The sequence below is a fragment of the Metallibacterium sp. genome (genome assembly GCF_054637675.1).
In genome coordinates this window covers 1-57671 of the sequence record NZ_JBTSRB010000016.1, presented here as the reverse complement: position 1 = coordinate 57671, position 57671 = coordinate 1, and the positions used below count along the sequence as shown (strand labels likewise).

At 66.1% G+C, this 57671-nt stretch carries 41 protein-coding genes (1 of these 41 running past the window's edge); 19 read left to right on the top strand and 22 right to left on the bottom strand.

Going from position 1 to position 57671, the window contains the following annotated elements:
* Both ACYDAT_RS07325 and ACYDAT_RS07320 read right to left on the bottom strand, forming a co-directional pair.
* Positions 1-109, bottom strand: partial view of a sigma-54-dependent transcriptional regulator gene (locus tag ACYDAT_RS07325; protein ID WP_461449290.1) — the beginning only. The gene continues 1307 nt to the left of window position 1, outside the view; the window shows 109 of its 1416 coding nt (coding positions 1-109); it begins with the start codon at positions 107-109; its stop codon lies beyond the left edge, outside the window.
* A gap of 67 nt (positions 110-176) precedes the next feature.
* The gene (locus ACYDAT_RS07320) at positions 177-1799 is read right to left on the bottom strand and encodes a sensor histidine kinase (protein ID WP_461449288.1); all 1623 of its coding nucleotides are present in this window, start codon (positions 1797-1799) and stop codon (positions 177-179) included.
* Positions 1800-2141: 342 nt separating this feature from the next.
* Here ACYDAT_RS07320 and sucC point away from each other — a divergent pair, with 342 nt between their 5' ends.
* Together sucC and sucD are read left to right on the top strand one after the other, a co-directional pair.
* A complete protein-coding gene (sucC, locus tag ACYDAT_RS07315; RefSeq protein WP_461440033.1) occupies positions 2142-3305 on the top strand; it encodes an ADP-forming succinate--CoA ligase subunit beta in 1164 nt (387 codons plus the stop codon).
* Between the two features lie 91 nt (positions 3306-3396).
* Positions 3397-4275 (top strand): succinate--CoA ligase subunit alpha, encoded by an 879-nt coding sequence (gene sucD, locus ACYDAT_RS07310; protein WP_461449286.1) that lies wholly within the window; start codon positions 3397-3399, stop codon positions 4273-4275.
* Positions 4276-4377: 102 nt separating this feature from the next.
* On the opposite strand, the gene ACYDAT_RS07305 is transcribed toward sucD, so the two are convergent.
* The 3 genes from ACYDAT_RS07305 to ACYDAT_RS07295 all read right to left on the bottom strand — a co-directional run bounded on the left by ACYDAT_RS07305 (position 4378) and on the right by ACYDAT_RS07295 (position 8228).
* Positions 4378-5079, bottom strand: a complete 702-nt coding sequence (locus ACYDAT_RS07305; RefSeq protein WP_461449284.1) for a response regulator — start codon at positions 5077-5079, stop codon at positions 4378-4380.
* Positions 5072-7798: a DUF4118 domain-containing protein gene (locus tag ACYDAT_RS07300; protein WP_461449282.1), complete on the bottom strand. Its 2727-nt coding sequence runs from the start codon at positions 7796-7798 to the stop codon at positions 5072-5074. The genes ACYDAT_RS07305 and ACYDAT_RS07300 overlap by 8 nt, the downstream gene beginning before the upstream one ends.
* A 73-nt stretch (positions 7799-7871) precedes the next feature.
* On the bottom strand, positions 7872-8228 hold the full coding sequence (locus ACYDAT_RS07295; protein ID WP_461449298.1) for a potassium-transporting ATPase subunit C: 357 nt from the start codon (positions 8226-8228) through the stop codon (positions 7872-7874).
* A 42-nt stretch (positions 8229-8270) separates the two neighbouring features.
* Here ACYDAT_RS07295 and ACYDAT_RS07290 point away from each other — a divergent pair, with 42 nt between their 5' ends.
* Positions 8271-8684 (top strand): hypothetical protein, encoded by a 414-nt coding sequence (locus ACYDAT_RS07290; protein ID WP_461449280.1) that lies wholly within the window; start codon positions 8271-8273, stop codon positions 8682-8684.
* On the top strand, positions 8650-10305 hold the full coding sequence (locus tag ACYDAT_RS07285) for an NAD+ synthase (RefSeq protein ID WP_461449278.1): 1656 nt from the start codon (positions 8650-8652) through the stop codon (positions 10303-10305). Before ACYDAT_RS07290 ends, ACYDAT_RS07285 begins: the two co-directional genes overlap by 35 nt.
* Here the strand turns inward: ACYDAT_RS07285 and ACYDAT_RS07280 are convergent.
* A complete protein-coding gene (locus ACYDAT_RS07280) occupies positions 10283-11143 on the bottom strand; it encodes an outer membrane protein assembly factor BamD (protein WP_461438945.1) in 861 nt (286 codons plus the stop codon). The two genes, ACYDAT_RS07285 and ACYDAT_RS07280, sit on opposite strands and share 23 nt — an antisense overlap.
* A 102-nt stretch (positions 11144-11245) precedes the next feature.
* Here ACYDAT_RS07280 and rluD point away from each other — a divergent pair, with 102 nt between their 5' ends.
* From rluD to ACYDAT_RS07240, 8 genes are all read left to right on the top strand, one after another.
* Entirely contained in the window at positions 11246-12202 is a 957-nt protein-coding gene (rluD, locus tag ACYDAT_RS07275) for a 23S rRNA pseudouridine(1911/1915/1917) synthase RluD (protein ID WP_461449276.1), read from the top strand.
* Positions 12203-12264: 62 nt separating this feature from the next.
* Positions 12265-13074: a peptidoglycan editing factor PgeF gene (gene pgeF / locus ACYDAT_RS07270; protein WP_461449296.1), complete on the top strand. Its 810-nt coding sequence runs from the start codon at positions 12265-12267 to the stop codon at positions 13072-13074.
* Positions 13075-13496: 422 nt separating this feature from the next.
* The gene (locus ACYDAT_RS07265) at positions 13497-14801 is read left to right on the top strand and encodes an HlyD family secretion protein (RefSeq protein ID WP_461449274.1); all 1305 of its coding nucleotides are present in this window, start codon (positions 13497-13499) and stop codon (positions 14799-14801) included.
* Positions 14802-14813: 12 nt separating this feature from the next.
* The gene (locus ACYDAT_RS07260) at positions 14814-17066 is read left to right on the top strand and encodes a peptidase domain-containing ABC transporter (protein ID WP_461449272.1); all 2253 of its coding nucleotides are present in this window, start codon (positions 14814-14816) and stop codon (positions 17064-17066) included.
* Positions 17066-17521 carry a hypothetical protein gene (locus tag ACYDAT_RS07255; RefSeq protein WP_461449270.1) on the top strand — a complete coding sequence of 152 codons (456 nt, stop codon included), beginning with the start codon at positions 17066-17068 and terminating at the stop codon, positions 17519-17521. The genes ACYDAT_RS07260 and ACYDAT_RS07255 overlap by 1 nt, the downstream gene beginning before the upstream one ends.
* Positions 17522-17618: 97 nt before the next feature.
* Complete coding sequence (locus ACYDAT_RS07250) at positions 17619-17825, top strand: hypothetical protein (RefSeq protein WP_461449268.1); 207 nt, start codon at positions 17619-17621, stop codon at positions 17823-17825.
* Positions 17826-18093: 268 nt separating this feature from the next.
* Positions 18094-18810 (top strand): hypothetical protein, encoded by a 717-nt coding sequence (locus ACYDAT_RS07245; protein ID WP_461449266.1) that lies wholly within the window; start codon positions 18094-18096, stop codon positions 18808-18810.
* A 109-nt stretch (positions 18811-18919) separates the two neighbouring features.
* Complete coding sequence (locus ACYDAT_RS07240) at positions 18920-19600, top strand: hypothetical protein (protein WP_461449265.1); 681 nt, start codon at positions 18920-18922, stop codon at positions 19598-19600.
* A gap of 500 nt (positions 19601-20100) precedes the next feature.
* Here ACYDAT_RS07240 and dxs read toward each other — a convergent pair whose 3' ends face one another.
* From dxs to ACYDAT_RS07220, 4 genes are all read right to left on the bottom strand, one after another.
* Positions 20101-21990 carry a 1-deoxy-D-xylulose-5-phosphate synthase gene (dxs, locus tag ACYDAT_RS07235; RefSeq protein ID WP_461449261.1) on the bottom strand — a complete coding sequence of 630 codons (1890 nt, stop codon included), beginning with the start codon at positions 21988-21990 and terminating at the stop codon, positions 20101-20103.
* Between the two features lie 232 nt (positions 21991-22222).
* Positions 22223-24025 (bottom strand): chloride channel protein, encoded by a 1803-nt coding sequence (locus ACYDAT_RS07230; RefSeq protein WP_461449259.1) that lies wholly within the window; start codon positions 24023-24025, stop codon positions 22223-22225.
* Positions 24026-24125: 100 nt separating this feature from the next.
* Positions 24126-24335, bottom strand: a complete 210-nt coding sequence (locus ACYDAT_RS07225; RefSeq protein ID WP_461438941.1) for a zf-HC2 domain-containing protein — start codon at positions 24333-24335, stop codon at positions 24126-24128.
* A complete protein-coding gene (locus ACYDAT_RS07220) occupies positions 24332-24925 on the bottom strand; it encodes a sigma-70 family RNA polymerase sigma factor (RefSeq protein ID WP_461449257.1) in 594 nt (197 codons plus the stop codon). The genes ACYDAT_RS07225 and ACYDAT_RS07220 overlap by 4 nt, the downstream gene beginning before the upstream one ends.
* A 318-nt stretch (positions 24926-25243) precedes the next feature.
* On the opposite strand from ACYDAT_RS07220, the gene ACYDAT_RS07215 reads away from it, so the two are divergent.
* The 3 genes from ACYDAT_RS07215 to ACYDAT_RS07205 all read left to right on the top strand — a co-directional run bounded on the left by ACYDAT_RS07215 (position 25244) and on the right by ACYDAT_RS07205 (position 27470).
* Complete coding sequence (locus tag ACYDAT_RS07215) at positions 25244-25573, top strand: BufA1 family periplasmic bufferin-type metallophore (RefSeq protein WP_461449255.1); 330 nt, start codon at positions 25244-25246, stop codon at positions 25571-25573.
* A 125-nt stretch (positions 25574-25698) separates the two neighbouring features.
* On the top strand, positions 25699-26622 hold the full coding sequence (locus tag ACYDAT_RS07210; RefSeq protein ID WP_461449253.1) for an MbnB/TglH/ChrH family RiPP precursor modification enzyme: 924 nt from the start codon (positions 25699-25701) through the stop codon (positions 26620-26622).
* A complete protein-coding gene (locus ACYDAT_RS07205; RefSeq protein WP_461449251.1) occupies positions 26619-27470 on the top strand; it encodes an HvfC/BufC family peptide modification chaperone in 852 nt (283 codons plus the stop codon). The genes ACYDAT_RS07210 and ACYDAT_RS07205 overlap by 4 nt, the downstream gene beginning before the upstream one ends.
* Before the next feature lie 157 nt (positions 27471-27627).
* Here ACYDAT_RS07205 and ACYDAT_RS07200 read toward each other — a convergent pair whose 3' ends face one another.
* The gene (locus ACYDAT_RS07200) at positions 27628-28257 is read right to left on the bottom strand and encodes an HNH endonuclease (RefSeq protein ID WP_461438936.1); all 630 of its coding nucleotides are present in this window, start codon (positions 28255-28257) and stop codon (positions 27628-27630) included.
* Positions 28258-28386: 129 nt separating this feature from the next.
* Positions 28387-29343 carry a hypothetical protein gene (locus ACYDAT_RS07195; RefSeq protein WP_461449249.1) on the bottom strand — a complete coding sequence of 319 codons (957 nt, stop codon included), beginning with the start codon at positions 29341-29343 and terminating at the stop codon, positions 28387-28389.
* 379 nt (positions 29344-29722) lie between these two features.
* Between ACYDAT_RS07195 and ACYDAT_RS07190 the strand changes: the two genes are divergently transcribed.
* Positions 29723-30502 carry a slipin family protein gene (locus ACYDAT_RS07190; protein WP_461438934.1) on the top strand — a complete coding sequence of 260 codons (780 nt, stop codon included), beginning with the start codon at positions 29723-29725 and terminating at the stop codon, positions 30500-30502.
* A 238-nt stretch (positions 30503-30740) separates the two neighbouring features.
* On the opposite strand, the gene ACYDAT_RS07185 is transcribed toward ACYDAT_RS07190, so the two are convergent.
* Entirely contained in the window at positions 30741-34667 is a 3927-nt protein-coding gene (locus ACYDAT_RS07185; RefSeq protein WP_461449247.1) for a GH36-type glycosyl hydrolase domain-containing protein, read from the bottom strand.
* 554 nt (positions 34668-35221) lie between these two features.
* Between ACYDAT_RS07185 and ACYDAT_RS07180 the strand changes: the two genes are divergently transcribed.
* A complete protein-coding gene (locus ACYDAT_RS07180; protein ID WP_461449245.1) occupies positions 35222-36541 on the top strand; it encodes a glucoamylase family protein in 1320 nt (439 codons plus the stop codon).
* Positions 36541-38064, top strand: a complete 1524-nt coding sequence (locus ACYDAT_RS07175; protein WP_461449243.1) for a mercuric reductase — start codon at positions 36541-36543, stop codon at positions 38062-38064. Before ACYDAT_RS07180 ends, ACYDAT_RS07175 begins: the two co-directional genes overlap by 1 nt.
* Before the next feature lie 174 nt (positions 38065-38238).
* On the opposite strand, the gene tkt is transcribed toward ACYDAT_RS07175, so the two are convergent.
* The 9 genes from tkt to ACYDAT_RS07130 all read right to left on the bottom strand — a co-directional run bounded on the left by tkt (position 38239) and on the right by ACYDAT_RS07130 (position 56452).
* Positions 38239-40287: a transketolase gene (gene tkt / locus ACYDAT_RS07170; RefSeq protein WP_461449241.1), complete on the bottom strand. Its 2049-nt coding sequence runs from the start codon at positions 40285-40287 to the stop codon at positions 38239-38241.
* A 109-nt stretch (positions 40288-40396) separates the two neighbouring features.
* Positions 40397-42814, bottom strand: coding sequence for a phosphoketolase family protein (locus ACYDAT_RS07165; RefSeq protein WP_461449239.1), 2418 nt, complete (start codon positions 42812-42814; stop codon positions 40397-40399).
* A 68-nt stretch (positions 42815-42882) separates the two neighbouring features.
* Complete coding sequence (locus ACYDAT_RS07160; protein WP_461449237.1) at positions 42883-43005, bottom strand: hypothetical protein; 123 nt, start codon at positions 43003-43005, stop codon at positions 42883-42885.
* Between the two features lie 43 nt (positions 43006-43048).
* Positions 43049-44698 (bottom strand): phosphoglucomutase (alpha-D-glucose-1,6-bisphosphate-dependent), encoded by a 1650-nt coding sequence (gene pgm / locus ACYDAT_RS07155; RefSeq protein WP_461449294.1) that lies wholly within the window; start codon positions 44696-44698, stop codon positions 43049-43051.
* A 250-nt stretch (positions 44699-44948) separates the two neighbouring features.
* Complete coding sequence (locus ACYDAT_RS07150) at positions 44949-45686, bottom strand: HAD family hydrolase (protein ID WP_461449235.1); 738 nt, start codon at positions 45684-45686, stop codon at positions 44949-44951.
* A 141-nt stretch (positions 45687-45827) separates the two neighbouring features.
* Positions 45828-54488 carry a GH36-type glycosyl hydrolase domain-containing protein gene (locus ACYDAT_RS07145; protein WP_461449233.1) on the bottom strand — a complete coding sequence of 2887 codons (8661 nt, stop codon included), beginning with the start codon at positions 54486-54488 and terminating at the stop codon, positions 45828-45830.
* Positions 54489-55013: 525 nt separating this feature from the next.
* A complete protein-coding gene (locus ACYDAT_RS07140) occupies positions 55014-55466 on the bottom strand; it encodes a hypothetical protein (protein ID WP_461449231.1) in 453 nt (150 codons plus the stop codon).
* 213 nt (positions 55467-55679) lie between these two features.
* Positions 55680-56135, bottom strand: a complete 456-nt coding sequence (locus ACYDAT_RS07135) for a hypothetical protein (RefSeq protein ID WP_461449229.1) — start codon at positions 56133-56135, stop codon at positions 55680-55682.
* Positions 56136-56260: 125 nt separating this feature from the next.
* A complete protein-coding gene (locus tag ACYDAT_RS07130; RefSeq protein WP_461439607.1) occupies positions 56261-56452 on the bottom strand; it encodes a hypothetical protein in 192 nt (63 codons plus the stop codon).
* A gap of 493 nt (positions 56453-56945) precedes the next feature.
* Here ACYDAT_RS07130 and ACYDAT_RS07125 point away from each other — a divergent pair, with 493 nt between their 5' ends.
* Positions 56946-57665, top strand: coding sequence for a Crp/Fnr family transcriptional regulator (locus tag ACYDAT_RS07125; protein ID WP_461449227.1), 720 nt, complete (start codon positions 56946-56948; stop codon positions 57663-57665).
* The last annotated feature ends 6 nt before the right edge of the window (positions 57666-57671 follow it).

Here is a 57671-nt window from a genome sequence, read left to right as displayed (position 1 = left end):
CGACGCTGCCCGCGGAATCGACCAGCAGATTCATGCGCCCAAGGGTGATGGTCAGCAGTTCGCGAATGTCGCGCTCGTCGTCCACCACCAGTACGGTTTGTTTGCTCATGTCCCGATCCCTGCCTGCGACGGTTGCTGCGGCTGAGAGTAACGCCGCAGCGCTGTCCGGCAAAGGTTCATGCCGACGCGGCCATGCGTACCGAGGCACCAAGGCTGATGCGGAAGCAACTGCCGCCGCCCGGCACCGGCACGTATTCCAGCGTGGCCTGGTTGGCGTCGCACATCTGCCGCGCCAGATACAGACCCAGCCCGGTGCCCATCTCGTGCGTGGTGAAAAACGGCTCGAAGATTTGCGCCGCGACCTTGGGCGGGATGCCGGGACCGCGATCGACTACCTCCAGCAGCGGCGGACCCTGCTCGGTGGCGTTGCGCGCGATCACCATCACCCGCGCTGGCTCGCCGGGCATGCGTCCGTAGCGCAGCGCGTTCTGTACCAGATTCCATACCACCTGCTGCAGGTGCTGCGGATCGACCAGCGCCTCCACCGCGCGGGCCTGGGTGATCGCGCGCAGGCTGTCATTGCCGATGTCGTTGGACTCGGAGTATTCCTCGACGAAGCGCAACACCCAGTCGTTGAGATCCAGCATCTCCGGGCGCGAGCGGTCGCGGCGCGAGAGCTGCAAGATGTTCTCGACGATATCGTTCAGGCGCACGCAATGGTTGTTGATGATCTCGACCATGCGCGTGTCCTCGGCGTTGAGGTCGGGCGACTCGGCCAGCAGTTGCGCCGAGTAGCGGATCGCCGCCAGCGGGTTGCGGATCTCGTGCGCGATCGAAGCCGACAAGCGCCCCAGCGAGCTCAGCGTCATCTCCTCGGCACGCCGTGATACCAGGGACGTGTCGTCGAGAAAGATCAGCGTGTGCGAGTCGTCGTTGGCAGCCAGGCGCGTGAAGCGCGGCACCACCTCGGGCACGCCCTCGGCCAGCGCCACGGCGGTTTCGTCCATGCGTCCCAGATTGCGCCAGTGGTACAGGCGCCGCGACAACTCCGGCGCCAAGCTGCCGAGATCGCGCTGCTCGCTGCCGGGGCTGCCCAGCAGCAGCCACGCGGACTCGTTCATCTGATGAATATGGTTGCCGGCATCCACCAGCAGCACGCCGGTTTTCATGCGCTTGATGATCAGCTCGTTGACCTGCGCGAGGTTGGCCAGATCCAGCCCGCGGCGTTCGGCCAGTGCCTCGCTGGCGCGCATCTGCCGGCCCAGGGTGTGGTTGAGCCAGGCCGCGGCGATGTAGGTGAAGGCGAACAGCAGCGCCTCCAGCAGCAGGCGCACCGGGCTGTTCTGCGCGAACACGTCGAAAATGCTGAGCAGCATCAGCGCACCGCTGGCCGCGCCGGACAGGGTGAACGCGGCGCGCAGCGAGAGCAGCGCCGCCGCCGCGCTGAGGTTGACGATCAGCAGCCCGGCGATGCCGGTGTGGGCATCGGGGATGGCGATGATCATCAGCAATGCCGCGAGCACGTCGATGCCGACCATCACCGGCAACTGCGCGCGCAGGCGCGGCAGCGCGCGTCGCGTGTTCAGCAGCATGGCCACGGCGAGGACCACGTAGACCACCGAAACCCAGCGCGCCAGCGACGGCAGTTGCGGCTGCACCAGATCGCCCAGCCACGGACTGAACGCGAGCCCGATGTAGGTGCTGGCCTGCAGCACGCGGTACAAATTGGTGAAGTACAGCTCGCGGCGCACGATCTCGCCGGCGGACAGATGCGGGTTGGTGTCGTGTGCAGCCGCCACGCGCGAATCCTCGTACAGGTCGATGGGTCGGACCGACGTTCGCCAAGCTGTGCGCGGATTGCGCATTGCGATAATTGACGCAAAGCGACCGAGGTTGCTCTTGGCGTCCCGCCCCGATTGACGCGGCCGCAGTATAGGCGAAGCACCGCGCGCCGCGCGCTGGCGCCGTGGCACGCGAGGTGTGGCGCCCGCGCTCAGGCCGCCGAGCAGACGCGCGCGCAACGCGCAACTTTGCCTCGCACGCCGATAAGGTCGAAAATAAGCGGCTTTCCGCGGCCGTGGCGCCCAGCGCCGATGTCATTGCGCCGCGTTCCCTTCCCCCCGCAGTCCTCGAGGTCGTGCATGAATTTCCACGAATATCAGGCCAAAGAATTGTTCGCCGAGTACGGCATCGCCGTGCCCGCGGGCAAGGTCGCCAACACGCCCGATCTGGCGGTCGATGCCGCCAAGGCGCTGGGCGCCGGTCCCTGGATGGTCAAGGCGCAGATCCACGCCGGTGGCCGCGGCAAGTCCGGCGGTGTCAAGTTTTGCAAGACCCACGCCGAGGTCAGGGCCGCGGCGGCCGGCATGCTCGGCACGCGCATGGCCACGTATCAGTCGGCCGGGCGTGCGCTGCCGGTGCACGAGGTGCTGGTGACCGATGCCGGCGACATCCGCAAGGAGCTGTATCTGTCGATCCTGGTCGATCGCGGCAGCAAGGCGGTGGCGTTCATCGCCTCCAGCCGCGGCGGCGTGGACATCGAGCAGGTGGCGCGCGAAACCCCCGAGGACATCCACACCGTGACCGTGGATTTCATCCAGGGCCTGCAGCCCTACCAGTGCCGCAAGCTGGGCTTCGCCATGGGCCTCGACGCCAAGCAGATCGGCCAGCTCGGCAAGATCATGCTGGGCCTGTACAAGCTGTTCAACGAGCAGGATCTGGCGCTGATCGAGCTCAACCCGCTGGCGATCGTCGCCAATGGCGACCTGATGGCGCTGGACGGCAAGGTCAACTCCGACGACAACGCCGAGTTCCGCCATCCGCGCCTGGCCGCGATGCGCGACAAGACCCAGGAAGACCCGACCGAGGCCGAGGCCCTGGAGAACAACCTCAACTACGTGACCATGGACGGCAACATCGGCTGCATGGTCAATGGCGCGGGGCTGGCCATGGCCACCATGGACGTGATCAAGCTGGCCGGCGCCGAGCCGGCCAACTTCCTCGACGTCGGCGGCGGCGCCACCAAGGAGCGCGTGACCGAGGCGTTCAAGCTGATCCTCAGCTCGGACAAGGTCAAGGCGATCCTGGTCAACATCTTCGGCGGCATCGTGCGCTGCGATTTGATCGCCGAGGGCATCATCGCCGCGGTGAAAGAAGTCGGCCTGAAGATTCCGGTGGTGGTGCGCCTGCAGGGTACCAACGTCGAGCAGGGCCGCGCACTGCTGGCCAATTCGGGGCTGAAGATCACCCCCGCCGACGACCTCAACGACGCCGCGCGCAAAGCCGTCGCGGCGATCGCCGCCTGATCATTCCTATCGCCGAGGCCAGGATGGTCGAGTCCCGGGCTGCGCAGGGATGCGCGCCGACCCGGGATCCAAACCCACAAGAGAATTCATCATGTCCGTGCTCGTACACAAAAACACCAGGGTGATCTGCCAGGGCTTCACCGGCCAGCAGGGCACTTTCCATTCGCAGCAGGCGCTGGATTACGGCACCCGATTGGTCGGCGGCATCACCCCCGGCAAGGGCGGCAGCGAACACCTCGGCCTGCCCGTGTTCAACACCATGCAGGACGCGGTGGACCGCACCGGCGCCGACGCCAGCATGATCTTCGTGCCGCCGCCGTTCGCGGCCGACGCCATCCTCGAGGCCGCCGACGCCGGCATCAAGGTGATCGTGGCCATCACCGAGGGCATCCCGGTGCTGGACATGCTGCGCGTCAAGAACGCGCTTACCCACAGCTACCCCGGCACGGTGCTGATCGGGCCCAACTGCCCCGGCATCATCACCCCCGGCGAGTGCAAGATCGGCATCATGCCCGGTCACATCCACCAGCCCGGCAAGGTTGGCATCGTGTCGCGCTCCGGCACGCTCACCTACGAAGCCGTGTTCCAGACCACGCAGGCCGGCCTCGGCCAGAGCACTTGCATCGGCATCGGCGGCGATCCGATCAACGGTCTCAACTTCATCGACTGCTTGAAGCTATTCCAGGACGACGCGCAGACCGAGGGCATCATCATGGTCGGCGAGATCGGCGGCAGCGCCGAGGAAGAAGCCGCCGAATTCATCGCCGAGTACGTGCGCAAGCCGGTGGTGGCGTTCATCGCCGGCGCCTCGGCCCCGGCCGGCAAGCGCATGGGCCACGCTGGCGCCATCATCTCCGGCGGCAAGGGCACTGCCGCGGCCAAGTTCGCCGCGCTGGAAAAAGCCGGTGTGACCACGGTGAAATCACCGGCTGATCTGGGCAAGACGCTGGCGCAGCGCATGCGCAAGTAAACCGCCCCGGCCAACCCGCGAGTTCGCCGACCGGTGATGCTCGAGCAGAAGCACGCACGGGCCGGGATTTCCCGGCCCGTCGCGTTTCAGCCGCATGCGCGGCTAGCCATCATCGGCGAAGCGATAGCCGACGCCGATCTCGGTCAGCAGCCAGCGCGGCCGCGCTGGATCGTCCTCGATCTTGGCGCGCAGCGCGCGCATGTAGATGCGCAGGTAGTGCGGCGACTCGACGTGTGCAGGCCCCCATACCTCGCGCAGCAACTGGCGGTGTGTCAGCACCTTGCCACGCTGGCTGGCGAGCGCCAGCAGCAACTGGTACTCGCGTGGAGTCAGATGCACGTCGGTGCCCTGCTTCAACACGCGCCGTGCGGCGGCATCGATCAGCAGACTGCCGGCCTCGATGCGCCCACTGGCATCGCCCGAGCGTTGTCCGGCGAGGTGACGCAGAGCCACGCGCAAGCGCGCCAGCAGTTCCTCGATGCCGAACGGCTTGGTCAGGTAATCGTCGGCACCGCAATCCAGCGCCGCCACTTTGTCGTGCTCCTGCGTACGCGCCGACAGCACCAGGATCGGGCGCGTGTACCACTCGCGCAGCCGGTTGATCAGATCCAGCCCGGCCAGATCGGGCAAGCCGAGATCGAGAATGACCAGGTCAGGCTGGCGCATGGTGACCTGACGCAGGCCCTCGGCGGCGGTCGCGGCCTCGTGCGGCGCGTAGCCGTGGATTTCCAGCGCCGCCACCAGAAAACGCCGGATCTGCGGGTCATCCTCGATCAACACGATGCTGGCCAGGGGCTCAGTCACCGCCGGGTTGCTCCGCGCGGTGCAGCGGCAGGGTGAATGCGAATTCGGCGCCGCCTCCGGCGCGCGCCTGCGCGTTGATCTGACCGCCATGCGCGAGGACGATGGCGCGCGCGATGCTGAGACCCAGCCCGAAGCCGCTTTGCGCATCCTCGGCGCGCCCGCGCTGGAATTTCTCGAACAGACGCTGCGCGTCCCCCGCGGGCAGCCCCGGGCCGCGGTCGCGCACCGCGACGTGCAGCCAGTCGGCGTCGGCCTGCGCGGCGACTTCGATGGCGCTGCTGGCGGGCGTGTGCTTGATCGCGTTTTCGATGAGGTTGATCAGCAGTTGGCCGATCAGCGTCTCGTCGCCCGGAAACAGCGGCAGATCCGGCGCCAGATCGATGCGCAGCGGGCGCTGACCCAGCGCGCCGTGCAACTGCGCCAGGGCCGCGCCGATCAGCTCGTCGATGGCCAGCCATTCGCGCTTGAGCCGCGGTCCACCGGCGTCGAAGCGGCTGAGGTCGAGCAGATTTCCGCTCAGTCGGTGCAGGCGCTCGGCCTCGGCCAACAGGCTTTGCAGCAGCGTGCGCCGGTGCGCCTCGTCGATGCCCGCGGGCGCATCCGACAACAGCGTGGTGGCGGCGCCGATGATGGTCGCCAGGGGGGTGCGGAAATCGTGCGAGATCGAGCTCAGCATGGCGTTGCGCAGGCGCTCGGACTCGATCTCGATGCCGGCATTGCGCGCGGTCGTGGCCAGTTCCACGCGCTCGATGGCGATGGCTGCCTGATTGACCATCGCATCGAGCGCGTGCATCTGCTCCGGCACCTGCAACTGGCGCGGCTCGCGCGGGCGCAGTCCGAGCACGCCGATGCAGCGCTGCAGGGCCTTCAGCGGCAGATACACGGCATCGGCGCTGGCCAGCGTATCGGTGCCAAGACCGGCGTTGCGCTGGTGATCGTAAGCCCACTGCGCGATACCGAGATCGTTGCCGGGCACTGGAAACCAGGTTTGTCCCGGCGGTGGCGCGTGCCCGCGCGTACAGAAAAAATCCGCATCCCGCAGGTGGCCCGTGGCATCCGGAAACAATACAGCGGCCTGGCCGCCAACGGCTCTGAGGATGTGCCGACGCAGCACTTCGACCAGGCTCTCGCGCGAACGTTCACGCGCCAGCTCGCTGCTCAGCGCATTGAGTGAGCGCATGCGCCGCTCGCGGTGTCGCGCCACCGCGGCGCGACGTCGGCTCTGCGCGGTCAGATTGCTGATCGTCAGACCCACCGTGAGCATCACCACGAAGGTCAGCAGGTACTGCGTATCCGATACCGCGAACGAGAAATACGGCTCGACGAACAGGAAATCGAACAGCACGACGCTGGTCACGGCAGCCAGCACCGAAGGACCGCGCCCGTAGCGCGCCGCCACCCAGACCACGGCGAGCAGGTAAATCATCACCAGGTTGGTCGGCCCGAGCACGCGGAACAGCGCCGCGCATAGCACCGTCGCCAGCAGCACGGCGACCAGTCCCTTGATGTAGGCGGGACGGCGGCTGCTGCGTCGCGGCAGGCGTGGCATGGCGGCGACCGCCGCGCCCGGTTCGCTGGTGGTGACCAGCACGTCGATATCGCCGCTGCCGCGAATCAGCGCATCGACCAGGCTGGGGCGCAGGCGATCGCGCCAGCGCGTGCGCATCGGCTTGCCGACGATGATCTTGCTGACATTGCGCCGCCGCGCGAAATTCAGCAGTTCCTCCGCCACGTGTTCGCCGCTGAGGTTGTCGGTCTGCGCGCCCAGGCTCTCGGCCAGCTTGAGCGTGCGCAGCACGCGATCGCGCGCGGCTTGCGGCAGATGCTGCAACTGCGGTGTTTCCACGTACACGGCAAGCCATTCGCCGTGCAGCGAGTTGGACAGCCTCCGCGCGCGGCGCACGAGTTGTTCCGAGAGCGCATCCGGACCGACGCACACCAGCACGCGCTCACCCGCTGCCCAGGTGCCGGTGATGGCGTGGTGCTCGCGATATTCGCGCATCGCCGCATCGACGCGATCGGCGGTCGCGCGCAGCGCGAGCTGGCGCAGGGCGATCAGGTTGCCCTTGCGGAAGAACGCATCGACCGCGTGCCGCGCCTTCTCCGGCAGGTACACCTTGCCTTCGTGCAGGCGCTCGATCAGGTCATCCGGCGGCAGATCGATCAGCTCGACTTCGTCGGCGCTCTCGAACACGCTGTCGGGCACGGTTTCGCGCACGCGCACGCCAGTGATCTGCGCAACCACGTCGTTGAGGCTTTCCACGTGCTGCACGTTGACCGTGGTGTAGACATCGATGCCGGCATCGAGCAACTCCACCACGTCTTGCCAGCGCTTGGCGTGACGCGCGCCGGCGTGGTTGGTGTGCGCCAGCTCATCGACCAGCAGCAGCGCGGGACGGCGCAGCAGCGCGGCATCGAGATCGAACTCCGCGAGCGTGATGCCGCGATGCTGCAGCCGTTGCGGCGGCAGGATTTGCAGGCCTTCGAGCAACGCCTCGGTTTCCGCGCGGCCGTGCAGCTCGATATAGCCGACGACCACGTCGATGCCCACGGCGGCCTGCTTGCGCGCGGCTTCGAGCATGGCATAGGACTTGCCGACACCCGCCGACGCGCCGAAAAATATCTTCAGGCGACCGCGCGCCGCTGCGCTGGCCTCGCGCTGCACGCGCTGCAGAAGTGCGTCGGGATCGGGGCGCGCATCGGTGTGCTCGGCGGCCATGCGTCAGCTTTGGCGGTTTCGATGGCGCCCATGGTGGACGCACGCGTGCTGTGGCGCCAGTCAAGCACGTGGCTCAGCACCGCGACCAAAATCCGTCGAGGCGTAGATCCAGCTCCAGCACGTTGCCCCGCGGCTCGCCCGGCACGCCACATTGGCGCGCATGCGCCGAGCCCCGGATCATCGCCTGCACGACCGCTGGCGACAGGTGGCGCGCGAGCTGGTACTGCGCCGCGGCCGGGGTGATGTCGGGGTCAAGCCCGCTGGCCGATGTGGTGACCAGATCCACCGGGATCGCACCGCGCTGGCCCGGATCGGCGGCCTGCAGCGCGGCAATGCGTTGCTCGATCGCACTGCGCAGCGCCGGATTGGTCGGACCCAGATTGGAGCCCGAGGGCGCATCGGCGTCGTACGGGTAGGGCGCGGTGGCGATGGCCGACTGCAGAAATACCGCGGCCCGGTGGAAGTCTGGCCGATGAGCCGCGATTCGAGCACCTTGCCGTCGCGCACGAAACTCGTCGGATTCGGATTGGCGGCGAGCAGTCCCGTCATGCCCGGCGTGCTCATCGCAGTGGGTGCCGCAGGTGCACCGCTTGTCATCGATTGCGCAAACACGCTGCTCGCGGGCAGCAAGACAAGAGCCAGCGCAGCGGTCAGGTGTTTCTGGCGCAATGCTGAAGAAACGGTGTCCATCGCGGAATTCCTACTCCGTTGTTTGCAAGCACCGAAGCCTGATGGCACGCGACCGATGCGGGTGCTCGGTGCCGGCGCACTACAATGCGGCTCTGCGCGTGCGCCACCACAAGCCGTGGATTACCGCTGCAGCGCACACTTCCATCACGGATCGAACATCCATGGCGAAATTGCGTTTGGCGCTGGCCCAGCATGATTTTCCCGTCGGCGCCATTGCCGCCAACGCCGCGCACATGCGCGCACTGGCGACGCGGGCGCGGGCGCGCGATGCGCAACTGGTGGTTTTTCCAGAACTGGCCTTGTGCGGCTATCCGCCCGAGGATTTGCTGCTGCGCCCCAGCTTTCTTGCCGCCGGCACGCGCGCCTTGCAGCAGCTCGCCGCCGAGCTGCCCGCGGGCATCGCCGCCGTGGTCGGCCATGCCGAGCCCGGGGGCGAGGTGTTCAACGCCGCCAGCCTGCTGCGCGGCGGACACGTCGAACGGACCTATCGCAAGCAACTGCTGCCCAACTACGCGGTGTTCGACGAGAAGCGCTACTTTCGTGCCGGGCACGACAGCGTGGTGCTGGATCTGGATGGCGCGCGCGTCGGCGTGCTGATCTGCGAGGACATCTGGCACGCCGCGCCGGCAGCCGCGGCGCGCGCGTCCGGCGCCGAGCTGCTGCTGGTGATCAACGCCTCGCCCTACGATTGCGCGCACGCCGCGCAGCGCGAGCGCGTGCTGGCGCTGCGCGCGCGCGAGAACGCGATGGCCATCGCCTACCTCAATCTGGTCGGCGGTCAGGACGACTTGCTGTTCGATGGCGGCGCGCTGCTGGTGCAGGCCGATGGCGGCATCGCCGCGCGCGCGCCGGCTTTTGTCGATGCGCTGCTGCTGGCCGAGTACGATTCGGCGACGCGCAGTCTGCGCGCGCTGGATTGGCCGGCGCCGCAATACGAAGACCTCGCCGTGCTCTACGCCGGGCTGGTGCGCGGTGTGCGCGATTACGTGCGCAAGAACGGTTTCAGCGATGTACTGCTGGGCTTGTCCGGCGGCATCGATTCGGCGCTGACGCTGGCGCTGGCGGTGGATGCGCTGGGCGCCGAACGCGTGCGCGGCTATCGTTTGCCCTCGCGCTACACCTCGGCGCTGTCCGGGCGCGAGGCCGAGGCGCAGGCGCGCGCGCTGGGCGTGGTTTGCGCCGAGCTGCCCATCGAGCCCGGTTTCAACGCGCTGTTGCACACGCTGGCGCCCGAGTTCGCCGGCCGCGTGCCGGATCTGACCGAGGAAAACCTGCAATCGCGCATCCGCGGCGTGCTGCTGATGGCATTGTCCAACAAGCTCGGCGCGCTGCTGTTGTCCACCGGCAACAAGAGCGAGCTGGCAGTGGGTTACGCAACGCTGTACGGCGACATGTGCGGGGCGTATGCGCCGCTCAAGGACGTGTACAAGACCACGGTGTATGCGTTGGCGCGCTGGCGCAATTCATCGGGACCGGGGACCGGGGACCGGCGACCGGGGCAGAGCCGCGGCGAGGTCATACCAAGCGCGGTGATCGAGCGCGCGCCTTCAGCGGAATTGCGCGCGGATCAGATCGATCAGGACTCGCTGCCGCCGTATGACCTGCTCGATGCAATTCTCGAGCGCTTCATCGAGGGCGAGCAGTCGCAGGCCGAGATCGTTGCCGCAGGCTTCGATGCTGAAACCGTGCGCCGCGTGGCGCGCATGGTATTGGTCAACGAGTTCAAGCGCCGCCAGGCGGCGCCGGGGCCGAAGGTGTCCACGCGCGCCTTCGGCCGCGAGCGGCGCTACCCGATTACTTCCGGCTGGCGACCTTGACCCCGGAGTCGGTCACGCCGAAGCCGCCCTGGAACGGAACCAAACGCCACAAATCCGAACTGTAGTGTGGCCAGCTATTGGGGTGCTTGAAGTACGGGTGATCCGGGTAATTGAGCTTGAGCACGGCCAGTGTCTGATCGGCCAGCTTGGTGTCGTCGAGGTGCTTGTAGCTCTGCACCATCAGCGCCAGCGCATCGCCGGTCTGCGGTGCCTGCTGGTAGTGATCGAGCACATACTTGGCGCGGTTCAGCGAGGCGATGTAGGCCTGACGCTCGTAGTAGTAGAAGGCGATGTTCATCTCGAACTGCGCCAGTCCGTTGCGCAGCCAGATCATGCGCTGGCGCGCGTCCTGCGCGTAGATACTGGTCGGATAGCGCTGCAGCAGCAGGCTGAAATCATCGAAGGACTGCACCGCGTAGCCCTGGTCGCGCTTGCTGCGGTTGACCGGAAAAATGCGCGAGAGCATGCCGCCGGAGCGGTTGAAATTGATCAGCCCGCGCAGGTAGTAGGCGTAGGCGATGTCGTTCGAGGCCGGGTAGGTCTTGATGAAACGATTGACCGTGGCGTAGGCGTCGTCGGGCTGGCCGTTCTTGAACTGCGCGTAGGCCAGGTTGATCTGCGCGCGCTCGGTGTAGGGTCCGTAGGGGAAGCGCGTGATCAGCTTGTCGTATAGCTGCTTGGCAGCGCCATAGTTGTCGTTCTTCAGCGCGGTCGTGGCGCGGTTGTACAGCGCCTCGACCGTCATCGTGTCGAGATTCTCGCGTGTGCCATGAAACAATGAGCACGCCGGCAGGGCCAGCACCAATGCAAGCAACACAAACAGCCGGATGGAGCGCATGAAGACAATCCGCAAGCGTGACAAAGCGCCAAGTGTAACGGAAAGCCGCCTGAGCCTTGCATTAAGCACGCGTGGCGTGATCAACCGGCCGGGGGTGCCCGAATGAGCGCGGCGCTGGCCGCGATCGTGCCGCTGGACGCGGCGGGACGACGCCTTGACCAGATCCTGGCCGAGCTGTTCCCCGACTATTCGCGCGCGCGCCTCAGCGACTGGATCCGCGGCGGTCGCGTGCGCGTGGACGGCGGCGATTGCAGCCCCAGCCAGCGCCTGCACGGCGGCGAGCGCATCGTGCTCGAACCCGAGCTGGAGCAGGCCGTGCCGGCCGCGCCGGAGGCGATTGCGCTGGATCTGCTGCACGTCGATGCCGATCTGCTGGTGCTGAACAAACCGGCCGGGCTGGTCGTGCATCCCGGTGCCGGGGTGTCTTCCGGCACGTTGCAGAACGCGCTGCTGCATTTCGATGCCAGTCTCGGCACGCTGCCCCGCGCCGGCATCGTGCACCGGCTGGACAAGGACACCTCGGGCCTGATGCTGGTGGCGCGCTCGCTGCGCGCGCACACCGCGTTGACACAGATGATCGCGGCGCGCGCGGTGCGGCGGCAGTACCTCGCCCTGGTGCGTGGCGAAGTGATTGCTGGCGGCGCCGTGGATGCGTCGCTGGGCCGGCATCCTGCCGATCGCCTGCGTCAGGCGGTGCGCGATGATGGTCGCCCGGCGCGCACCCATTACCGCGTGCGCGAGCGTCTGCGCGGCCACACACTGCTGCAATGCACGCTGGAAAGCGGGCGCACGCACCAGATTCGCGTGCACATGGCGCATATCGGTCATGCGCTGATCGGCGACCCGCTGTACGGCGGCGGCCTGCGTCTGCCGCCGGCCGCCACGCCGGAACTCATCGTGGCCCTGCGCGCGTTCCAGCGTCAGGCGCTGCACGCCGAGCGTCTGGCCTTCGTGCATCCCTTCAGTGCCGAGGCGCTGGAATTCAGCGCGCCGCTGCCGGACGATTTCGCCACGCTGCTGGATGTGTTACGGCGCGAGTTCGCGGCCGCGCGCGCATGAGCACGAGTGACTTGCCCGGGGACGATGCGCGCGCACTCATCGCTGGCACGCGGCGCACCGATATGTGGCGCGCGACCCGCGTTGCGGAATCCAGCCTCGCACCCGACTGGCCGGCGCCGCCCGGCGTACGCGCGCTGACCACGCTGCGCGGACCGCACGGCGACTCGCGGGGCGCCTACGCGCATTTCAATCTGGGCGCGCGCGCCGGTGATGATCCCGCCAACGTCGACAACAACCGCTTCGATCTGGTTGCTGGCGCGGCGTTGCCGTCGCGGCCATACTGGCTGCATCAAGTCCACGGCACGCGCGTGCTGCGCGTGGATCGGTCGGCGCGCGCGCGCGCGCGCCGCGACAAGGTTCCCGACGAGCCTGAAGCCGATGCCGCGGTCACCACCGCGGCCGATGTGGTGCTGGTGATCCTCAGCGCCGACTGCCTGCCGGTGCTCATCGCCGCGCGCGACGGCAGCAGCGTCGCCGCCGCGCACGCCGGCTGGCGCGGCCTCGCCGCCGGCGTGCTGGAAGCCACCGTCGCCGCGGTGCGCACATCACCCGTCGAGCTGGTGGCCTGGATCGGACCCGGTATCGGCGCTGATTCTTATGAGGTGGATGCGCGCGTGCACGCCGCTTTCGTCGATGCCGACGCCGATGCCGCGCACGCCTTCCGTGCCACAAGGACCGGCCACTGGCTGTGCGATCTGCCCGCGCTGGCACGCATGCGCCTGCAGCGCGCCGGCGTCGCCGCCGTGCATGGCGGCGGTTACGACACTTTCCGCGACGCGCGCTTCTATTCCTATCGCCGCGACGGTGCCAGCAGCGGGCGCATGGCCACGCTGATATGGCGCGGATGGGAGCCGGTAGTGGGTAGTGGGTAACTGGGAGCCGGGAGCCGGGAGCCGGGAGCCGGTAGCCGGTAGCCGGTAGCCAGAACTTTTTGGATCATCGAGTACGGCCCTTCCATCGAGGTGCTGGTTCGGCAGCTTGAAGCGGGCGATTTCGAGTAGCGCCGGTGACCTTGGTGGCAAACAGGCGATGCACGACACGAAATCTTCCGTTCCCGCCCGTGATGTAGGACTTCCCTGACGCGCTGTAGGCCGCGACTGACGCGCGGTGATCCTTGAGCCTACACGCCGATCCGCGCACCGAACGCCGTTGCCGTGTTGCGCATTCAACACGTTGCGCGCCGCCCGCTCGAAACAGTCGCCCTGCTTGCGCAATCGTATCCATCTGTAAGCTGCGTGGACTTCGAGCCTGTGGTACCTCACGGCGCGCATAGCCGCATGCGCAGGGGTATGGAATGGGTGCAGCCGCCAACGCCGCGGGAAGGGAGGGGACCGGCAGCCTGTTCCGGGCCGAGGCGGTGCGTGCGCATCAGGATGCCTGGCTGGGCGACATCCATCTGGCCACGCCGCCGCGGCGCTGGATCGTCGTCGGCACCGCGCTGATCCTGACCGGCGCCATCGTCGCCTATCTGTTCCTGGGTCAGTACACGCGCCGCGCCACGGTGCCCGGCACCTTGGTGCCGACTTCCGGCTTGCTCAATGTCACCGCGTTGCAAAGCGGCGTGGTGCGCCGGCTGGCGGTGCATCTTGGCCAGCACGTGCAGGCCGGGCAGCCCTTGCTAGACATCGACGGCGCGCTGGGCAGCACCGCCATGGGCTCCGAGGCGGCGGTTGAGATCGCGCAGTTGCAGGCGCAGCAGCTCAAGCTGCAAGCCGATCTCATCGATCAGCAGGGTTTGTTGCTGGATCAGACCGACGCGCTGCGCGGCCGCATCGCGGCGCTGGGCGCGCAGCGTAGCGAGGTCATCGGCGAGATCGCGCTGGAGCGGGAATCGGTGCACAGCCTCGGTACCTTGCTGGCCAAGATCCGGCCGCTGGGCAAGGAGGGCTACGTCTCGGCGCTGGAGATCCAGCAGCAGCAACTGGCCGATCTCAATGCGCGCTCGCAACTGAAATCGCTGATCAGCCAGCGCGAGGCGCTGGGCGAGCAGATCGGCGATGCCGGCGCGCAGTTGGCGCAATTGCCGCTGCAGGCCGCCAGCCAGCGCCACGCAACGCAGAACCAACTGGCACAGAACCGCGCCACGCTGGCCCAGGCCGAGACCCAGCAAGCGCTGGTGCTGCGCGCGCCCGAGGCCGGCGTGGTCTCGGCGCTGGTGATCAAGCCGGGCATGTCGGTGGCCAGCGGCGAAACCCTGCTCAGCATCGTGCCGCAGGGCGCGCACCTGCTGGCGCAATTGCTGGTGCCCAGTTCGGCCGTGGGCTTCGTGCATCGCGGCGAGACCGTGCTGTTGCGCTATCAGGCGTTTCCGTACCAGAAGTATGGTCTGCGCCATGGGCGCGTGACCGAGGTCTCGCGCAGCGCGCTGGATCCGACCGAAGCCGCGGCGCTGCTCGGCCAGCCGGTGAAGGTCTCGTTCTACCGCGTGCTGGTGGCGCTGCGCCGGCAGCGCGTGCGCGCCTACGGCCACCTCGAACCGCTCAAGGCCGGCATGGTGCTGACCGCCAACGTGATGCTGGACCAGCGCCCGCTGATCGACTGGATCTTCGAGCCCTTATTGGGCATGAAGCAGCGCATCGACGCCGAGGGCAAGGCGTGAGCGCCGTACCGGATGTGCAACCCGCAGCCGTACGCCCCGACCCCCGGCGCCGTGGCGGGGGGCGATGCCGGCACCTTCGGCGCGGCCCCGCGCTATGAGCTCCCGCGCACGCCGCTGAACTTCAGTTGCAGCAATCGGCGCCTGCCGGTGATCCTGCAGAGCGAGGCCGCCGAGTGCGGCTTGGCGTGTTTGGCGATGGTCGCCAATTACCACGGTTTCGAGACCGATCTGGCGGCCTTGCGCCGGCGCTTCTCGCTGTCGCTGAAGGGCGCCACCCTGAACCGCCTGATCGAGATGGCGCAGGCGCTGGGCTTGCAGGGCCGGCCGCTGCGCCTGGAACTGGACGAGCTCGACCAGCTCAAGCGCCCGTGCATCCTGCACTGGGGCTTGAACCACTTCGTGGTTCTCAAATCAGCGCGCGGCCGCGCACTGGTGATTCACGACCCGGCGCAGGGCGAGCGCACGGTCGCGCGCGAGGAGGCCAGCCGGCAGTTCACCGGCGTGGCGCTGGAGCTGAGCCCGACGCCCAACTTCCGCAAGGCGCGCGAGGTGGACCCGTTCAACTGGCGCGCGCTGATGGGGCGCGTCCACGGCCTCAAGTCGGCGCTGAGCGAGGTCATGGTGCTGGCGCTGCTACTGGAGATCCTGGCGCTGCTCAGTCCGCTGTTCACGCAGACCATCATCGATCAGGTGCTGGCCGATGGCGATCACAGCCTGCTGACCGTGCTGGGCATCGGTTTCGTGCTGATGCTGCTGGTGCAGACGGCGGTCAGCGCCCTGCGCAGTTGGACGGTGATGCGCTTTGGCACCAGCTTGCACCTGGCCTGGGCCGGCAACGTGTTCAGTCACCTGCTGCGCTTGCCCGAGGAGTACTTCGGCAAGCGTCACCTGGGCGATATCGTCTCGCGCTTCAGCGCGGTGCACGCCATCCAGCACACACTGACCACGCGCGTGGTCGAGGTGCTGCTCGATGGCTTGATGGCCACGCTGACGCTGGTGGTGATGCTGGTCTACAGCTTCAAGCTGACCGGCATCGTGCTGGCGGCCTTTCTGCTGTACGTGCTGATCCGCGCCTTGTCGTACCGGGTGCAGTTCGAGGCCACCAGCCAGCAGGTGGTGTCCTCGGCCAAACAGCAGTCGCGCTTTCTGGAGGCGGTGCGCGGCTCGACCACGATCCGCCTGCACAACCAGTCGGCGGCGCAATCCGCGCGTTACATGAACGCCACCACCGACACGCTCAACCGCGGCCTCGTGGTGCAGCGCCTCAATCTGATCTTCGGCTCCTGCAGCCAGTTGATCTTCGGCCTGGAGAACACGGCCGTGTACTGGGTGGGCGCGCTGCTGGCGCTCAGCGGCAGCTTCAGCGCCGGCATGCTGATCGCCTTCACCATGTACTGCGGCATGTTCACCAGCCGTGCGTCCAGCCTGGTGGACTATGCCGTGCAGGTGAAGATGCTGCGCCTGCAGGGCCAGCGCCTGGCCGACATCGTGCTGACGCCGCCCGAGCGCCACGTCGAGACGAACTACGCCGGCCCGTTGCCGGAGCCCTCGATCCAGGTGCGCAACCTGGGCTTTCGCTATGCCGAGGGCGAAGCGTGGATCGTGCGGCATCTGAACCTGGATATCGCGGCGGGCGAATCCGTCGCGATCGTCGGCCCTTCCGGCATGGGCAAGAGCACCCTGGCCAAGCTGCTGCTGGGCCTGCTGGAGCCGCAGGAAGGCGAGATTCACATCGGCGGCATCGAGCTGAAACGCCTGGGCAAGCGCGCTTACCGCGCGATGCTGGGCGCGGTCCTGCAGGACGACACCCTGTTTGCTGGCAGCATCGCCGACAACATCAGCTTCTTCGACCCCGAGGCGACGCCGCTGCGCATCGAGGCCGCGGCGCGCCTGGCGCACATCCACGACGACATCGTGGCGATGCCGATGGGCTATCACAGTCTGGTCGGCGACATGGGCTCGACCCTGTCCGGTGGCCAGCGCCAGCGCGTGATCCTGGCGCGCGCCTTGTACCGGCGCCCGAAGATCCTGGTGCTGGACGAGGCCACCAGCCATCTGGACATCGCCACCGAGCGCGCGGTGAACGCCGCGATCCAGCGCCTGCGGATCACCCGCATCGTGCTCGCGCACCGCGCCGAGACCATCGCCAGCGCGCAGCGCGTGATCGACCTATCCAAGCTCAGGGAACCGGCCGGCACACCGCCGACGGGACAACGTGAACCGCCTTGCGGCCCTGACGCAAGGCACAACCAAGGAGAAGTATGATGCGTGAGTTAACCTACCAAGAATCGCGGGCCGTGGGTGGTGGACTAACGAAGCAAAAAGGCAGTGGCCATTATAGCAGTGGTGGTAGCACTGGCAGTGGTGGCAGCACTGGCGGTGGCGGTGGCGGCTATCAATTTGGAATTAGCTTGCCCGGCAGCGGTGGCGGCGCTGGCACACCCGCATTCGAAGGCTCATTTGGGACCGGTAACATGACATCAGGAATCATGGGCGCACTTGGTCAAATGGGGTTTGGATCAGCACTCGCGTGCGGTGCTGGCATTAGCGTGTTGGTAGGTACCGACGGGGCGGTTGCACTGATTGGTGGGGGCCTTGAAGCAAGTTATACATGTGCGCAGTTTTCTGGGACCCCACTCGCGGGGATTCTTGCAGACTATGTCGCATCGCCAATGTTAGGCGAACAAGCACTTGAGGAATATCTCATGGCGCATCCATAGACAACCCCAATGTGATTCTGTATTGGGAAATACTTCGATCCGAACTCAGCGTTACACTGAGTTCGGATTTTCAAACCATTAACTTGAGGTTAAGAGCATGAAACTACCAATTATAGATACACCGATATGGTTTAAAATCACAATGGTTGCCATTCTTGTTTTGTTAGCCTTTTTCAAGGTTAGATCAAATAACGCTGATGTTTTTGTAATAGGTAGTCTGTTGGCGATTGCTTCACTTAACCTTGAGCAGTCGTTGCGCAGCAAAAAAGCCAAGCTGTTAAATCAGCACAAGACTGACAACTAGCAGCCTGTCGGACTTTCTCACCCGCCCCATTTAGAATGGCGCACCTTCCCGGAAGCATCAGCGCATGAGCCGATTTCGACCGATTGACCGTGCGACCGACTACCTGCTGCCGCCGTCGGTGCAGGACTGGCTGCCGGAGTCGCACTTGGCACGGTATGTGGTGGATGTGCAAGCTCCATAAAATGGAACTTGCCCCTATTGGCCGGCTCCACGGCAACCGTGCGTATAAGCATTTGCATCATCCTATCGAAAGACCGGGAGTGCATTCATGAAAACGAGCAACGTAACAAAGGGCTTCTGGTTTCTTTTTGCCGCTGCATTTTTCTTTTGTCCGGCAACCCAAGCTCAAGACGTATCATCGATCATAACCTCGAACGTGCGCTTCCGCGAATCCTGGGATGGACAGATGATGGCATTTACAGATGGCAGTGCCGTCGAAATTCTAAATCCCGGTTTTAAGATGAAGATACCTGAGTGGAAATTGGGTACCAAGCTCGAAATCCTGTTCAATCTCACGCAGGGCGTGAGAGTTTTCAACCCAAAAACACATCAAACGTTCCAGGTCCTTGAACTCTACAACCGGCCGCATCCGGTCGATTTATGGCTGCGCCGGTGCGAAGAGAAAAATATGTCAAACATTAATGCTGAAGGGTGTCAATCTCAAGCTCAAACTATGTGGGATCAATTGATCCTATTTGATTACAGATTGGTGTCACGCTACGAGCCGTCAGATACAATACTCGCTGGATTTAAGAAGAACTTGTTTGCGAACAAGCAGGACTGGCTTGCATACCGGCGCTCTTTTTCAAGAGTTGTGGGCAGCTCATTCAAAATATGGGGCACTGCCTGGCCCATTTATGCGGGCGATGTATATATAAATATGCTTCGGAACCAGGATCGCATCGTTCTGTCTCTGTTAGGCACGGCGATGCCATTCAGTCTGGACAGTTCACTTCGCTCCCCCGGGGTTCCCAACTTGCGCTAGAGATCGCGCAATATGGCCCTGTGCTCAGTGTTTCGCTTAGGACGCCACTCAATTTGGTGGGTGAGCGTTTGTCCCGCACTTGAAAAGTCGCCAAGGAAATCCTAATAAAATGAATTTTCCGGTAGTTCGGTTCACTGCAAGCGGGGCGCTTGTAGTCGTAGCCTTCGCTGGCGCGCTCGTGATGAGCGCTGCTGTGCTCGCCCATGCAAGTTCCAACGCTGCGGACTCCGCTTGTGCGGCAGGTGCCGCAGCAGACGCGTATCCTGCAAACGCCGTGCCGGGACCGTATGCATTGGAGCGCGGTATGCGGGTGTTGAGGCACAAACACCTGCGTGATGCTGTGGGTCGCTTCAAAGTGGCGGCATCCTGGGGTTCGAAGATCGCCGAGTACAACCTCGGCTTGATGTATTGGAATGGCGATGGCGTACGAAAAGACTACGCGAAAGCCGTCGCTTGGCTGGCGCTTGCCGATCAGCGACACAATAGCGCCAAGATCGATGGGTCTCTGCAGTATGCCTATGCCAAGCTCACACTAGCAGAGCGCAAGCAAGCCGATGCGGATTTCGGCGCCATGGTGGACACCTACGGCGACGCAGTGGCACTGAAACGCGCGCGAGCCGCATGGCGACGTGCCGCGCGATCAGCGACGGGATCGCGTGTCGGCGCGGGTGGAGACCTGAGCGGTGACGCGGGGATTCGCGAGTCCGAATTGCACTGCAATCCCTATTGGCCTTATCCGCTGAAAGAGGATCTTGCCGGTCACAGCAAACATCAAAAGTCCGGGAGCTGAGGTGGCAGACTGCTGCTTGAGGCTCTATGACGTTTCAACAGTCATGTGCCAAGCGCTCCAACTCTGGGGCGTGGAGCACTTCCGGTTCCTCGTCTCGTCGTTTCCTGTGGAAGCGGTGGTCTGAGGGGTTGAGCGGAGCGGCGAAGTTCGGCACGCTGTGTCGATGGACAACACGCTCTTCTCGCAAGCTTTGGGCCTGACCGCGCCGTGGCGCGTCAGCGACATCGACTTCCGCCCTCAGGAAGCCGCCATCCACTTCCGGGTGGTCTGCGATGCGCAGCGCTGGCCGTGTCTTCGCGGTCGGTGGTCGCGCGCTAGTCGCGCGCTAAACACGCTGTTCCCACATCGCCGCGCTGGAAACACCACCTGCTTGAAACCACGTGTCCAACACCGAGCGATTCCATCAGGCAATCTGACGGAAGCGACCGTTCCAACACTCAAATCTGGTAGCCAGAACTTTTTGCGTGGCTCGCGGTTTTTCCCCGGGTTCCGAGTCCCGCTCAGCCCGTCTGCTGCGTGCGCGGGCGCTGCAGCAGGGTGCCAAAGCGTTGGCGGATGGCGGTCTCGATGCCGGCGGCATCCAGTCCGGCCTCGGCCAGCAGTTGCTCGCGGCTGGCGTGTTCCTGGAAGTGATCCGGCAGACCCAGTTGCAGCAGCGGCACGGCCAGCGCCTGCGCGGCCAGCCACTCGGCCACGCCACTGCCGGCGCCACCGGCGATCACGTTGTCCTCGATGCTGACCAGTCCCGCGTGGCTGCGCGTCAGCGCAACCAGCAACGCGGTATCCAGCGGCTTGACGAAGCGCATGTTCACCAGCGTCAGATCCAGCGCCTCGGCCACGCGCGCGGCCTCGGCCAACGGCGCGCCGAATACCAGTAGCGCCAGCGTGTGGCCGTGACGGCGCACTTCGGCCTTGCCGATCGGCACGGTGGCCAAGTCGCTGCCTGCCGCCACCCCGGTGCCACTGCCACGCGGATAACGCACCAGCGCCGGGCCAGCGTGGCGGAATCCGGTGCTGAGCAGCAGCCGGCATTCGCGCTCGTCGCCGGGCGCCATGATCAGCAGCCCCGGCACGCAGCGCAGGAAGCTCAGGTCGAGATTGCCGGCGTGCGTGGGGCCATCGGGGCCGACCACGCCAGCGCGATCCACGGCGAACAGCACCGGCAGTTTTTGCAGCGCCACGTCGTGCACCAACTGGTCGTAGGCGCGCTGCAGGAAGCTGGAATAAATCGCCACCACCGGCTTGGCGCCCTCGCAGGCCATGCCCGCGGCCAGCGTCACCGCGTGCTGCTCGGCGATGCCGACATCGAAATAGCGCGCCGGATATTCCTTCGAGAAACGCACCAGACCGGAGCCCTCGCGCATCGCCGGAGTGATGCCCAGCAGACGCGTATCGGCGACGGCCATGTCGCATAGCCAGTCGCCGAACACGTCGGTATAGGTGGCCTTGCCCGGCGCCTTGGGTTGCACGCCGCGCGCCGGATCGAACGGGCCGACCGCGTGGTATTCGATCTGTGCCTGCTCGGCCGGCGCGTAGCCCTTGCCCTTGGTGGTGATCACGTGCAGCAACTGCGGGCCGCGCAGCTCGCGCACGGTGCGCAGCGAGTGCAGCAGTTGCGGCAGGTCGTGGCCGTCGATCGGACCGGTGTAGTGGAAGCCCAGTTCCTCGAACAGCGTCGAGGGCACGAACATGCCCTTGGCGTGCTCCTCCCAGCGTTTGGCGAAGCGCGCCATCAGGCCGCGCCTGGGCATGGCGCGCTTGGCGCGCTCGCGCAACGCGTTCAGGCGTCGGCTGATCATCAGGCGCGACAGCATCTTGGTCAGCGCGCCGACGTTCTCGCTGATCGACATGCCGTTGTCGTTGAGCACCACCAGCAGGTCGGGTTCGATATCGCCGCCGTGATTCAAGGCTTCGTAGGCCATGCCCGCGGTCAGCGCGCCATCGCCGATCACCGCCACCACGCGCCGCGCGTCACCCCGGCGCTGCGCCGCCAGCGCCATGCCCAGCGCGGCGGAAATCGAGGTGGACGAATGCCCCACGCCGAAGGCGTCGTAGAGGCTCTCGGCGCGCTTCGGGAACGGCGCCAGTCCGTCCTTTTTCTTGATGCTGGTGATGCGCTCGGCGCGGCCGGTGAGGATCTTGTGCGGATAGCCCTGGTGGCCCACGTCCCAGATCAGCCGATCCTCGGGCGTGGCATACAGGTAATGCAGCGCCACGGTCAGTTCGACCACGCCGAGGTTGGCGCCGAAGTGCCCCCCCGAACTGGCCACCGAGGCGATCAGGAACTGGCGCAGCTCCTCGGCGATGGCTGGCAGTTCGGTTTCTGGGAACTGGCGCAGGTCGGCCGGCGAGCCAATGCGCGTCAGGCGCGGGTAGGTGGCAGCATCCATAGGCGGCTATTGTTGTGCCGCGCGGCGGCAGCGGCAAGTGAACGGGTAATCGTGGTACGCGGAACGATGGTGCATTTGGGCATTGCCTGGATGCTTGGGCCTGCGGCCTCAGCATGACAAAAGGGTGTCATGCCGAGCGTGGCGAAGCATCTCGGGGGCACGGGGGCACACGTCGCAACCTGTGGCGTCCGAATGTGCCTGCGCCACAACCAGCACTTGTGCTTGTTGCGCATCAACGCCGCCAGCGCAGATCGATATGGCGTGTCCTGTGCTGCGCCGCGCGCATGCGTTGGCCGTGCGCGGCCAGAATGTCGCCGCGGGTGAGCATGCCGAGCACGCGCTGCGGGTCGTCCGCGTCCACCACCACCAGGCGCCCGACATCGGCGGCGACCATGTGATCGGCGGCCTCGCGCAGACTGTGATCCTCGTGCACCAGCAGCGGCGCGCGGCGGATCAGGGTGTCGAGGGTGGCGCTCGCGGGAGCCTGCGCATCCAGCAGATCGCGACGCGTCAGCACACCCAGCAAATGCGCGTGCGTATCCAGCACCGGATACCCCTGATGCTGGGCAGGCGCGCCGCCCTCGCGCAGCCACGCGCGCAACTCGGCGATGGTCTGCTCAGCGCGCAGACTCACCACCTCGCGGCTGCACGCATCGCGCACCAGCATCTGATCGAGATCATCCGCGCTGTAATCGGCGGGCACGCGCAGGCCGCGGCGCGCGAGTTTCTCGGTCATGATCGTGGTACGCATGAGCAGACCGGAGAGCAGATACGCGGTGATACAGCCAGCCAGCAACGGCAGCAAGACGTGCGGCTGCTGCGTGGTCTCGAAAGCAAAAATCACCGAAGTCAGCACCGCGCGCGAAGCGCCGGCAAACAGCGCGGCCATACCCACCACCGCGGCGATACGCGGATCCAGATGCAGCCACGGCAGCCAGTGCGCGGCGGCCAGCCCGAGCAGGCCGCCCAGCGCGCCGCCGATGGTGAACAGCGGCGCCAGCGTGCCGCCCGAGGTGCCGCTGCCCAGCGCGATCGCCCACGAGGCGAACTTGAGCACGCACAGCGTCAGCAGCGTGGCCACGCCCAGCGTGCCGGTGACGATCGCGGCGATGTTGGCGTAGCCCACGCCCAGGGTCAGCGGTGCGAACCAGCCGATCACGCCGACGGCGACACCGCCCAGCGCCGGCCACCACATCCAGTGCAGCGGCAGTTTCTCGAACAAATCCTCGACGACATACGTGGCGCGGGTCACGCCGATGCTCACCAGCCCCACCACGAGGCCCAGCACGGCGCAGGTTGCCAGCGCCGCCAGCCCCTGCGTGGCGATGCCCGGCATGGGGAACATCGGCGCGCTGCCTTCCAGTACGAAACGCAATCCGGTGGCGCTGATCGCCGCCAGCGTGACCGGGATCAGCGAGCGCGCGCGGCGCTCGAACAGCAGCAGCTCGATCGCCATCAGCACCGCCGCGAACGGCGCCGCGAACACCGCCGCCATGCCGCCCGCCGCGCCCGCCGCCAGCAGCGTCTTGCGCTCGTCGGCGGTGACGTGCAGCAGTTGTCCGCTCAAGGAGCCCAACGCGCCACCGGTGGCGATGATCGGACCTTCCGCGCCGAACGGCCCGCCGGTGCCGATGGCGATCGCCGAGGACACCGGTTTCAGCCAGGTCACGCGCGGCGCGATGCGACTTTCGTTGAGCAGCACTTGTTCCATGGCCTCGGGAATGCCGTGACCACGGATCGCGCGCGAGCCGTAGCGCGCCATCGCGCCCACGATCAGCCCGCCGATGACCGGCACCACGATCACCCACAGCCCGAGGTGATTGCCCGCCGGACTGACGAAGCTGGTGTTCACGCGCCCGTAGAAGGCGAGATTGGTGATCAACCCGATGAGCATGGTCAGCGCGCGCGCGACCACGGCCGCGGCCAGCCCCAGCACGATCGCCAGCGCGCTGATCCACAGCACGCGCGGTTGCAGCGGCGCGCTGGGGCGCGGCAGCTGCGCGGCGCGCGCGGCGTGGTCGGTCGCGTGGCTCATGCGTGCGGGACTCCGTCGGGGAAGCGCGCGAGGCTACGCGGATGCGGCTCTGGTAGCTGGCTGGAAAATGAACAGAAGTATGGGGCAACACCAGTGTGGCTCAGCGCGGCGTGTGCTCGTCGTGATCCTGATGCTCGCGCCAGGCGCGCAGCGCGTCGCGCAGGGTCAGCGTCTGGCGTTCGAAGCGCTGGCAGGCGCGGCAGGTGAGGATATGCACGCGCACGGCCAGGCGTTCGCCGAAGGACAGCGCGCGGTCCTCGCGGGCCAGCAGCAATCCGCTGATGTCGCGGCAGCTGTTGGGAATTTTCATCGCGGCTGCGCTCCAAACCAGTTTGATTGCAGGCACTCGCGCAGGCGCAGGCGCGCGCGATGCAGCTGGATCCACAGATTGGTCGGCGCGATGCCGAGTTCCTGACAAATCGCGTGGCTGTCGATCTCCAGCCACTCGCGCATCAGAAACACGCGGCCTTGCCGGTTGGGCAGGTGTTCCAGGCAGGCCTCGAGCACGGCGAAGAACTGATCGCGCAGCAGTTCGCTGCAAGGATCGGCCCAGCGCTCCGGCGTCTCGCGGAAATGACCATCGCGCTTGTACAGCAGCTCGTCGAGATCCTCCTCGCCGTCGTCATTGGCATCCGCTGCGGTCGGCTCGCGCACGTGCTGGCGCAACTGGTCGAGCACCTTGTGCTTGAGGATACCGACGATCCAGGTCTTCAGTTGCGAGGCACCGTTGAAACGCTGCGCGCCCTGCAGCACCGCGAGCACGGTTTCCGACACCGCGTCCTCGGCCCATGCGTGGTTGCGCAACTGCAGTTGCGCCAGACGCAGCAGGGTCGGGCGCAGCGCCGCGATGCGGCGGCCCAGCTCCAGCGGATCGATACTGGCCTGCGGCGCGGTGTTCATGGCGCGGTGGCTGCCATGGGGCGGATCGTGTGCATGGGCGGTGCAAGGAATCCGGCGCGGGCCGCGACTAAGGCGCAATGACGCATTCTTTCACCAAGCGTGCAGTTTGAGGAACTGCCCCAGAACAAGGATGTTGCGCCGCGACGTGCATGCGCGCGCGTGCCGCGCTAGAAGCGGCATGACTGGACGGTGCCAATTTGCTTGCAAACCTCGACGGAACGACTGGTTTTGCAATTTGATCGAGTGCCGGGCCAGCAGCGGCCACATGACCGCCATCAACTCATCGGGCTTTCATCTTTTTGATCGAGGGCATCCATCATGAACAAGCATCAGCTTCTCAGCATCGCGGCGGCGTCCGTGATCGCTGCCGGCGGCTTGGCTGCCATACCTGCAGCGCACGCCGCGACCATGGAAAAGTGCTTCGGCATCGCCACCGCAGGCCACAACGACTGTGCCGGCATCTCCGGCCTGCACTCCTGCAAGGGGCAGGCCACGGCCTATTACATCCCGGGCGACTTCCGCGTGGTACCCACCGGTACCTGTGAAAAAATGGGTGGGGTGAACATGGCGCAAGCCAAGGCGATCATGAATAAAACGTCCAAGGTCGTCGCGTTCGAGGCCAAGGTACAAGAGAAAGCCAAAGGCTGAGCATCGGTCACTCCGGGTTGCGCGTGCCATTCCAAACGGCGCCGCCACGGCCTAAGGAGTGAGCGGTGTTGTCACGCTGCGGGGGCCGGCAAGGCCCGGTTCCGTCGCTGCGCGGGAGAATTCGCATGCTGATCGAATCCACGGCGCGCGCCGGCATCGGCCTGCGCCAGCCGCATTACCGCGAGTTCTGTGCGCGCCGGCCCGCGGTCGGTTTCGTCGAGGTGCATTCCGAGAATTTCTTCAATCCGCATGACGCCGCGACGCAGGTGCTGGCCGCGGTGCGCACCGAGTACGCCGTGAGCCTGCACGGCGTGGGACTGGCGCTGGGCTCGGCCTGTGGGCTGGACGATGAGCATCTGGATCGCTTGACTGCGCTGGTCGCGCGCACCGATCCGCTGCGCGTGTCGGATCACGCCTGTTTCGCGCGCGCGCCCTGGGCCGGGCGTGGCATGGTGCACGCCAACGACTTGCTGCCGGTGGCGTTCACGCGCGGCTCGCTGGCGGTGTTCGTCGCCAACGTGCAGCATGTGCAGGAGCGCCTGCGGCGCCCGATCCTGGTGGAAAACCTGAGCGCGTATCTGGATTTCGCCGAGCGTGATTTCAGCGAGCCTGAATTCTTCGCCGAGCTGGCGCGGCGCAGCGGCTGCGGCCTGCTGCTGGATGTGAACAATCTGATGGTCAACGCGCTCAATGCCGGCGCGGACGATGCGCAGGCGGCCGTGTGCGCGTGGCTGGACGAACTGGCGCGCCGCGCGCCGCCCGATCTGGTCGGCGAAATCCATCTCGCTGGGCACAGCCGCCAGCACGAACTGGTCATCGACGATCACTCGTGCGTGGTCTCGGCGCCGGTGTGGAGTGCCTATGCGCATGCGCTGCGCTGTTTCGGCCCGCGGCCCACGCTGATCGAATGGGACACCAGCCTGCCGACACTCGACGTGCTGCTGGGCGAGGCCGCGCACGCGCAGGACTTGCTTGATGCCGAGGCGCGCGCGCGCCGGGCGGACAACGCCATGCGCGCAGCGCACGCCGCGGCGGAGTGCGCGTCATGACCGCGCGCCACGCGCACGCTGCGGCGCATGGCGCCAGCAACCCCGTCACGCAGCGCGAAGCCGTGCGCCAGCAGGCATTGCTGCGCGTGCTGTTCGCCGCGCAGCCGGCGTCCGCGCCACTGCCCGAGCTGGGTGTGCTTGAGCACGATCAGCGCTGGAGCGCGGGCCTGGCGGCGTATCGCGGCAACGGGCTGGAGCACGCCGTCGCCGCGCTGCGCGCGCAATTCCCCACCGTGTTGGCGATGCTGGGCGAGACGCCGTTCGATGCGCTGTGCGCGCGCTACTGGTATGCGTACCCGCCGCAACAGGGTGATCTGGCGCGCATCGGTGCCGAGTTCCCCGCGTGCATCGCCGCGCAGGACGAGCTGCAACCCTGGCCGTGGTTGGCGGACAGCGCGCGTCTCGATCGCGCGCGCTGGGAAGTGCTGTTCGAGGCGCCATCGCACCTCGCCGCGCAGGATTTGCAGCGCCTAGCCGAGTGTGATCCGGCGTGCTTGCAACTGTGCCTCGCGCCGGGCACGCGCCTGCTGGAGACACGCTGGCCGGTGTTCCGTCTATGGCAGTTGCATCAGGCGCCAGACATCGACGGCGACACGCTGCGCGCCGCGCTGCGACAGCCCGCCGCGCCGCTGTGGATCTGGCGCGCGGACATGCAGGCGCAGTGTCGCGAACTATCCGCGAATGAAGCCGACTGGCTGCGCGCGCTCGCGACCGGCACGCGCCTCGATCAGGCGCTGAATGCCGCGGCGGCGGACTTCGATGTCGCTGCGTGGCTGCAAGCCGCCGTGCGGAACGGCTGGATCGATGGCGTGCGTGCGTGGCCCGAGGCCGATGCCGCACGCACATGATCCGCAGCGGAGATCATTCGCGACACGGCTGCATCGGCGGTTTCTGCTGGACGTGATCTCGATACCGCGCACCGCGCGGGGCGCGGGTTGAAACGCATCCACGGATAATTGCAAACGCTGGAGCGCGGCTCAGCGTTGCAATCGCACGTACCCTCGCTCAGCCCTTGCGCCGCTTCTTCGGCAGGTGCCCGACCAGAAATTCCATCTGGTCGGCGAGGATGTTGCGGTTGGACAGGATCAGGTGCTCGACCCAGCTCGGACGGTAGGGCACGGCGAGCAGCGGCATGGACGCCTGCTGCGGGGTGCGGCTGCCCTTGCGCAGGTTGCAGGCCACGCAGGCGGTGACGACGTTTTCCCACGCGTCGCGGCCGCCGCGCGAGGTGGGGATGACGTGATCGCGGGTCAGTTCGCCGCGCTGGCCGTGGCTGCCGCAGTACAGACAAATATGGCGGTCGCGCGCGAACAGCGCGGCGTTGGTCAGCGCAGGCGATGGATCGAGCGCGTGGCTGCGGCAGTGGCCGGTGCTGGCGACGATGGGGTGCAACTCGATGATGCTCTGCCGTCCCGAGGCGCGGTTGTGGCCGCCGTGCACGGTGAGACAGGGCGTGCCCAGCGTCCACGCCACGGCATCGCGCACGTACAGACACACCGCATCCTGCCAACTGATCCAGTCGAGGATGCGCCCGCCGGCGTCCAGTGCCAGTACGCGCGTGCCCGCCGAGGGGCTTGGAATGTCGCCCCAAACACCGCCTGGAACATCGGCGCGCAGGTCGATGACCTCGTGCATGCCTTCCTCCGTCGCTTGGACAACACCGGCGACGTGCAGGCGCACGCCGCATCCGCGGCAGGATAAGCCAAGCGCGTGACAAACGGGTAATGCGTAAGGAGAGGTTATTGCGGCGTGATGCAGTGCGCGTCAGCGCGCGCTGGCCAGGCGACGCTCGGCGCGCGCGGCGATCAGCAGCAGAAACACGATCGCGTAGATGCTGGCCGTGCCCAGCACATCGCCCTTGTTGCCGGTGAAACCGGCGCCGTACGGCCCGCCCATGCCCTCGGCCGTGCTCCAAATTGCCAGGCTGTAGAGCACGCCCAGCGGCATCGCCAGATCGATCAGCACGCCCGTGATCAGCGACAGCGCCAGCGCGCTTTCGGCCAGCGCCGTGAACACCGCAAAACGTTCCACGCCGACCTGCTGGATCACATGCAGCACGAAGCCAATGTACGCCGCCACCCAGTGCGGCTGCCCGACCATCGATCCAGCCAGATAGCTGCCGGCGCCATGCAAGAACTCCGGCTGCCACTTCCAGTACGCATCGAAGGCCCACAGCAGACCGAACAGCACGCGCGCCAAGGTGAACTTCCAGCGCGCCGGCACCGTCACCGGACCATTCCGGAACGCCGCCAGCGGCCGCCAGCCGTGCGTCAGCAGCACCAGTGCAAAGCCCAGTGCATAGACGATGGCCGTGCCCGGATCAGTAGCACCCGTGATGTACGGCCCGCCCAGCCCGCCCACCGTGCTCCACAGCCACAGGTTGTAGAACACGCCCACCCAGGCGAGGCGATGCAACTGCCAGCCGCTGAGCAGGGAAAACGCCAGCAACGCCTCCAACGCCACCATCATGCTGACCACGATGCCGACGCCGAGATTGGTCACCAGCGCGGCCATGGCGTGCCCGTAAGCCATCAGCCAAACCGGTTGCCCCGGCGCCCAATCGGCCGCGATCATGGCCACGAAGTGCTCGCGATAGGCCGGGTCCAGATGCAACAGCAGATTGACCAGACACACCGCGCCGAACAGCAGCCGCGCCAGCCCCAGCGCCCATTCGATGCGAGTGCGATTGTCCAGCAGGTACGGCAAGCTCGGTGTGCGCATGGGTGATCAGACCCCCGTGTGGTGCCGGCGTTCAATTACCGATTGGTAAGAATTGCGCCAGCGGATCTCACACTGTCCGGCGGACTCACGGTACCTGCATGTACCGGAGGCAGGTTCTGCCTGCGACCACCCCATGAGCATTGGTTACCTGAATCGCGCATCCACGGTGCGCCAGTGTGCCGACGCCCGCCTCCCAATGCGCGCAGAATGGGGTACGAAGAACCGCTCTGACGCCATTTACCCATGCGCAGCGACGGCTACAGTGGTCAAGACGCCGCGGTCGCGCCACCCAGGATGAAAGCGCTCGTGCGCCGCGCAAGCAACGGCTTGCCCCCGCGGACTCCTGAACATGCCACCTGCAAGTTGATGGAGAACTCCGATGTCCAGCTCATTTCTTTATCTCGATATCTATCTGGTGCTGTTTGTACTTGCGCTGTTTTTGCTCATGTCGCTGAAAATCGTCTTCGAGTATCAACGCGCCGTGGTCTTCCGGCTTGGACGTTTTCAGAAGGTCAAGGGGCCGGGACTGATCATCGTGGTACCCATCCTGCAGCGGATGAAGCGGCTGGACTTGCGCACCATCGTGCACGAGGTCACGCCGCAAGACGTGATCTCGCGCGACAACGTTTCGGTCAAGGTCGATGCGGTCATTTACTTCCGCATCGTCGACCCGGAGAAAGCCTTCATCCAGGTTGCGGACTTCTTCGAAGCCACCAGCAAGCTCGCGCAAACCACCCTGCGCGCGGTGCTGGGCAAGCATGACCTCGATGAAATGCTCTCCGAACGGCCCAAGATCAACGCCGACATCCAGACCATCATCGACTCCCAGACCGAGGCCTGGGGCATCAAGGTCAGCGTCGTCGAGATCCGCAATATCGAGCTCACGGATGAAATGATCCGAGCCATCGCCAAACAGGCCATCGCCGAGCGCGACCGCCGCTCCAAGGTCATCCATGCGGACGCGGAATTCCAGGCCGCGCAAACCCTGGTCAATGCCGCCACCATCCTTGCTTCCGCGCCTGGCGGCATGCAATTGCGCTACCTGCAGACCCTGTCCGAAATCGCCACGGAAAACAATTCCACGGTGATCTTCCCCATGCCCATCGACATCATCAAGCCGATCCTGCAGATCATGGAGAAAGTGGCGAAAGCGGACTGAATGGACCAACGGCGTTAGCAGGCAACGCACTCGACCAACAAGGAACGCGTCCTGACCAATTCGCCGCCGGCGGTTGCGCCGCGGTAGATGCACTCCGCTGGGCGCGATCGGCCATCAGGAGGCCTGGATCGTCGCTCGCCAGATCGCCAAGGATGTCGACGATGTGAAGCCCGGGAACACCGACCGGCCACTGGCGTCGATGCCGTCCTGCATCGGTGACATGGGCGCGGGCAGGCAGCTATCCAAGCACGATGCGAACGCGGTGCGTGCGCGCGTCCTCGAGCAGAGGAATCCGCGCTGCATCGCGCGCGCTTATGGCTTGTTCGACACCGTCGAGTTCCACGCGGATGACGCCGCGATGCACGCTGGCTGGATTCTCCACGGTGATTTCGTAAGGGGTGACGATGCCCTGTTTGCCGCGATGCCGATACACGATGTCGTAGCGTGGCCAGGATTTTGGAATGCAGGGGCTGAGCCGCAGATGGTCGCCCTGCGGCTGGAATCCCAGGATGGCCTCCAGTCCGGCGCGATACAGCCAGCCGGCCGAGCCGCTGTACCAGGTCCAGCCGCCGCGCCCGACATACGGCGCCACCGCATAGACGTCGGCGCAGGCCACGTAAGGTTCGACCTGGTAGCACGCCACCGCGTCTGGGGTGTCGCTGTGACGGATGGGGTTGAGGATGTCGAACAGTTCGCCGGCACGATCGCCTTGCCCGAGCAGCGCGCAGGCGAAAATCGACCAGGTTGCACCATGCGTGTATTGGCCGCCGTTTTCGCGAATGCCGGGCGGATAGCCCTTGATGTAGCCGGGGTTCAAGGGTGTGCGATCGAACGGCGGCGCGAACAGCAGCGCGATCCTGTCGTCGTGAAGGACCAGGTATTTCTCCACCGCCGCCATGGCTCGTGCGGCATGGCCGGGATCGGCTGCGCCGGAGATCAGGCTCCACGATTGCGCGATGGTGTCGATCCTGCATTCCTCGCTCAGATGCGAGCCGAGTGGTGTGCCATCGTCGTAATAGCCGCGCCGATACCACGCGCCATCCCAGCCCGCCGTGCCTTCAAGTGCAACCTGCAACGCCGTGGCGTAGGTGCGCCAGTAGGCGGCGCGCGCAGATTCGCCGCGCGCATCGGCCCATGGCGCGCAGGCCTTGATCGTGGCCAGCAGAAACCACGCCAGCCAGACACTTTCGCCGCGGCCCTGCGCACCCACGTTGTTCATGCCGTCATTCCAGTCGCCGGTGCCGATCAAGGGCAGGCCGTGAGCACCCAGGGTCAGGCTGGAATCGATCGCCCGCGCGGCATGCTCATACAGGCTGCCCTGCTCGCTGGCGATGCCCGGCTGATAAAACGCATCGGCAGCGCCTTCCTTGATCGCGGCGCCATCGAGGAAAGGCACATTCTCGTCCAGCACGGCGGCGTCGGCAGTCACCGCGACGTAATGGGCGGCGACATACGCCAGCCAGATGCGGTCGTCGCTGATCCGCGTGCGGATACCCTGCCCGGATGGCGGCAGCCACCAGTGCTGCACATCCCCCTGGATGAATTGGCGCGCCGCCGCCCGCAGCAAATGCGCGCGCGCGATATCGGGACGGGCGACGCACAGCGCCATCACATCCTGCAGCTGATCGCGAAAGCCATAGGCGCCGCTGGCCTGGTAGTAAGCCGTGCGCGCCCACACCCGGCAGCCCAGTGTCTGGTACAGCAGCCAATCGTTGAGAAGAATGTCCATCGCGCGATCCGGCGTGCGCACCTGCACGGTGTCGAGCACCGCGTCCCATTGCGCACGCACCTCGCGCAGAACGGCGTCGAGATCGGCCGTGCGATATTTCCCGATCAGCGCCTGCGCTTCGGCGCGCGACGCGGCATCGCCGAGCATGAACACGATTTCGATCCGTTCGCCAGGCGCCAGCACGATGGAGGCCTGCAGCGCACCGCAGGGATCCAGCCCGGCACCGACGCATCCCGACAACGGGATGCCACCGGTCAGCGCGGCCGGACGCTCGACGGCGCCATGACGACCGAGAAACTCCAGCCGGTCGCCGGTGCATGAGCGCTGCCGGCCGCCGAGGTCGATGAAAGCCACGCGTTCGCCGAACTCGGCGCGCCACGCATTGCGTGCGCACAGCGCGCCGGTTTCCGCATCGCGCGAGGTGGCCACGAACGGCGCCGGCACCGTGCCATTCGCACCCAGTGCCCATTCGACATAGCCGGTGATCGACACATGCCGCGTGCGCGCGGAACAGTTGCGCAGAGACAGTCGCGACAGCTTGACGGGATCCGTTGGCGGCACGAATTGCAGCAGCGCCACATCGATGCCATGCGCAGCGTGCGTGAAGCGGCTCCAGCCCTTGCCGTGCTGGACGCTGTAGGTCGCCGCCGGCACACGGATCGGCAGCGCCGTGGCGCTCCACAATTCGCCGCTGTCCTCATCGCGCAGGTACAGCACTTCATGCGGCGTGTCGCTGACCGGATCATTGGGCCACGGCGTCAGCGGGTTCTGCTGGCTGTTGAGCGACCATGTGTAACCACCGCCCTCGGCCGAAACCAGGAACCCGAAGCCGGGGTTGGCGATCACATTGATCCACGGCACCGGCGTGTAGCGATCGCCGTCGAGCGTGATGGCATAGGCGCGGCCGGACTCGATGAAACCACCCGTGCCGTTGTCGAACTCGCGTGGCGTGTGCGTGATCGGCGGCGCGGATACCGCATCGTTGGCTGCCGCTTGCGACGTGGGTGAATGATGCCTGGCCGTTGGGACCGACGCCGCAGGATCGACGGCGCGATCCCACGACGCGGGGTCCGGCAGTCCAGCCGCTGCATCGAGCACGACGCGTGCGACGGTGGCCAGACCGGAGCGCAACGCATCGGAAAGGGTGCTGTCGCGCAGTGCGAATACCGCGACGGGCACGGCATCGAGTTCTGCCTTCAAGCAGGCGTTCTGTGCCTGTGCCCGTTCGTTCAGCGCTGCCTGCAGCGGGTCGCCGCCACTGCCGGCGGTGTTGAGCAACACGACATCGACCCCCAGCCGTTTCGATTGCCAGTAGCGCTGCGCCAGCAGCACCTCGTGCACCCGCGCCAGCCCGGATTCGCTGGCAATACGCAGCAGCACGAGGGGACGGTCGCCGGAAATGTCGCAGCCCCACAGCACGGGCGCCCCGCCGCTGCCGCGCTCCAGCACCTCGGCGGGCGCCCGCAATCTGCTGTCGGCATACAGCAGCGCACTGGCAAGATGTCCAAAACGCTCGGCCTGCACGGCATCGATACCAAGACGTGCCTGTTCCGCGATGGCATGGGCCATGGATCCGGCAAGCACCTGCGCGCAGGCGCCGCCGGCGCGCAACGGTTGCACCAGCGCGAGCACGGCAGCACGCGAGTCGGCCAGCGCGGTCCAAAACGCCACCCGCACGCTGGCACCGGGCGCGACGCGCACTCGCCGGCGCAGGCTGAAGACCGGATCCAGCACGCAGCCGCTGCTGTTCGACAGTGACGAGCCGGCCTGCATCGCCCGCGCATGGCGCAGCGTGCGACCGCGGCCGAGGAAACGCATGCGATCGGTTTCAAACTCGCAGGTGCCCGCGTCATGCGCCTCGACCACCGCCACATGCGCGGCCCACACCTCGGCCTCGGCCGGTGCGCGCCGCCGCCGCGTCGCCAGCAGGATCCTGTCCTGCTCCACCCATTCGGTCTGCACGAACATCTTGGAAAATGCCGGATGGGCCGCATCGGCTGCGGCCGGCCCGAGCACCAGTTCCGCATACGAGGTCAGTGTGATCTCGCGCGGACCTTCACCGTGATTGGCGAGCGTAACGCGGCGCAATTCAACATCGCGATCGCTGGCGACCGCCACATCGAGCGTGGTGGTCAGCATGCCGTGGCGCTGCGTGATGCCGACGTGACCGTCGGACAGCGTGGCCGTATAGACGTCTGCCTCGATGCCGCATGGCTGCGGTCCTGCCGACCAGACCTTGCCGCTCTCCTCGTCGCGCAGCAGCAGGTAGCTGCCCCAGCCGTCGCCGACGGGATCCTCACGCCAGCGGGTGACGGCGAAGTCGCGCCAATTGCTGTAGCCCGAGCCAGCGGCATTCAACATCACCGAATAGCGGCCATTCGACAACAACTGCACCCGCAGTGCGGCGCCGGTGGGTGATGGTGGGCAAGACGACATAAGGCTGCACCTGATTAGCCATGGGACACATCCATGTGGAGCCCCTCTCCCTCCGGGATGGGGGTGAGGGTTGAACGCAAACGCTCACATGCGTCGGCCCCTCACCCGGCCCTATGGGCCACCCTCTCCCGGTGGGAGAGGGATTGCATCCGGCTTGTTTGCTGCGTCGCGCTCCGCCCATCGGAGGATGCAGCGACTGTGCATTGTGGGCAGTCAGGAGGCTGCATGGCTCCTGCGTGCGATCGGTGCTGATCTGCTGTGCACTGCGGATCTCCGAGCATACGACTGCACCCCTGCAATGTCGCGTAAAACCGGTACCCGGTTCAGGCAGCCGGAGTAGCATGAAGCCGACTGTCGAGCATCCTGCAGATTTTCCTCCCGCATTCTGCGCACATCACATGTGCACCCATCGCAGCATCAATGCGCGATGACAGACAGGCCATCTGTGTGCGCTCCGCTGTCTTGTTGCGCAACGCGCAACAGGTTGCGATCGACTTGCCGTGCATATCAGAGAGGTCCATCGCCACGTAGTGGCCGTACCCGGAACCCATTCGATGACGCCGATACCCCCGCTCACGGACGAAGCGCTGCTTGATCAGATGCAGCGCGCCGCATTCGGCTACTTCCTGCAGACCGTGAACCCGCGCAATGGACTGGTGGCCGACACTTCGCGTGACAACTCGCCCGTCAGCATCGCGGTGGTCGGCTTCGCGCTGTCGTCGTACCCGGTGGCGGTGGAACGCGGCTGGATGGGGCGTGCCGATGCGGTCCAACGCAGTCTCGCCGCGCTGCGTTTCTTCCGCGACAGTGATCAGAGCGGCAGCCCCACGGCGACCGGCTGCAAGGGCTTCTACTATCACTTCCTCGACATCCGCACGGGCGCCCGCGTCTGGCAATCGGAGCTGTCGATGATCGATACCGCGCTGCTGATCGCCGGCGCGCTGACCGCGAGCCTGTATTTCACGGCGGAATCGGCCGACGAGATCGAGTTGCGTGAAGTGGCCGACTTTCTGTATCGCCGCATCGACTGGCGCTGGGCACAGGATGACGGCGACACGATCCGGCAAGGCTGGAAACCCGAATGCGGTTTCCTGCACTACGGCTGGGAAGGCTACAGCGAAGCGATCCTGCTGTACGTGCTGGCCATGGGTTCGCCCACGCACCCGATCGTGGGTGATTGCTACCAGGCCTGGACCGCCACCTACCAGTGGGAAAACCTGTACGACCACGACTATCTCTATGCGGGGCCGCTGTTCGTGCATCATTTCTCGCATGCCTGGATCGATTTTCGCGGCATCCGCGACAGCTTCATGCGTGAGAAACGCTCGGACTATTTCGAGAACAGCCGGCGCGCGGTGCTGATCCAGCGCGAGTATGCCTGGCGCAACCCGCACGAATTCGCCGGCTACGATCAAAACTGCTGGGGTCTGTCGGCCTGCGATGGTCCCAGCGATGAGCAGCCGGGTGTATGCAGCGAAACGCGACGCCTGTTCGGTTACGCCGCTCGTGGCGTGCCGTTCGGGCCGGACGACGGCACCCTGTCCGCTCCGTCCGTACTGGCGTCGCTGCCGTTTGCACCCGAGATGGTTCTCGACGCCGTGCGCAACATGATGGCGCGCTATCCGGAGATTTTGCGCGAAGGGCGTTTTTCCAGCGGTTTCAACCCGACGCTCACCGACACCAACGGACGTGCCTGGGTTTCCGCGGGGCACTACGGGCTCGATCAGGGCATCGTGCTCATGATGATCGAAAATCATCGCACCCGGTGGGTCTGGCGGCTGATGCGTGGTTGCCCCTACATCAGGAGCGGTTTGCACCATGCCGGATTCCGCGGCGGCTGGCTTCAGCACCCCCCCATCCATGGAGCACGCTGATGCCGCAGAAGAACGACTCATCGCTCACCACACCGCAGGATGCGTATGAGCGCGGGCGCCTTGCCAATGTGCATCCTGCCGCGTGGAGCAACCCTAAACCTGCCGACTGCTATCAGCTGGTCATCGTCGGTGCCGGCCCGGCAGGCCTTGTCGCCGCGGAAACGGCCGCCGCGCTCGGCGCCAAAGTGGCACTGATCGAACATCATCTGATCGGCGGCGGTTGTCTGAATATCGGTTGCGTACCGTCGAAGGCGATCATCCGCACATCGCGGCTGTATGCCGAAATGCGCGACGCCCAACGCTATGGCGCCCAGACACCGGACGCTATCCGTGTCGACTTTGCCGCCGTGATGGAGCGCGTGCGGCGTATCCGTACCCACCTCAGCAGCGACGATTCGGTCCGCCGACTGGCCGCGATCGGCGTGGATGTGTTCTTCGGCGAGGCACGCTTTGCGGGGACCGACACGTTGACCGTCGACGGGAAAAAGCTGTGCTTCAGGAAAGCCCTGATCACGACCGGCGCGCGACCGAATGTTCCATCGATTCCTGGCCTCCGTGAGGCCGGCTACCTGACCAACGAGAACGTGTTCGACCTGACCGAGCTGCCACGCCGCCTGCTGGCGATCGGCGGCGGCCCGCTTGGCTGCGAACTGGTCCAGGCCTTCCACCGACTGGGTGCGCAATCCTCCATCGTGCAGGACATGCCCCTGTTTCTTGGCGGAGAAGAACGCGACGCCGCGCAGATTCTCTCGGATGCGTTTGCGCGCGACGGCATCGAGGTACGGCTGAATACCACGGTCGTCGCCGTGCGCGTGCAGGATGGACAGAAACTGGTCGATCTGGTCAGCGACGATTACCGGAACACGATCGCGGTCGATGCGATTCTCACCAGCATCGGCCATGCGCCGAATGTCCAAGGGCTGAACCTGGAAGCTGCCGGCGTCGACTACGATGCCAGCGACGGCATCCGTGTCGATGATTTTCTGTGCACCAGCAATCCGCATATCTATGCCGCCGGAGACGTATGCCTGGAGCACAAGTACACCCATACCGCGACGGCCTCGGCGCGCATCGTGGTACAGAACGCGCTGTTCCGCGGCCGCGAGCGATTGAGCACGCTGGTCATCCCGTGGTGCATCTTCACCGATCCGGAAATCGCCCACGTCGGCCTGTATGTGCGGGAGGCCAACCGGCAGGGCATCCCGGTGAAGACCTTCACCATCCCGATGCACGAAATCGACCGTGCGGTGACCGACAGCGAAGAGGGAGGCTTCGTGAAAATCCACGTCAGAGAGCGGACGGACCGGATCCTCGGCGCCACCATCGTTGCCCGCCATGCGGGTGACATGATCAACGAGATCACCCTGGCAATGGTGGCGGGCATCGGCCTGCGCACCCTTGCCCGGGTCATTCATGCCTACCCCACGCAGGCCGAGGCGATCCGCAGCGCGGCCGATGCCTACAGTCGCACGCGCCTGACTCCACGGGTCCGATCGCGACTGCGCAACTGGCTGGCGCGATGACGGGCTGCCATGCCTGTGTCTGCCAAGTCATGCCGGCCTCTCCTGGCGCGCGCAGTGACGCTTGGGTACAGGCGTCGAACAAGCCCGTCGCGTGCAGGCCGGTCTGCGCCGGGCTGATGACTCTTGAGTCAGCCCACAAAATCGTGACGGACCGGATCGGCAATTCCGTTGCCGCTAGGCCAGCAGCGCCTTGGCGCGCGCGCAAACGTTGTCGACGGTGAAGCCATACTCACGCAGCAGGACTTCGGCCGGCGCCGAAGCGCCGAAGCGTTCCACACCGAGCATGTCGCCGCGCGCGCCGGTGTAGCGATCCCAGCCTTGCGGCACACCCATCTCGACCGCGAGCCGCGCGCTGACCGCGGGCGGCAGCACCGCATCGCGTTCGGCTTGCGGCAAAGCCTCGAACAGTTCCCAGCTCGGCATCGAGACGCAGCGCACGGCGATGCCCTGCTCTTGCAGGCGCTCCGCCGCCGCCACGATCAGGCCGACTTCGGAACCGCTGGCGAGCAGAATCAGTTCGGGCATGGTGGCGTTCGGCGCATCGCTCAGCACATAGGCACCACGGCGCAATCCATCCGCCGCGGCGTAGCGGCTGCGATCGAGCGTGGGTAGATCCTGCCGGGTCAACACCAGCACGACCGGGCGGTCACGCGTTTCCAACGCGACACGCCAGGCGACCGCCGTTTCATTGGCGTCAGCAGGGCGGATCACGACGAGATTCGGAACCGCGCGCAGGTTTGCCAGTTGCTCCACCGGCTGATGGGTGGGGCCGTCCTCGCCGAGCGCGATGCTGTCGTGGGTGAATACATGCACGACGTGCAATCCCATCAATGCGGCCAGCCGGATCGGCGGGCGCATGTAATCGGAGAAGATCAGAAAGGTCGAGCCATAGGGAATGAACCCTCCGTGCGCGGCGAGGCCGTTGACGATCGCGCCCATCGCATGTTCGCGCACGCCGAAGTGCAGGTTGCGCCCTTCGTGGCTCCAGCCGCCGCCATCGGAGCCCTGTTCGTCCTCGCGCTTCGAGGGCGGCGGATTGAAGTCGCCGAGGCCCTTCAAGGCGGTTTTCGTCGACGGGTCGAGGTCGGCCGAGCCGCCGGCCAGCGCAGGCAGCCTGGGCGCAATGGCGTTCATCACCTTGCCGGAGGCCTCGCGCGTGGCGAGGCCCTTGGCATCGGCGCGGAATACCGGGATGTCCGCGTCCCAGCCCGGCGGCAGTTCGCCTTGCAACCGATGCTGCAGTTCCTCGAACAGATCCGGAAACGCCTGGGCGTAGGCGCTCATGCGCTTGTTCCAAGCCGCTTCGTCCTGTGCGCCACGTTCGACCGCTACGCGGAAATGCGCCAGCGCCGCGTCCGGTATCAGGAAATCCGGCGCGGTCGGCCAACCCAGATTTTGCTTGGTCTTGCGCACATCGTCCGCGCCCAGCGGTGATCCGTGCGCCTTGAAGCTGTCCTGCTCGGGCGAGCCGTAGCCGATATGCGTGCGTATCAGGATCAGCGACGGTCGTGCGGTCTCGGCGCGCGCCGCCTGCAGCGCGGCATCGATCGCGGTGACGTCGTTGCCGTCCGCCACCGATAGCGTGTGCCAGCCATAGGCCTCGAAGCGGCGCGCACGATCCTCGCTGAACGTGATGGCGGTGCCGGCGGCCAGGGTGACGCCGTTGTCATCGTACAGGCAGGTGAGCTTGCCCAGCTTGAGATGGCCGGCCAGCGAAGCCGACTCGGAGGCCACGCCTTCCATCAGGTCGCCGTCGCTGACGATGGCATAGGTGTGGTGATCGATGACCGCGTGCTCAGGGCGGTTGTAGCGCGCAGCCAACTGCGCCTCGGCGATGGCCATGCCGACTGCATTGGCCATGCCCTGCCCGAGCGGCCCGGTGGTGACCTCCACACCGGGCGTGTGTCCGCGCTCGGGATGCCCCGGCGTCTTGCTGCCCCATTGGCGGAACTGGCGGATGTCATCCAGGGAAAGATCGTAACCGGTCAGATGCAGCAGGCTGTAGAGCAGCGCCGAAGCGTGCCCGGCCGAGAGCACGAAGCGGTCGCGATTGACCCACTGCGGGTTGCGCGGGTTGTATCGGAGCCAGCGCATCCACAGCACCCAAGCCATCGGCGCGGCGCCGAGCGGCATGCCCGGATGCCCGCTGTTGGCCTTCTGCACCATGTCCACCGACAGGAAGCGGATGGTGTTGATGTATTGCTGATCGAGTTCGCTGGACATGGCTGTTTCCTGGTGGAGTGGAACTTGCCTGAGGAGTGAGCGTGCGAGGACGTGCGGATCCAGGTCATTGTTCGCATGCCGATGACCATGGTCCATTCGGCATGCGGTTTCATGGCGGCGTCCTCGCGGGTATCCACAAGCGCTGGCGTGGCCATTGCGGATGGCTCCACGTCCAGTTGCGGATCTCCGGAAGATCCTGGCCGTGCCTGTCGATGTATTGCCTGTGCTCGATCAACTTGTCCTTGAGTTGCTGCTTCAGGTACACGCCTTGGTCGCCGGTCTGCGGCAGGCGATCGATGCTGTCCATCACCAGATGGAAGCGGTCGAGCTCGTTCAGCACGGTCATGTCGAAGGGCGTGGTGACGGTGCCTTCTTCCTTGTAGCCGCGGACGTGGATGTTGTCGTGGTTGGTGCGGCGATAGGTCAACCGGTGGATCAGCCACGGATAGGCGTGAAAGGCGAAGATCACCGGCTTGTCGCGGGTGAACAGCGCGTCGAAATCGGTGTCGCCGAGACCATGCGGGTGCTCGCTCTGCGGTTGCAGGCGCATCAGATCGACGACGTTGACCACGCGGATTTTCAGCGCGGGCAAATGCTCGCGCAGGATCGAGACGGCAGCGAGCGTCTCCAGTGTGGGCACGTCGCCACAGCAGGCCATGACCAGATCCGGTGATGCCACGCTCTGGTCGTTGCTCGCCCACTGCCAGATGCCGATGCCCTGGGCGCAATGCTTGACGGCGGCCTCCATCGTCAGCCACTGCGGCGCGGGGTGCTTGCCCGCGATCACCACGTTGACGTAGTGACGGCTGCGCAGGCAGTGGTCCATCACCGACAGCAGACAGTTCGCATCCGGGGGCAGGTAGACCCGCACCACCTCGGCCTTCTTGTTCACCACGTGATCGATGAAGCCGGGATCCTGGTGGGTGAAGCCGTTGTGGTCCTGCCGCCACACGTGCGAGGCGAGCAGGTAGTTCAGCGAGGCGATCCTGCGCCGCCACGGCAGGCCTGCGGTGACCTTGAGCCACTTGGCGTGCTGATTGAACATCGAGTCGACGATGTGGATGAACGCCTCGTAGCAGTTGAACAGGCCATGCCGCCCGGTCAGCAGGTAGCCCTCCAGCCAGCCCTCGCACTGGTGTTCGCTGAGCATCTCCATCACCCGGCCGCTGGGTGCCAGCCACTCGTCATTGGCAACGGCGGCGGCGTCCCACTGGCGTTCGGTCACGTCAAACAGTGCCTCGAGGCCGTTGGAGAGCGTCTCGTCCGGGCCGAACACGCGGAAGTTGCGCCGTGCGTCGTTGAGCCTGGCCACATCCCGCAGAAAGTGCCCGAGCACGTGGGTGTCGCCGATGCCGGGCGCGCCCGGCACCGGCACGGCGCAGGCATAGTCGCGGAAATCCGGCATGCGCAGATCGCGCAGCAGAATGCCGCCGTTGGCGTGCGGATTGGCGCCCATGCGACGCGCGCCCTTTGGCGCCAGCTCGGCCAGTTCCGGGTGCAACCGACCGTGCGCGTCGAACAGTTCCTCGGGCCGGTAACTCTTGAGCCAGTCTTCCAACTGCCTGAGATGTTCCGGCGGCGCCGTGGCCGATATGGCGATGGGCACTTGATGCGCCCGGAAAGTGCCCTCGATCTGCAGCCCATCGACGACCTTCGGCCCGGTCCAGCCCTTGGGCGACTTCAGCACGATCATCGGCCAGCGCGGCCGGGGGAACTTGCCGCGCTCGCGGGCGTCGTGCTGGATCGCCTTGATCTGTTCCACCGCCGTGTCGAGTGCGGTCGCCATTGCCTCGTGCATCAAGGCTGGCTCATCACCCGCGACGAAGATCGGCGTCCAGCCATAGCCGCGCAGCAACTGTTCCAGTTCCTCGTGAGTGATGCGGGCAAGCACCGTCGGGTTGGAAATCTTGTAGCCGTTCAGATGCAGGATCGGCAGTACCGCGCCGTCGGTCGCCGCATCGAGAAACTTGTTGGAATGCCACGCCGTGGCCAGCGGCCCGGTTTCGGCCTCGCCATCGCCGATGACGCAGGCGACGATCAGATCGGGATTGTCGAACACCGCCCCGAACGAATGGCTGAGTGAATAGCCCAGTTCACCGCCCTCGTGGATCGAGCCCGGGCATTCCGGCGAGGCGTGACTGGGAATGCCGCCGGGAAAGGAAAACTGCTTGAACAGCTTTTGCAGCCCGACCTCATCCTGGCTGATGTCGGGATAAATCTCGCTGTAGGTCCCCTCCAGATAGGTGTTGCCCACGACGGCCGGGCCGCCGTGACCGGGGCCGGAGACGTAAATCATGTCCAGGTCGTATTTCTTGATGACCCGGTTCAGGTGCACGTAGATGAAATTCTGCCCCGGCGTCGTGCCCCAGTGCCCCAGCAGCATGTGCTTGATGTCGCCGAGCACCAGTGGTCGCTGCAACAGCGGATTGTCGCAGAGGAAAATCTGCCCGACCGCCAGATAGTTGGCGGCGCGCCAATACGCATCCACCCGCCGCAGCAAGTCGGGCGTGAGCGCGGGGGTTTTCATGGGTCAGGTTTCCTGCATTGGATCCGAAATCGAGGACGCGGGCAGCGGGACGCGTGATCACCAGGACATCATCGCTGCGGGTGCGTTGCACGGACATGCATCCAGCGCTCGCCGAAATCTGCAGACCGGAAATGCGGTGCATTCCATGCGTCATCGAGCGCGACGCTCAGGAAACCAAGGCTGGCGTACATGATCAAACTCAATGTGGGTGAATCGCCAGCGTGAGTCTGTGCGCTACCGAGCAGTCAGTGCGGTATCGACGATGCTCTGCGCCTCCTGCAGGATCGATTGCAGGTGCGCCTGGTCCTTGAAGCTCTCCGCGTAGATCTTGTAGATGTCTTCGGTGCCGGAGGGGCGTGCGGCAAACCAGCCGCTGGCGGCGGTCACCTTGATGCCGCCGATCGCTGCGTTGTTGCCCGGCGCATGATCGAGCACGCTTGCGATCTTCTCGCCGGCCAGCTCGGTGCTCTGCACCTGCTGCGGCGAAAGCTTCGCCAGCCGGGTTTTCTGCTCGGCGGTCGCCGGCGCCTCGACGCGATCAGCCGCCGACTCGCCCAGTTCGCGCGCGAGGTCGCGATACAGCTCGCCGGGATCGCGGCCACTGCGCGCGGTGATCTCCGCCGACAGCAGTGCCGGCACGATGCCGTCCTTGTCGGTGGTCCACACCGCGCCGTCCCGGCGCAGGAACGACGCGCCGGCGCTTTCCTCGCCGCCAAAACCGAGCGCGCCGTCGAACAGGCCGTCGACGAACCACTTGAAGCCGACCGGCACCTCGTAAAGTTTGCGTCCCAGCCGCTTCGCCACCCGATCGATCAGTGCCGTGCTGACCACGGTCTTGCCGATCGCGGCGGTCCGGGTCCACTGTGGCCGCTGCTGGAACAGATAGTCGATCAGCACCGCGAGGTAATGATTCGGCACCAGCAATCCGCTGCGGGTCACGATGCCGTGACGATCGTGGTCGGTGTCGCAGGCGAAGGCCACGTCGTAACGGTCCTTCACGCCGATCAGTCGTTGCATCGCATACGACGACGACGGATCCATGCGGATCTTGCCGTCCCAGTCCAGCGTCATGAAGCGGAAGGTCGGATCGACTTCCGCGCTGATCACGGTAAGGTCGAGCCGGTAGCGCTCCGCGATCGGCGCCCAGTAATGCACGCCGGCGCCGCCGAGCGGGTCGACGCCCATGTGGATGCCGGCGCCGCGGATCGCATCGAAATCGATCATGTGACCGAGATCGCTCACGTAGGCGTCGAGAAAATCGTGCTCGCGCGTCGTGGCCGCGCGCCGCGCCTGCGCGAACGGCATGCGTCGCACCGCCTTGAGGCCGTCGGTGAGCAGCGCATTGGCGCGATCCTGGATGCCGCCGGTGATGTCGGTATCGGCCGGGCCGCCGTTGGGCGGGTTGTACTTGAAGCCGCCGTTATCGGGCGGATTGTGCGAGGGCGTGATGACGATGCCGTCGGCCAGCCCCGAGCTGCGGCCGCGGTTGTGAGTCAGGATCGCGTGCGAGACCGCCGGCGTCGGCGTGAATTCGCCGCCCTTGGCGATCCTCGTTTCCACGCCGTTGGCGGCCAGCACCTCCAGCGCGCTCTCGAACGCCGGCTGCGACAGCGCATGCGTATCAAAACCGATGTACAGCGGGCCATCGATGCCCTTGTTCTTGCGGTATTCGCAGATCGCCTGACTGATCGCCAGCACATGCCATGCGTTGAAGCTGCGCGCGAACGAGCTGCCGCGGTGTCCGGAGGTGCCGAAGGCGACGCGCTGCGCCGGCACCGCGGGATCGGGGCGCAGGTCGGCATAGGCGGCGAGCAGTTTCGACACATCGACCAGCAGCGACTGCGGGGCCGGTTTGCCGGCGAGTGGGCTGATCGTCGTGCTCATGCGCGTGTCTCCCGCGGCCGGCGATGACGCCGGATCAGCGCTGGATACTCTGGCCTGCATCTGCGCGCGGATGTCGAGGTCCGCGACATTGCGCCGCTGAGCGCGCTCTCGAAGCGGGTTGGTCTGCAGGTCGGGCCGGTGATCGACAAATTCTCGAACCAACGATGCAGGGCGCCGTTGTCGAGCAACCCGTGGGTGATGTGGTTCGGCCACGGACTCTGGCCGATTTTGTGCAATGGTCGGGGTGGTTTCATGGCTGCTCCGGGGAAGATTCCCGCACCGTCCGCTCATGCGCTGCGCCCGCGGCGCGGCTGACCGTGACGCCATGCAAATCGCGCAGCGCGAGATCGCACAAGTCGCCAATGTGTTTGACGATCACATCGGGCGCGGGGTCGATCGCGATGCGCGCAGATGCGACGGCGTAATGCCCCTGACGCACAAAGACGGTGGTCAAGCGGTCGCGCAGCGCGCGTTTCATTGCGGCCAGCAATTGCGGCTTGTCGTCGATCATCACGTAGTGCCTGGCCGCAAAGTGCCGCTCGATCACATCGAGCATGCGTTCCTTGTGCAGATAGACCAAGACCCGGCCAGCGACCGCATCCCACAGGCCGGAGCGCTGGATCTTGCGCGGCTGGAACACGATGTCGCCATCCGAGAGAATCACCGCGGTACCCATCGTGCGCAGATGTCGGATCGCATCGAGCGCGCGTGGATACAGTCGTTCCATGAAGGGATAGTCCAGCAGGAAGGCCGACATCCGCAGCAGTGCCGGTTCGTCATCACTGCCGGCGCGGAACCCCTGCAACGCGCCCAGATAGTCGGCGTAGCCGAGTTGGTCGCGCAGCCCGGCATAGATCGACCAGTAGCGCTCGCGCTGCGTCCTGCCGAAGTCATGATCGAGCCGTGCCGTGAGGTCGGCAGCAAAGCGATCGTTGTCGAGCAGGGTGTTGTCGACGTCGAGCAGAAACACGACGCGGGGTACGGTCATGGTGGTTTATGCACTCCTGCGTTGCTGAAAAATGCGTCTTCCTGCTCGATACCGAAGCGCCGGGCCGATCAGCAAGGATGGCATTGCTTCTGGGCAATGCATGGACACCTCGGCACGCTGCGACGTCATATTGGCCCGAACCTAGGTTCCGGAGCGGTGCCGGATCTCGACCCGATGTTCCAGACCATCGTCGATCAGCACGATGCTCTGCTGCTCCTGAACCGCGCCATCCAGGCTGAGCTGGCCGCCGCCGTCGAGGTCGTCCGTCTGCAGCACGGTGATGCGATAAATCGTGTCGCGATAACGATAATCCAGCCCGAATGAACGCCAGTCGGCAGGCAGCACCGGCGCGAGGCGCAGATGCTCGCCTTCCCGTCGCAGGCCGAGCAGCGACTCCACGATCAGCCGATACATCCAACCCGCCGAGCCGGTGTACCAGCTCCAGCCGCCACGACCCTCATGCGGCGGGGCGGCGTAGACATCGGCCGCCACCACGTACGGTTCGATCTTGTAGATGTCGATGTCGGCGGCGCTCTGGCCGTGGTTGACCGGGTTGATCATGCGCAGCAGACCCCACGCGCGCGCGCTATCGCCCAGTTCGGCGAACGCCATCGCCGCCCAGATCGCCGCGTGCGTGTACTGGCCGCCGTTCTCGCGCACGCCGGGCACATAGCCCTTGATGTAACCGGGATCGAGCGCGGAGTGATCGAACGGCGGGGCGAGCAATTGCACCAGCCCGGCGTCGCGCCGCACCAGACGCTGGTCGAGCGCGTGCATCGCCTGTTGCTGACGGCCTGCGTCGGCGGCGCCGGACAGCACCGACCAGCTCTGCGCGATCGAGTCGATCCGGCATTCCGCGCCGCTGGCCGAGCCCAGCGGCGTGCCGTCGTCGAAATAGGCGCGGCGGTACCAGGCGCCGTCCCAGCCGTGTTGGTCGAGGCTGGCACGTAGCGCGGCGGCAGTAGCTTCGCAGCGTATGGCGAATGCCGGGTCGTCGTGCCCATGCGCCAGCGGGACGAAGCGCAACAGCACCTCGTGCAGAAAGAAGCCGAGCCAGACGCTTTCCCCACGGCCCTGGTTGCCGACGCGGTTCATGCCGTCGTTCCAGTCGCCGCTGCCCATCAGCGGCAGTCCGTGCGCGCCGCGCGGCATGCTGTGTTCGATGGCGCGCACGCAATGCAGGTACAGGGTTTCGCGCAGTTCCGAGCGTGTGGGCCGGTCGTAATAGGCCTCTTCATCGGGGCTGACGCGGCGGCCTTCCAGATAGTGCGTGGTCTCACTGAGCACGCTGTGGTCCCCGGTGATGTGCACGTAGCGGCTGGTGGCCAGCGGCAACCACAGGTAATCGTCGGAGCAACGGGTACGCACGCCGCGATCCAGCGGCGGATGCCACCAGTGCTGCACATCGCCATCGCTGAACTGGTGCGCCGCGCACAGCAACAGGTGTTGGCGCACGACATCGGGCTGGGCGTGGATCATGGCCATGGCGTCCTGCAACTGGTCACGGAAGCCGATGGCGCCGCCCGACTGGTAGTAGCCGCTGCGCGCCAGAAAGCGGCAGGCGATGACCTGGTACATCAGCCAGCCGTTGACCAGCACGTCGACGGCCGGGTCGGGCGTGCGCACCTGCACCGCGCCCAGCGTGGTGCGCCAGTGTTTGCGCACCGCGTCGAGCGTGGTGGCCGCAGTGCCCAGGCCGCGGCAGCGCTGCACCAGCTCGCTCGCCGCCTTGGCGCTGCCAGCCACGCCCAGGCGAAAGATGATCTCGCGCGCGTCGCCATCGCCCAGATCGAAGGCGATTTGAATGGCGGCACAAGGGTCCAGCCCCGCGCCCACCTGGCCCGACAGACGCGCGTTCGCCATCGCCGCCGGGGCGCGCAGGCTGCCATTGCGGCCGAGAAATTCGCTGCGGTCACCACTGACGCTGCGCGCCGGGTTGTCGACGTCGAAGAACGCCACCCGGCCGGCGAACTCCATGTTGTAGGCATTGCGCGCGAACAGCGCGCCGGTGATCGGATCGGACTCGGACACCACGTGCATGGCGGTCTTCTCGCGCAAGTCGCCGAGCACCCATTCGACATAACCGGTGGCCGACAAGCGGCGTGTACGCCCGGATGTATTGCGCACCTTGAGCACCGAGAACTTGACCGCCGCGTCCCGCGCCACATACACCCACAGCTCGGTGCTGATGCCGTCTTCGCTGTGCTCGAACACGCAGTAGCCAAAGCCGTGGCGGGTGCGATATGCGCCTTCGCCACGCCGCGGCAACGGCGTGGGCGACCAGTAGTGGCCGGTCTCTTCGTCGCGCAGGTACAGCGCTTCGCCGCTGGCGTCGGTGACCGGGTCGTTGTGCCAGGGCGTGAGGCGGAACTCGTGCGCGTTCTCGCCCCAGGTGTAGGCGCTGCCGCTCTCGGACACTACCGTGCCGAACTGGGCATTGGCCAGCACGTTCGCCCACGGCGCCGGCGTGGTCTGCCCGGCCGCCAGGGTGATCACATACTCGCGGCCATCGGCGCTGAAGCCGCCACAGGGATTGCCCAGCAGCAGGGCATCGGCTGGCGCGATCGCGGACTCGTCACCCAGGCGCCTGGGCTCCGCTGACCGCGTGCGGGTCGCAACGAAAGCTTCGGGCTGCTTCAGCGGGCGCCGGCGCCAGACCTGCTCGGCCAGCGTGCCGCGAGCATCGGTCAGCACCACGCGCGCGGCGGACTGCACCAGGACGCGGTCCTCGCTGGAGATCTGCTGCGCCGGGCGCACGAAGATGCCGCCGGGACGGTCGATCAGGCTGGCTTCGACGCCGGAAGCGATCAGACCCATGATCAGATCCTGCAACTGCTGGCGGTACCCGGCGTGGTCCTCGTTCCAGATCACCAGATCCACCGCCAATCCCTTCAGGCGCCAGTAGGCATGCGCCTGCACCAGTTGCCGCACCAGCTCGATATTGGCCGGGTCGGCGATGTGCAGCAGCACGATGGGCAGGTCGCCGGAGATGGCCTGCCCCCACAGCCCGGACTGCCCGCGCCGGTTGGCGCGCAGGATGCCGGCCTCGGCGCGCAGCGAGGCGTGGGCGTAGAGCAGGCACGCGGCCAGTTCCTCATAGAGCTGCGCGTCCGCCTGGCTGGCGTTGAGCTGACGCAGCATCACCTGGCTGTGGGTCCAGGCCAGGTCGAACACACGGTCGGCCAGGTGCCGGTCGCGGTATTTCTCGATCAGGTGCATGCAGGCCTCGCGGCTGTCGCCGACGCCGGTGACCAGATCCACCAGCGCCGACTGCTCGGGCTCGAGGGTGATGCGGCAGCGAATGGCGACGATCGGGTCGAGCACCGAGCCTTCGCTGTTCGAGAGGCTGCGATGGCGTTGGCTGAAGCTCCCCATGGCCAGGGGGTCGGCCACGCTGCGGCCGCGGCCGATGAAGCGGGCGCGATCGGTCTCGTAGGAGATTTCGTCGATGTGGGCATCGTGCACCGCCAGCAGATGGCACATCCACGGCACCGGCTCGGTGCTGGAGCGCGGGCGCCGCGAGCAGACGATGGCCTGCAGCGGCCGCACCAGCTCGGTCTGCACGAACAGCTTGCTGAACGCCGGATGCAGCGCATCGGCCAGCGCCGGGGCCAGCACCACCTCGGCATAGCTGGTGATCTCGATGCTGCGCCGGGCGCGGCTGCGGTTGGTCACGCGCATGCGCCGCAGCTCGATATCGTCTTCCGGCGACACCACGATTTCGGTGTGCGTGTCGAAGTCGTTCGCACGCACGCGGAACTCGGCGCGGGCGTCGGAAAAAATCGCCTCGTAGACCATGGGTTTCGCCGGCGTGGCTTGCGGCGTGGGCTGATGCGCGCCGGACCAGAACTCGCCGCTGCTGACATCGCGCAAATAACAGAACGTGCCCCAGTCGTCGCTGCTGATGTCCTCGCGCCAGCGCGTCACCGCCATGTCGCGGTGGCGGCTGTAGCCCCCGCCCGCGCTGCTCACCATGACGTGGTAGCGACCGTTCGACAGCAGTTGCACGGCGGGCCGCGCGCGGTCCGGGTCGGTGACGATACGCAGACTGGTTTCGATCGTGCGTGCCAGCGCCTGCGGCGCCTGTGCCGCCGAGGCATGGCGGTACTCGGTGGCGGTTTTCGGCACCCGTTCCTGCAGCAGCAGCAGGGTGGCGCGCAGGCTGGGATCGGATTCGAAACGCCGCTGCATCGGCCGTTGCTGCAACAGATGATCGAGCGCCAGCAAACTCATGCCCTGGTGATGCGCCATGAACGAGCGCACCACCGCCGCGCTCTGTCCGCGCGGCAGACGCGCCGGGGTGTAGTCCACCGCTTCGTACAACCCATAGCGCCCTTCCACACCGGCAACGGCCAGGCGCTGCAGATTGGCGCAGGCGGCGGCTGGCGCCACCATCAGCGCCAGCGCGGAGGCGTAAGGTGCCACCACCCGCTCTTCGCTCAACCCGCGCTTGAGGCCCAGCCCGGGCACGCCGAAGGCGCGGTACTGGTAATTGAAGTGCGTGTCCTGCGTGTTGTAGCCGGACTCGGAAACGCCCCAGGGCAACCCCAGTTGCTGGCCGTATTCGATCTGCCGCGCCACCGCCGCGCGGCAGGTCTGGTCGAGCAGCGTGCCGGCGTAGTTGGGCATCACCAGCAGGGGCATGAGGTACTCGAACATCGAACCGGACCAGGACAGCAGCACCGGCTCGCCGCCGCTGCTGGTGAGCAGGCGGCCGAGCGCAAACCAACTGTCCTGCGGCAGTTGCTCCTGTGCAATCGCGACATAGTTGGTAAGCCGCGCTTCCGAGGCCAGCAGGTCGTAGAAGCCGGCGTCGAGCCGACGCTCATCGACGTCGTAGCCAATCGACAGCAGGTCGCGCTGGCTGTCGTAGAGAAAGCCGTAGTCCATCAGCGCCAGCGCACCGGCCTGTTGCGCCAGTCGCTCGATGGTCTGGATCAGTACGGCGGCATGTTGTTGCGCGCTGTGGGCAGCGGCCTGGTCATGACGGTGATCGGTATCAGGCATGGATTGCGCGCTGCCATCGGCCAACTGGCGCAGGGTGGGGATGGGGCATGGCTCGGCTTGCGTCGCGGGCGGCGTCCATGCCGCAAACGGGCGCAGCGTGGCGCTGGCATCGCGGCATTGCTCGCGCAGCGCCTGCAGCCAGAGGTCGGTATCGCCGCCCAGTTCGGCATCAAGCGTTTCCACATCGTGCGGCTCGGCATCAAGCGGCACGGCTTCAGCGCAATCCAGCAGGTGTTGCATGCAGGCCGCCACGGCGGCCAGGGTTTGCGGGGGGCTGGCGCGCGCCGCGTCCAGTGCGCGGCGAAACGCATCCAGCGCGGTGGCGTCATCATCGCGGGCGAGCATGGCCTCATGCAGGAGCGCGAAGGTGTCGTCCAGACCTTGCAGCAGGCGCGCGTCGTACAGCGGCTCGTCCACCAGCGCCAGCAGTCCGGGGCGCAAGGTCAGCAGGTGACCGGCGAGATTGCCGCTGTCCACGGTAGAGATGTAGCGCGGTGCCAGCGGCTGCAGGCTGAGGGTGTCGTACCAGTTGAAGAAATGGCCGCGATAGCGCGGCAGATCCTGCATGGTTTGCAGGGTTTGCTCGGTGCGCAGCAGCAGCCGCCCGATGCCGAGGTAGCCGAGGTCGTAGGCCGCCAGATTCGCCAGCAGCGTCAGTCCCATATTGGTGGGCGAGGTGCGGTGCGCGATGACGGGCGCGGGCTGCTCCTGGAAATTGTCGGGCGGCAGCCCGTGGTCTTGCGCGCCGACATGGATTTCGAAAAACGCCCAGGTCTTGCGTGCCAGCCGGCGCAGGAAGCGCAGCGCCTCCGGCGTCGGCACGAATCCCTGCGTCGTCACCGGTTGGCTGATGCGCCAGGCGATGGCGGGCGACGCCAGCCACAGCAGCAGCAAGGGCGCGGCCACGAGCAGCGCGCCCGGCCGTTCCAATAGCAGCGCCAGCGCGGTCAGCAATGCCAGCGCCGGGCCGATCGCCATCGACTTGAACAATCCGGTCAGGGTGTCGCCACTGCCGCGTTCGACCTCTTTGGATGGGTTCCACTGCAGCAGCTTGCGGCGCGTAACCGCCAGGCGCCACAGCGTGCGCAGCACCGCGTCCACGCTGTACTGCGCCTCGTGCGGCAGCCACGCCAGGGTCAGCAGCACGCGCGCGGCCAGCTCGCCGCCGCCGCGCAATGCAGCGCGCAAATGCTGCCTGAGCCGCACATCGCGTGGCTTCTGGAACAAGTCCAATGGCACGGCCAGCAGCGGCGGCACGAACACCACGGCCAGCACCGCCAAGGTCCACGCCGCCATTTGCGCAATGGCGAACCAGCCGAGCAGCAGCAAGGCCAGCAGCGCGGCGGGCACCAGGCTGCGGCGCAGGTTGTCCAGAATCTTCCAGCGCGACAGCGCGGACAGCGGATTGCGCGCGCGCTTGCCACCCGGCGTGCGCGCCCACGGCAGCAGCCACGGCAGCAACTGCCAGTCGCCGCGAATCCAGCGGTAGCGGCGGCTCACATCGCTGCTGTAGCGCGATGGATAGTCCTCGTACAACTGCACGTCGCTGATCAGGCCCGAACGCGCGAAGCAGCCCTCGACCAGGTCGTGGCTGAGGATGCTGTTCTCGGCGAAGCGGCCGTCAAGGGCTTGCTCGAAGGCATCGACGTCGTAGATGCCCTTGCCGATGAACGAGCCTTCGCCGAACAGATCCTGATAGAGATCCGACACGGCGCGCGTGTAGGGATCGATGCCGGCGTCGCTGCCGAACAATTGCGCATAGGCCGAGCGCGCCGCGCTGGGCAGGCTGATGCCCACGCGTGGCTGCAGGATGGCGTGGCCCGCGCTGACGCGCCGCGTGGTGGCGTCAATCACGGGGCGATTGAGCGGATGCGCCATGGCGCCGATGAACTGGCGCGCGGCATCGCGCGGCAACTGCGTGTCGGTGTCCAGGGTGATGACGTACTTGACCTCGGACAACACCTCGGTGCGGCCGACGATCAGCAAGAAACGCGCAGGCCCGGCACCGCGCAGCAAGCCATTGAGCTCGGCCAGCTTGCCGCGTTTGCGCTCGTAGCCCATCCACAACTTGTCGACCTCGTTCCAGCGCCGTGGCCGGTGCAGCAGGAAAAAGCGGTCGGTCTGGGCATCGGGGTGGCGGATGTTGAGCGCATCGATGCGTTGCCTGGCCTGCAGCAGCAGTTCCGCATCCGACCCCAGTACCTCGCTTTGGGCATCGGCGAAATCAGTGAGCAGGGCGAAGTGCAGATGCGTGTCGCGGTTGGCCAGAAAGCGCACCTCCAGCGCATCCACCAATTCGTCCACGTCCTGCGCGCAAGTGAGCATGGCCGGAATCACCACCAGGGTGCGTGCCTGCGGCGGCAGACCGGTGGAAAAATCCAGCCGCGGCAGCATTTGCGGCAGCACCACGATGGAGGCCAGCCAGTTCACCAGGCTGATGGCGAGTTGGCTGCTGATCAGGATCACCGGTACGGCGATCACGGCCCAAGCCCAGCCCTGCAGGCCATCGCGCGACACGGTTTGCAGCAGCGGCCGCGCCAGCAAGGCCAGCAGCAGCACAATCAGGCCCGGATACCAGGTCAGCGGCGCGCGCTGTGCCAGCCGCCGCAAAGTGTTGACCGCCGCGCCGCGCGTGGCGACGCGCTGCTCCAGCGCCGCCAGTCCCTGGTCGACAAGGTAGTAGCCGACATGGTTTTGCACTGCTGACCGTGCGCTGTTCAGCGCGGCGTCCCGCGCGCCACCGCTGGCCAGCTCGATGGCGGCGCGCGCCACCTCGATTTCGCTGCGGGCGCCGCGCCGCGCCAGGCTCTCCACCACGTGGCGGTAGTGATCGCGGGTGACGAAATCCATCGCCGCATAGACCCCGGCCGGGTCCTGCCGCAGCACCTGCTCGACGTGGCTCATGGACTCGACGAACGTGCGCCAGTCCATGCTCGAGAGCATGCGCAAGCTGCCGATGCTGTTGCTGATCGACACCTGGTCGGCGGCCTGCTGCTGCGCCTCCAGTTGCACCAATCGTTCGATGCCGAGTCCGGATTCGGACAGCGCCTGCTCGATCCAGGTCAGTGCCAGCGCCAGCGCCGGCCCTTGTCCTTGCAGCCGTCGCGTCAACTCGGCAACAAAGGAACTGGCCATGGGCGGGTCCGAGCGCGCCATGTCGGCCACCGCGAGCACCACGCTCTTGGGGTCGCTCTCGGCGATCGCGGTCATGCGGTCGGCCCACTGGCCCGCCAGATTGCGGTCGTTCCAGTCCGCCATGACGCGCACCGCCACGCGGCGCAGGTTCTCGATCAAGCCCAGCCGCAGCATGATCGGAATGGCCCACAATTCACCCAGCTTGAGCGGTGTCACCGTCTGGTACGACGCCACGAAGCGGCTCAGGCTCTCGCCATCCACGCGGCCGTCGCCGTGGGCGATGGTTTCCAGCGCGATGTCATAGACGCGCGGCAACTTGGCCGACGGCCCGTTGAGCAGGCGCGGCAGCTCGCGGCTGTAGCCCTTGGGCAAGTCGCGCTGCGCGGTGCGGATCTGTTCCTCGATCAGGTAATCGTTGTCGAGCAACCATTCGGCTGCCGGCGTGATGCGGCGACTCTTGCGCACCGCCTGCGTGAGCATGGCACTGGCGTGCGCCAGCATGGCTTCGTTGTCCGCCAGCCGAGCCAGCAGGGAATTGGACAGCGCCCGCTCGGACGCACGATGCCTGTTGGCCAGCACCACGCCGTACAACTCCATCTGGTCAGCGCTGAGCAACTCGGAGCGCAGCGCGGGTTCGTGTTGAAGGTTGCGACGCAGCATGGATCTGTGGCGAACGATTGCTCTGAGGCGTTGAACGCTGAAGCGAGCGTGCCGTGTGCTGATTTCCAAATCCCGGATTCCTCGAGGATCGAGTGGGCCCTGGTCGATGCCATGGCGGCGCGGGCAATGACTGGTGTCGTATTCCGGCAGCGTACGCTCAATACCGAGTCAGGTGCCTCAACTCGGCTCTGCCGCAAGCCATCGCCGTGCGATGCCTACCCGCGCGGGCCTTGTCGCGACGCACCGAGAACACGGAACGAACAGCTCGCTGTTGCATGCCGGCGTCTGCCCATGGCAGCGTTCAAAGCCGGTAGCAGCCGACCTCATGATCAAGGGGGAAACCCCCGCTCTGCCGGGGCGACTCCAAAAAGTTTGACAGCTCCAGGAGTCTGCCTCATCCCGTGCTGCTGTGGGCTCTTGATCTCCACCGATTGCGAACAGGCCATTGCTTTGCGGGGCCGGCAATCGCAAAGCCCCCGGCTCTGCCGGAGGATACCTGCCTCGGCGCGCTGTCGCCGCAACCCATCAGTCGGGTTGCTGGTTGACCGCGTCGAGTCGCGCAACGGCCGCGCTCACATCCTGGTCGTGTATCGCCTGGGCGTTCTGCTCACATGCGGTCTGCGCATCGGCTGGCTGCATCGCGCACTTTTCCTGCGCGACCTTGAGGTTGCCCTCGATGCGTGCGATGGCGACGTTGTAATCCGCTTTGGCTTGCGCCTTGGCCTGGATCACCGTGGCCTTGTTGATAGAGTGATCGGCAGCGGCAGTCGCATTCGCGATTTTGATATTGGCATTCTGTTGCGCCGTTACCAGATTGCGGTTGGCGGCATCGACGGCGGGCTGCGCGGCCTGGCTCGCCTTGGCTACATCCGTCGCGCGATTGCGCGCGGCTTGATTCACGTCACTTTGCGTAGGCCTGCCACAGGCCGAAAGCGCGAGCGCCAATCCGATAACCAAAATCTTGGATGTGTTGTTCACAATCACTACCCTCTGAACAGAAATTCGATGCCGCCACGCAGGGCAGGCAAACGCTGCGTCGCAGCGAACCCCCGTGGTGCGATGTCGCGCCGGTGCGGGCTGCATGCGAGCGCGCCACCAGGATTCCGTGTCGCGCCCGATCTCGCTGGTGGCCCGGCCAGTAGCCGAGCCCTGCAAACCGACGATCGCGCACCGGTGGGGTAGCAGGCGGCTCTATCTGGCTCTGCTGATGGTGAACTTGCCGACGCTGATGCCCAGATCGACACCTTGGCCTGAACCCGCCAGCGCCAGCGAGACCGTGCCCTTGGTCAGGACTTGCGCGGAGCCTGATTTCACCAGACCGGCGTTGACTTCGCCCTGTGCGTACGAGCCCAGCACGTCGTCAATGGTATGCACGTCGGTGAAGGTGCCAACGCCATTGTCGATGCGTGACTTGCCAGCGGTGAGACCCACGCCTTGCGCGGTGATCTTCACGTGCATGGACGTTCCATTGGTGCAGGTCACCAGGCCGGTGCCCTCCACGTGCTTGTAGATGGCCGACCAACTGGTGGTGTTGAAGTGCATCTTGCAATCGAGCTTGGCCCCGGCGGCCGACGCGTACTGTGGAATCATCGCGCTGGCGGCGAACACGGTCAGCAAACCCAGTAACGGTAGATAACGTTTTGTCATGATCTGATCTCTGTGGCGGGGGGAATTCATCCCGCAGTGGCCCCGCGCAAGGCCCGAACAACCTCAGGCCTTGTGCGGGCATGCGGGGCGTGTAGCGGCGCAGCCGATACGGACCCAGGTCGAACTCAGCGACCGCCCGCGGGCGGAGCACTTTTCTCGAAGGCCTTCTGGCCGTCACGGTGCTTGTCAGCGCCGGACTTTTCGTGCTGCCCGGTCTCCTGCTTGTCGCGGTTGCCGGGCATCGCGGGTGCGGCTTCGTGCTTCTTGTCGTTGCCCGGGTTGGACTTGTAGGGTGCGTCGTGGTTTTGATTGCTCATTGCGTTGACTCCGTCGGGTGGACCCTCGTCGCGAGGGTGGGAAAGTCGCGATGACCACGGCACAGCGTTGTCGCTGCGTGCGATCAGCGCTCCATGGATTGAATGGGGGAGGAGCGTTGCATTGGAGATGTCGGAGCGCATCCATCCCGGACTTGCTCCGACGCGCCCAATCCGGCGCACTTCCCGCGTCGCTCCTGCTCTGCGGGAAGTCCGGTCGCGTGTCCATGCACGACCGTTTGGGGCGTTTGCCCCGTGCTCGACAGGCGCGATGTCGCGGCGCGTCCTGATTCCTGGCGCGCATCACCGTGGCGCCATCCGCATCGCCGCGAGTCCATGCGTCTGTGCTGACGCGTCGCTGCGATGTCACGATGCAGGTTGCGCTCGCGGCGCTGGCGCGTCTGTGCGATGACGTACACAGGGCGCGCCGGATAAATATTTACTGCTCGCATGGAACGGTCTAATCTGTCGCCGTTTCAAAACCGGGGAGGTGCCCATGCCTGCAGTGTCCGCGCTGATGAAGAATCAGCTTCTTGCGGTGCTGCCCGAACCGGAATTGGCGCGCTGGGTACCTTACCTGGAGCCGGTCGAGATGCCGCTGGGCGAAGTGCTCTACGAGCCCGGCAGCCACGTGACCCACGTGTACTTCCCGGCCACCGCGATCGTGTCGCTGCTGTATGTCATGGAGAACGGCGCCTCGGCGGAGATCGCCGTGGTGGGCAACGAGGGCGTCGTCGGCATTTCGCTGTTCATGGGCGGCGATTCGACCACCAGCCGCGCGGTCGTGCAAAGCGCCGGTACGGGCTTCCGGATCAACGCCCGCTTGCTGATGCTGGAGTTCACCCGCGGTGGCCCGGTGCTGCATCTGCTGCTGCGTTACACGCAGGCGCTGATCACGCAGATGGGGCAGACCGCCGTGTGCAACCGCCACCACTCGCTGGATCAGCAGTTATGCCGCTGGCTGCTGTTGAGCCTCGATCGACTGCAGTCCAGCAACCTGGTGATGACCCAGGAATTGATCGCCAACATGCTCGGCGTGCGTCGCGAGGGCGTGACCGAAGCAGCCGGCAAATTGCAGCAGGCCGGACTGATCAAGTACCAGCGTGGCCACATCACCGTGCTGGATCGGGCCGGGCTGGAGCGGCGCGTCTGCGAGTGCTACGCGGTGGTCAAGCATGAATACGAGCGGCTGCTGCCGAAGCAGCGCGCGACCTGAGCGCAG

What these genes read in the sequence shown, in the direction of transcription:
- sucC (WP_461440033.1), top strand. Translation starts at nt 2,142, where the DNA reads ATGAATTTCCACGAATATCAGGCCAAAGAATTGTTCGCCGAGTACGGC.
- sucD (WP_461449286.1), top strand. Translation starts at nt 3,397, where the DNA reads ATGTCCGTGCTCGTACACAAAAACACCAGGGTGATCTGCCAGGGCTTC.
- ACYDAT_RS07300 (WP_461449282.1), bottom strand. Translation starts at nt 7,798, where the DNA reads ATGGCCGCCGAGCACACCGATGCGCGCCCCGATCCCGACGCACTTCTG.
- ACYDAT_RS07290 (WP_461449280.1), top strand. Translation starts at nt 8,271, where the DNA reads ATGAGCCGCGATTCGAGCACCTTGCCGTCGCGCACGAAACTCGTCGGA.
- ACYDAT_RS07285 (WP_461449278.1), top strand. Translation starts at nt 8,650, where the DNA reads ATGGCGAAATTGCGTTTGGCGCTGGCCCAGCATGATTTTCCCGTCGGC.
- ACYDAT_RS07280 (WP_461438945.1), bottom strand. Translation starts at nt 11,143, where the DNA reads ATGCGCTCCATCCGGCTGTTTGTGTTGCTTGCATTGGTGCTGGCCCTG.
- rluD (WP_461449276.1), top strand. Translation starts at nt 11,246, where the DNA reads ATGAGCGCGGCGCTGGCCGCGATCGTGCCGCTGGACGCGGCGGGACGA.
- pgeF (WP_461449296.1), top strand. Translation starts at nt 12,265, where the DNA reads ATGTGGCGCGCGACCCGCGTTGCGGAATCCAGCCTCGCACCCGACTGG.
- ACYDAT_RS07265 (WP_461449274.1), top strand. Translation starts at nt 13,497, where the DNA reads ATGGGTGCAGCCGCCAACGCCGCGGGAAGGGAGGGGACCGGCAGCCTG.
- ACYDAT_RS07260 (WP_461449272.1), top strand. Translation starts at nt 14,814, where the DNA reads ATGTGCAACCCGCAGCCGTACGCCCCGACCCCCGGCGCCGTGGCGGGG.
- ACYDAT_RS07255 (WP_461449270.1), top strand. Translation starts at nt 17,066, where the DNA reads ATGCGTGAGTTAACCTACCAAGAATCGCGGGCCGTGGGTGGTGGACTA.
- ACYDAT_RS07250 (WP_461449268.1), top strand. Translation starts at nt 17,619, where the DNA reads ATGAAACTACCAATTATAGATACACCGATATGGTTTAAAATCACAATG.
- ACYDAT_RS07245 (WP_461449266.1), top strand. Translation starts at nt 18,094, where the DNA reads ATGAAAACGAGCAACGTAACAAAGGGCTTCTGGTTTCTTTTTGCCGCT.
- ACYDAT_RS07240 (WP_461449265.1), top strand. Translation starts at nt 18,920, where the DNA reads ATGAATTTTCCGGTAGTTCGGTTCACTGCAAGCGGGGCGCTTGTAGTC.
- dxs (WP_461449261.1), bottom strand. Translation starts at nt 21,990, where the DNA reads ATGGATGCTGCCACCTACCCGCGCCTGACGCGCATTGGCTCGCCGGCC.
- ACYDAT_RS07230 (WP_461449259.1), bottom strand. Translation starts at nt 24,025, where the DNA reads ATGAGCCACGCGACCGACCACGCCGCGCGCGCCGCGCAGCTGCCGCGC.
- ACYDAT_RS07225 (WP_461438941.1), bottom strand. Translation starts at nt 24,335, where the DNA reads ATGAAAATTCCCAACAGCTGCCGCGACATCAGCGGATTGCTGCTGGCC.
- ACYDAT_RS07220 (WP_461449257.1), bottom strand. Translation starts at nt 24,925, where the DNA reads ATGAACACCGCGCCGCAGGCCAGTATCGATCCGCTGGAGCTGGGCCGC.
- ACYDAT_RS07215 (WP_461449255.1), top strand. Translation starts at nt 25,244, where the DNA reads ATGAACAAGCATCAGCTTCTCAGCATCGCGGCGGCGTCCGTGATCGCT.
- ACYDAT_RS07210 (WP_461449253.1), top strand. Translation starts at nt 25,699, where the DNA reads ATGCTGATCGAATCCACGGCGCGCGCCGGCATCGGCCTGCGCCAGCCG.
- ACYDAT_RS07205 (WP_461449251.1), top strand. Translation starts at nt 26,619, where the DNA reads ATGACCGCGCGCCACGCGCACGCTGCGGCGCATGGCGCCAGCAACCCC.
- ACYDAT_RS07200 (WP_461438936.1), bottom strand. Translation starts at nt 28,257, where the DNA reads ATGCACGAGGTCATCGACCTGCGCGCCGATGTTCCAGGCGGTGTTTGG.
- ACYDAT_RS07195 (WP_461449249.1), bottom strand. Translation starts at nt 29,343, where the DNA reads ATGCGCACACCGAGCTTGCCGTACCTGCTGGACAATCGCACTCGCATC.
- ACYDAT_RS07190 (WP_461438934.1), top strand. Translation starts at nt 29,723, where the DNA reads ATGTCCAGCTCATTTCTTTATCTCGATATCTATCTGGTGCTGTTTGTA.
- ACYDAT_RS07185 (WP_461449247.1), bottom strand. Translation starts at nt 34,667, where the DNA reads ATGTCGTCTTGCCCACCATCACCCACCGGCGCCGCACTGCGGGTGCAG.
- ACYDAT_RS07180 (WP_461449245.1), top strand. Translation starts at nt 35,222, where the DNA reads ATGACGCCGATACCCCCGCTCACGGACGAAGCGCTGCTTGATCAGATG.
- ACYDAT_RS07175 (WP_461449243.1), top strand. Translation starts at nt 36,541, where the DNA reads ATGCCGCAGAAGAACGACTCATCGCTCACCACACCGCAGGATGCGTAT.
- tkt (WP_461449241.1), bottom strand. Translation starts at nt 40,287, where the DNA reads ATGTCCAGCGAACTCGATCAGCAATACATCAACACCATCCGCTTCCTG.
- ACYDAT_RS07165 (WP_461449239.1), bottom strand. Translation starts at nt 42,814, where the DNA reads ATGAAAACCCCCGCGCTCACGCCCGACTTGCTGCGGCGGGTGGATGCG.
- ACYDAT_RS07160 (WP_461449237.1), bottom strand. Translation starts at nt 43,005, where the DNA reads ATGTACGCCAGCCTTGGTTTCCTGAGCGTCGCGCTCGATGACGCATGG.
- pgm (WP_461449294.1), bottom strand. Translation starts at nt 44,698, where the DNA reads ATGAGCACGACGATCAGCCCACTCGCCGGCAAACCGGCCCCGCAGTCG.
- ACYDAT_RS07150 (WP_461449235.1), bottom strand. Translation starts at nt 45,686, where the DNA reads ATGACCGTACCCCGCGTCGTGTTTCTGCTCGACGTCGACAACACCCTG.
- ACYDAT_RS07145 (WP_461449233.1), bottom strand. Translation starts at nt 54,488, where the DNA reads ATGCTGCGTCGCAACCTTCAACACGAACCCGCGCTGCGCTCCGAGTTG.
- ACYDAT_RS07135 (WP_461449229.1), bottom strand. Translation starts at nt 56,135, where the DNA reads ATGACAAAACGTTATCTACCGTTACTGGGTTTGCTGACCGTGTTCGCC.
- ACYDAT_RS07130 (WP_461439607.1), bottom strand. Translation starts at nt 56,452, where the DNA reads ATGAGCAATCAAAACCACGACGCACCCTACAAGTCCAACCCGGGCAAC.
- ACYDAT_RS07125 (WP_461449227.1), top strand. Translation starts at nt 56,946, where the DNA reads ATGCCTGCAGTGTCCGCGCTGATGAAGAATCAGCTTCTTGCGGTGCTG.